Annotated in this window: 46 protein-coding genes (1 of these 46 running past the window's edge); 23 read left to right on the forward strand and 23 right to left on the reverse strand. The window is 39.1% G+C overall.

Annotated elements, in window-relative coordinates; all coding sequences use genetic code 11:
* Window positions 1-337 precede the first annotated feature (337 nt).
* The 6 genes from PP2015_RS17345 (at window position 338) to PP2015_RS17370 (ending at window position 8505) form a co-directional block, all read left to right on the forward strand.
* On the forward strand, window positions 338-1576 hold the full coding sequence (locus tag PP2015_RS17345) for an AAA family ATPase (protein WP_058031692.1): 1239 nt from the start codon (window positions 338-340) through the stop codon (window positions 1574-1576).
* A 10-nt stretch (window positions 1577-1586) separates the two neighbouring features.
* A complete protein-coding gene (locus PP2015_RS17350) occupies window positions 1587-2549 on the forward strand; it encodes a hypothetical protein (protein WP_058031693.1) in 963 nt (320 codons plus the stop codon).
* Between the two features lie 155 nt (window positions 2550-2704).
* On the forward strand, window positions 2705-5809 hold the full coding sequence (locus PP2015_RS17355; RefSeq protein WP_058031694.1) for a DEAD/DEAH box helicase: 3105 nt from the start codon (window positions 2705-2707) through the stop codon (window positions 5807-5809).
* 268 nt (window positions 5810-6077) lie between these two features.
* Complete coding sequence (locus PP2015_RS17360; protein ID WP_058031695.1) at window positions 6078-6278, forward strand: hypothetical protein; 201 nt, start codon at window positions 6078-6080, stop codon at window positions 6276-6278.
* 14 nt (window positions 6279-6292) lie between these two features.
* The gene (locus tag PP2015_RS17365; protein ID WP_058031696.1) at window positions 6293-6976 is read left to right on the forward strand and encodes a response regulator; all 684 of its coding nucleotides are present in this window, start codon (window positions 6293-6295) and stop codon (window positions 6974-6976) included.
* 65 nt (window positions 6977-7041) lie between these two features.
* The gene (locus tag PP2015_RS17370) at window positions 7042-8505 is read left to right on the forward strand and encodes a DNA recombination protein RmuC (RefSeq protein WP_058031697.1); all 1464 of its coding nucleotides are present in this window, start codon (window positions 7042-7044) and stop codon (window positions 8503-8505) included.
* A 52-nt stretch (window positions 8506-8557) separates the two neighbouring features.
* Here PP2015_RS17370 and PP2015_RS17375 read toward each other — a convergent pair whose 3' ends face one another.
* From PP2015_RS17375 to PP2015_RS17385, 3 genes are all read right to left on the reverse strand, one after another.
* The gene (locus PP2015_RS17375; RefSeq protein ID WP_058031698.1) at window positions 8558-9049 is read right to left on the reverse strand and encodes a hypothetical protein; all 492 of its coding nucleotides are present in this window, start codon (window positions 9047-9049) and stop codon (window positions 8558-8560) included.
* A 109-nt stretch (window positions 9050-9158) separates the two neighbouring features.
* Window positions 9159-11195, reverse strand: a complete 2037-nt coding sequence (locus PP2015_RS17380) for an ATP-binding protein (protein WP_058031699.1) — start codon at window positions 11193-11195, stop codon at window positions 9159-9161.
* Window positions 11196-11356: 161 nt separating this feature from the next.
* A complete protein-coding gene (locus PP2015_RS17385; RefSeq protein ID WP_058031700.1) occupies window positions 11357-12961 on the reverse strand; it encodes an isocitrate lyase in 1605 nt (534 codons plus the stop codon).
* A 249-nt stretch (window positions 12962-13210) separates the two neighbouring features.
* Here PP2015_RS17385 and PP2015_RS17390 point away from each other — a divergent pair, with 249 nt between their 5' ends.
* The gene (locus PP2015_RS17390; protein WP_058031701.1) at window positions 13211-15388 is read left to right on the forward strand and encodes a malate synthase G; all 2178 of its coding nucleotides are present in this window, start codon (window positions 13211-13213) and stop codon (window positions 15386-15388) included.
* Between the two features lie 456 nt (window positions 15389-15844).
* On the opposite strand, the gene PP2015_RS17395 is transcribed toward PP2015_RS17390, so the two are convergent.
* A complete protein-coding gene (locus PP2015_RS17395) occupies window positions 15845-17890 on the reverse strand; it encodes a beta-propeller domain-containing protein (RefSeq protein ID WP_058031702.1) in 2046 nt (681 codons plus the stop codon).
* 174 nt (window positions 17891-18064) lie between these two features.
* On the opposite strand from PP2015_RS17395, the gene PP2015_RS17400 reads away from it, so the two are divergent.
* Genes PP2015_RS17400 through PP2015_RS17415 form a run of 4 tightly spaced genes read left to right on the forward strand, consistent with a single transcriptional unit; the run spans window position 18065 to window position 21316 of the window.
* The gene (locus PP2015_RS17400; RefSeq protein ID WP_058031703.1) at window positions 18065-19000 is read left to right on the forward strand and encodes a MipA/OmpV family protein; all 936 of its coding nucleotides are present in this window, start codon (window positions 18065-18067) and stop codon (window positions 18998-19000) included.
* On the forward strand, window positions 18990-19400 hold the full coding sequence (locus PP2015_RS22160) for a DUF3019 domain-containing protein (RefSeq protein ID WP_058031704.1): 411 nt from the start codon (window positions 18990-18992) through the stop codon (window positions 19398-19400). The genes PP2015_RS17400 and PP2015_RS22160 overlap by 11 nt, the downstream gene beginning before the upstream one ends.
* A complete protein-coding gene (locus PP2015_RS17410) occupies window positions 19400-20089 on the forward strand; it encodes a response regulator (protein WP_058031705.1) in 690 nt (229 codons plus the stop codon). Before PP2015_RS22160 ends, PP2015_RS17410 begins: the two co-directional genes overlap by 1 nt.
* A gap of 6 nt (window positions 20090-20095) precedes the next feature.
* Entirely contained in the window at window positions 20096-21316 is a 1221-nt protein-coding gene (locus PP2015_RS17415; RefSeq protein ID WP_058031706.1) for an ATP-binding protein, read from the forward strand.
* A 92-nt stretch (window positions 21317-21408) separates the two neighbouring features.
* On the opposite strand, the gene PP2015_RS17420 is transcribed toward PP2015_RS17415, so the two are convergent.
* From PP2015_RS17420 to PP2015_RS17430, 3 genes are all read right to left on the reverse strand, one after another.
* Complete coding sequence (locus PP2015_RS17420) at window positions 21409-21948, reverse strand: hypothetical protein (protein WP_058031707.1); 540 nt, start codon at window positions 21946-21948, stop codon at window positions 21409-21411.
* 414 nt (window positions 21949-22362) lie between these two features.
* Window positions 22363-22776 (reverse strand): alternative ribosome rescue aminoacyl-tRNA hydrolase ArfB, encoded by a 414-nt coding sequence (gene arfB, locus PP2015_RS17425; RefSeq protein ID WP_058031708.1) that lies wholly within the window; start codon window positions 22774-22776, stop codon window positions 22363-22365.
* A gap of 138 nt (window positions 22777-22914) precedes the next feature.
* Window positions 22915-23217: a hypothetical protein gene (locus PP2015_RS17430; protein ID WP_058031709.1), complete on the reverse strand. Its 303-nt coding sequence runs from the start codon at window positions 23215-23217 to the stop codon at window positions 22915-22917.
* A 123-nt stretch (window positions 23218-23340) separates the two neighbouring features.
* On the opposite strand from PP2015_RS17430, the gene nhaR reads away from it, so the two are divergent.
* The 4 genes from nhaR to PP2015_RS17450 all read left to right on the forward strand — a co-directional run bounded on the left by nhaR (window position 23341) and on the right by PP2015_RS17450 (window position 26714).
* Entirely contained in the window at window positions 23341-24234 is an 894-nt protein-coding gene (gene nhaR / locus PP2015_RS17435; protein ID WP_058031710.1) for a transcriptional activator NhaR, read from the forward strand.
* Between the two features lie 84 nt (window positions 24235-24318).
* Window positions 24319-25281, forward strand: coding sequence for a class I SAM-dependent methyltransferase (locus PP2015_RS17440; RefSeq protein ID WP_058031711.1), 963 nt, complete (start codon window positions 24319-24321; stop codon window positions 25279-25281).
* A gap of 476 nt (window positions 25282-25757) precedes the next feature.
* Complete coding sequence (locus PP2015_RS17445) at window positions 25758-26222, forward strand: GNAT family N-acetyltransferase (RefSeq protein ID WP_058031712.1); 465 nt, start codon at window positions 25758-25760, stop codon at window positions 26220-26222.
* Between the two features lie 123 nt (window positions 26223-26345).
* The gene (locus PP2015_RS17450) at window positions 26346-26714 is read left to right on the forward strand and encodes a response regulator (RefSeq protein ID WP_058031713.1); all 369 of its coding nucleotides are present in this window, start codon (window positions 26346-26348) and stop codon (window positions 26712-26714) included.
* A 56-nt stretch (window positions 26715-26770) separates the two neighbouring features.
* Here the strand turns inward: PP2015_RS17450 and PP2015_RS17455 are convergent, their stop codons facing one another.
* From PP2015_RS17455 to PP2015_RS17520, 14 genes are all read right to left on the reverse strand, one after another.
* Window positions 26771-27577 (reverse strand): alpha/beta hydrolase family protein, encoded by an 807-nt coding sequence (locus PP2015_RS17455; protein ID WP_058031714.1) that lies wholly within the window; start codon window positions 27575-27577, stop codon window positions 26771-26773.
* 9 nt (window positions 27578-27586) lie between these two features.
* Window positions 27587-28396, reverse strand: a complete 810-nt coding sequence (locus tag PP2015_RS17460; RefSeq protein WP_058031715.1) for an alpha/beta hydrolase — start codon at window positions 28394-28396, stop codon at window positions 27587-27589.
* Window positions 28397-28597: 201 nt separating this feature from the next.
* Complete coding sequence (locus PP2015_RS17465; protein WP_058031716.1) at window positions 28598-30745, reverse strand: prolyl oligopeptidase family serine peptidase; 2148 nt, start codon at window positions 30743-30745, stop codon at window positions 28598-28600.
* Between the two features lie 428 nt (window positions 30746-31173).
* On the reverse strand, window positions 31174-33450 hold the full coding sequence (locus tag PP2015_RS17470) for an aminotransferase class V-fold PLP-dependent enzyme (protein WP_058031717.1): 2277 nt from the start codon (window positions 33448-33450) through the stop codon (window positions 31174-31176).
* A 364-nt stretch (window positions 33451-33814) separates the two neighbouring features.
* Window positions 33815-34606 carry a transporter substrate-binding domain-containing protein gene (locus tag PP2015_RS17475; protein WP_058031718.1) on the reverse strand — a complete coding sequence of 264 codons (792 nt, stop codon included), beginning with the start codon at window positions 34604-34606 and terminating at the stop codon, window positions 33815-33817.
* Window positions 34607-34728: 122 nt separating this feature from the next.
* The gene (katG, locus tag PP2015_RS17480) at window positions 34729-36987 is read right to left on the reverse strand and encodes a catalase/peroxidase HPI (RefSeq protein WP_405127377.1); all 2259 of its coding nucleotides are present in this window, start codon (window positions 36985-36987) and stop codon (window positions 34729-34731) included.
* Window positions 36988-37330: 343 nt separating this feature from the next.
* Window positions 37331-39247: a putative bifunctional diguanylate cyclase/phosphodiesterase gene (locus PP2015_RS17485; RefSeq protein ID WP_058031720.1), complete on the reverse strand. Its 1917-nt coding sequence runs from the start codon at window positions 39245-39247 to the stop codon at window positions 37331-37333.
* Complete coding sequence (locus PP2015_RS17490; protein ID WP_058031721.1) at window positions 39240-40835, reverse strand: diguanylate cyclase domain-containing protein; 1596 nt, start codon at window positions 40833-40835, stop codon at window positions 39240-39242. The genes PP2015_RS17485 and PP2015_RS17490 overlap by 8 nt, the downstream gene beginning before the upstream one ends.
* Window positions 40828-41271, reverse strand: a complete 444-nt coding sequence (locus PP2015_RS17495) for a type 2 periplasmic-binding domain-containing protein (RefSeq protein WP_058031722.1) — start codon at window positions 41269-41271, stop codon at window positions 40828-40830. Before PP2015_RS17495 ends, PP2015_RS17490 begins: the two co-directional genes overlap by 8 nt.
* Before the next feature lie 2 nt (window positions 41272-41273).
* The gene (locus PP2015_RS17500) at window positions 41274-42509 is read right to left on the reverse strand and encodes a hypothetical protein (protein WP_058031723.1); all 1236 of its coding nucleotides are present in this window, start codon (window positions 42507-42509) and stop codon (window positions 41274-41276) included.
* 152 nt (window positions 42510-42661) lie between these two features.
* Entirely contained in the window at window positions 42662-43387 is a 726-nt protein-coding gene (locus tag PP2015_RS17505) for a YebC/PmpR family DNA-binding transcriptional regulator (RefSeq protein WP_058031724.1), read from the reverse strand.
* Window positions 43388-43494: 107 nt separating this feature from the next.
* Entirely contained in the window at window positions 43495-44091 is a 597-nt protein-coding gene (locus PP2015_RS17510) for an HAD family hydrolase (RefSeq protein WP_058031725.1), read from the reverse strand.
* A 138-nt stretch (window positions 44092-44229) separates the two neighbouring features.
* A complete protein-coding gene (locus PP2015_RS17515) occupies window positions 44230-44724 on the reverse strand; it encodes a DUF6702 family protein (protein WP_058031726.1) in 495 nt (164 codons plus the stop codon).
* Between the two features lie 3 nt (window positions 44725-44727).
* Window positions 44728-47160, reverse strand: a complete 2433-nt coding sequence (locus PP2015_RS17520; RefSeq protein ID WP_058031727.1) for a M1 family metallopeptidase — start codon at window positions 47158-47160, stop codon at window positions 44728-44730.
* Between the two features lie 461 nt (window positions 47161-47621).
* On the opposite strand from PP2015_RS17520, the gene PP2015_RS17525 reads away from it, so the two are divergent.
* Genes PP2015_RS17525 through PP2015_RS17540 form a run of 4 tightly spaced genes read left to right on the forward strand, consistent with a single transcriptional unit; the run spans window position 47622 to window position 53453 of the window.
* A complete protein-coding gene (locus PP2015_RS17525) occupies window positions 47622-47861 on the forward strand; it encodes a hypothetical protein (protein WP_058031728.1) in 240 nt (79 codons plus the stop codon).
* 54 nt (window positions 47862-47915) lie between these two features.
* Window positions 47916-49130 carry an exonuclease SbcCD subunit D C-terminal domain-containing protein gene (locus tag PP2015_RS17530; protein ID WP_058031729.1) on the forward strand — a complete coding sequence of 405 codons (1215 nt, stop codon included), beginning with the start codon at window positions 47916-47918 and terminating at the stop codon, window positions 49128-49130.
* Window positions 49127-52783 (forward strand): SbcC/MukB-like Walker B domain-containing protein, encoded by a 3657-nt coding sequence (locus PP2015_RS17535; protein WP_058031730.1) that lies wholly within the window; start codon window positions 49127-49129, stop codon window positions 52781-52783. Before PP2015_RS17530 ends, PP2015_RS17535 begins: the two co-directional genes overlap by 4 nt.
* Window position 52784: 1 nt before the next feature.
* Window positions 52785-53453 (forward strand): class I SAM-dependent methyltransferase, encoded by a 669-nt coding sequence (locus tag PP2015_RS17540; protein WP_058031731.1) that lies wholly within the window; start codon window positions 52785-52787, stop codon window positions 53451-53453.
* Between the two features lie 2 nt (window positions 53454-53455).
* Here PP2015_RS17540 and PP2015_RS17545 read toward each other — a convergent pair whose 3' ends face one another.
* Window positions 53456-53995 (reverse strand): DUF6942 family protein, encoded by a 540-nt coding sequence (locus PP2015_RS17545; protein WP_058031732.1) that lies wholly within the window; start codon window positions 53993-53995, stop codon window positions 53456-53458.
* Window positions 53992-54444, reverse strand: a complete 453-nt coding sequence (locus PP2015_RS17550; RefSeq protein WP_058031733.1) for a YaiI/YqxD family protein — start codon at window positions 54442-54444, stop codon at window positions 53992-53994. The genes PP2015_RS17545 and PP2015_RS17550 overlap by 4 nt, the downstream gene beginning before the upstream one ends.
* Window positions 54445-55159: 715 nt before the next feature.
* Between PP2015_RS17550 and PP2015_RS17555 the strand changes: the two genes are divergently transcribed.
* The 4 genes from PP2015_RS17555 to PP2015_RS17570 all read left to right on the forward strand — a co-directional run.
* Complete coding sequence (locus PP2015_RS17555) at window positions 55160-55747, forward strand: uracil-DNA glycosylase family protein (RefSeq protein ID WP_237113213.1); 588 nt, start codon at window positions 55160-55162, stop codon at window positions 55745-55747.
* A gap of 106 nt (window positions 55748-55853) precedes the next feature.
* Window positions 55854-56207, forward strand: a complete 354-nt coding sequence (locus PP2015_RS17560; RefSeq protein ID WP_058031735.1) for a hypothetical protein — start codon at window positions 55854-55856, stop codon at window positions 56205-56207.
* A gap of 125 nt (window positions 56208-56332) precedes the next feature.
* Window positions 56333-56905 (forward strand): elongation factor P-like protein EfpL, encoded by a 573-nt coding sequence (gene efpL / locus PP2015_RS17565; RefSeq protein WP_058031736.1) that lies wholly within the window; start codon window positions 56333-56335, stop codon window positions 56903-56905.
* 175 nt (window positions 56906-57080) lie between these two features.
* Window positions 57081-57671 carry the 5' end (the start) of an efflux RND transporter periplasmic adaptor subunit gene (locus tag PP2015_RS17570; RefSeq protein ID WP_058031737.1) on the forward strand. The gene runs 690 nt beyond the window's last position, so only the first 591 of its 1281 coding nucleotides appear in the window; its start codon is at window positions 57081-57083; its stop codon lies off the right edge, out of view.

Below are 57671 nucleotides of genomic sequence, written 5' to 3' on the forward strand. Positions count from 1 at the left end.
TGATCCATGGCTATTTTTTGTGAGTAAAACTGTGCAAAAACTGTGATTAAACTATAAATTACTTCTAGTCTTAGTAAAATCACGATCTTCAAGTTGATAAAGATCAGATCTTTACTTCGTATTTTTATGATCCATAAATTTTATAATTCTTATTATAAAACAGAATGTTAGTCTTCATTTTGACTGCCTTAGCCTTTATTACCTTATATTTAACCATACTTAATCTCTTTATTTAAACTTTAATAGTAATGTAAATTTTCAATGTCTTCTTTTTTTATTGTTTACTATTAAAGATGTGGACATTATAATCTTTAGCATAACGTTAAGGATATTATGTATGTCAATTAATACTCGTGCACTTTCCACTTATAAACTTTTAAAAGCGACAGCTGAGGTTGCAGAACAATCTTTAGAGGGTCGAATTCAACATTATCGTGCTCATTTAAAAAGCGATGAAAAAGAACTTCGTACTTACACTCAAAAAGCAGCAGCTGATTTACTAGGTTGTAATAATAGAACTCTAAAACGAAGGCATGATCAGGGTGACTTTGATTCCTTAAATATCCAAAAAGGCGCTAATGGTCACTATGCTTACACCTTATCGAATATTTTCGCGATGGCTGACATCATGGGGATTCCAGATGATCAAAGAAAAATAGACGATAAATTGCAAGTTATAGTTATCAACTCTCTCAAAGGCGGATGTGGAAAAACAACCTCTTTGGTTAACATTGCTGCCGCTTTAGCAACTACAAATATAAAACGTTATCGTATTGGGATCATTGATCTGGACCCTCAAGGTTCATCGTCTAGTTTTTTTCCTTCACAAGATCCTGAGCCCATAACTGTTGGTGATTTAATGCGTGACTGCATTGAATTAGAGGAGAATGAAAATTGGGAAGATGTTGTGAGCGATGCATTTCAATCAACTCACATCCCAAATATTCGTTTATTACCTTCTGGTATGGATGATTTCTATTTTGAGCATGAAACAGCAACAGAATTAAAAGAATCTTCAAGTTATCAACAAACACGTCATTATCATAAGTTGCTTGAAAAGGTGATTAAACCTGTCGAATCTCAATTCGATATTATCTTAATTGACACTGCACCTTCCCTTAATTTTATGTTTTACAACGCGTTAATGGCTTCTACCGCCATGCTGATCCCTGTTCATCCTGAGGCGGTTGATTTTGACGCAAATAATAAATATCTAAAGCGGTTAGGCGAGATCTATCATACCGTCGCTGCTTTAGGTCATGAGGGCTGGGATTTTATGCAATTCCTAGTTACTAACTACGTTAAAGGTAATCATTCACAACGTGATATTGTTAAGGATGTTCGTAGTGCCTTTGGCCGCCAGGTTATGAGCTACCCAATTAATCACAGCTCTGCGATCACAGCGAGTTCCTCTTCTTTTAACACGATCTTTGATCAAAAGACTTCTGACAGTCTTGCTAGTCGTGAATCACTGATCAAGTCTCAAGAGAATATCAAAGATGTTGTCGATGAACTTGAAATGTTGATCCGCTCAAATTGGGTATCCACACAATCTTCTCTAGAACAACAAAGTTAATAGGTTTTACATGGCTAAAAAACGTAAAAATGACACCCGCTTAGACCCATTTGCTTCGCCTGTAAGTACCAGTAGTTTAGATGAGTTACTAGAACAAGCTTCAGTTGGTGAAGTATTAACTATGCCTGCACCTAGTGATCCTAATAGAATGATCACGCTGACTTGTTTGGTGATCAAGCATAGTGATATAGAAGCTCAAACTCGAGTCTTTGGTCAGAATCGTCGCGAACAAAGTTTACTCTCTGATAAATCAGTTGCTGACATCCTTCCTGCAATCAAAAATGATAAGCGAAACTTACACCCAGCGCTTTGTTGGTTAAGAAACGACACTCAATGGGTTTTATCAGGCTCAAGACGTCGTAAAGCATGTCTTCTTGCTGGCGCTGATTATGTTGTGCTCTCCTCTCCTGACTTCACTGATGAAGATGCAAAACTTTTAGCCGTATCTTCTGATCAATATATTGCACCTAGTCTATGGGAACTTGGACAGGCTTATGCTGAAACAAAAAAGGATCTTATTGCTCAAGGTAAAAAAGGTTCTTACAGAGAGATTGCTGAGCTTGAAGGGGTATCTCACACCGCTATTGCAGACTCTCTAAAGGCATATGAGCAAATTCCTATGCAAGTTTTACAACATTACCCTACGCCTAACCACTTAGGCCGTGAAGCTGCAAAAAAATTAATTGATGCGATCAAGAAAGATCAGGACATGTTTTTCTTGTTGTTAGAAGATTTACATAATCAGGCTTTTATGGCCGATGATATGAGTGATGAAAAACGTGCAATTAAAATTACTCAGTATCTAGTTAATTTTGAGCAACCCATTCGCAGAAATGAGTCTTTATTTAGTAATGAATTTATTGAATTACAAAGAAGTAATAAGAGCGGTGACATAACTATCAAAATTAATAACCAGGTTATTACTGATAAACGTCTAGAGCAATTACAGAAGCTTCTCGCTACTTATAATTAAAAAAGGGCTTCGGCCCTTTACTATTTTTTAATACTAGAATTTGTGACTTAACATGTCTTACCAGTTAAGTTTTTTACCTTATAACGGTATTTGGGTTTATTCGACTGGTATATTTCCATATACTGGGCGGATGATTTGATTTCTACACGAATTAAATGTCAACGCAGTTATCTAAAGAACAGTTATTTGCTCTTTTTGAGGAAATAAAACAAGAACAGGCGACTCAATTTCCCCTTTCTGAGCGCTTTTTAAAACAATACTTTAATAGCAGCCTGCTAGCTAAAGCCAAAGAGTATCTCCAAAATTCACAAATTAGTTTTTTAGAACACAGCGAAGACTTTTCGACAATAGATAGCCAAGTTATTGGTAATTTTGGCAATACCTTTTCTCAGCATATAAAAATAACCAAAGTAAACAATAATCCCAGTTTGGATGCCCAATGCACCTGCTCTAATAATGCTAAATGTAGGCATATTGCTGCGGTTTTACTTAAATTAAAAGTTGAGCATTCAGGTGGCTTTGGTGAAGCGTTTTTAGTTAATGATTGGTTTAATGAATTAGCAAATTTACAGCATGGTGAGTCTATTGATACCGATAATGTTTTGCTTTTTACACTTGAACCCATCGGTCAGGAGTTATTACTTTATCCTAAGATGTCACCCTACCGTCCAGATGGTCAATATCCATTAGGCCGATTATTAACAGAACCTCAATTAAATAGCCCTGTGGCCCCTCCTGGCCTTCTTGAGTCAGATTTTAGGTTGTTTAGTTGGGTTCGTTCTCAAAATTCACCAGGGCATTATGAGCTCGCAGGAAAGTGGGGCTTTGAAGCAATTAACCAACTTTTGCAGACAAAAAGACTTTTCTTGCAAAATAGTAGAACTCCTTTACAGCTTGGACATCAGGCTAACCTTGCATTAGGTTGGCTTCAGAAAAAAGAAAAATCTCAGTTAGTAGCGTCGATTGATGGCGTTGAGAATTGGCATCTAATTAAAACTGATCCGCCTTTGTATCTTGATTCTGATACAAATACCATTGGGCGAATTAATAGTGCGCTCAGTGCTCATGAGTTAGCGCATATTAACACTATGCCACCAGTACCAAATGACCAACTTATTCACGTTGTTAGGCGTTTTCAGGAAGTGTTTGCCGATAATATTGTCACTATGCCCAATGGTGCACAATCTCAAGTTGAATCTTCGACCGTGCCTGTAAAACTTCAGCTAATTGAGTCTGATACTCATTTTGGCTTTAAGCTCGCTTCTTCGTTCAAGTCAGATGCAAAAAATACTGAAATCAGCAAGGTGTTAAAACGTTCTGAACAATATTTACTAGGTTTAGGCTTACGATTGGAAGATGGGCTCTTCGTCTTGCCTCAACAAGACAGCGCATTTATCCATTGGTTTAATCATGAGTTAAGAGGCCATTTACAAAGCAAAGGTTGGTTGGTAGATGAAATTTCTAAAACAAGTCCAATTATTTCAGCAAAAGTGTCGCTACTGCTTAAAAGAGATAAACATCATCATATTACTGGTAAGGTTTTACTCGATTCAAATCCAGTTTTACTCGATTGGGATAAACATACCGCACTTGAGGTTAATACACTTGCTAATAAGTTTTGTTATGTCGAAATCGCCAAACAAACTTACGCTTTAGAAAAGCGTTGCTATGACAAACTGATGTCTTTAAAAAAGCGATTTAGTTATTACGCTTCCAGCGCACAGTTTAAATTTCCACTGTCTGTTATTAAACAGCTTTTTGCTATCGAAGAAATAGCCATAGAATGTAAAGATAGCAAACTGCTCGACTATCTAAATGAGCTTAATAACCCTGAACAAACTCAAATAAGACCGAGTAATCATAACAGTGATTTATTCTCGCTGAGAGACTACCAAGAATTAGGTGTTAATTGGCTTAAATTTTTACATCGTCATCAGTTAGGCGGCATACTTGCTGACGATATGGGACTGGGGAAAACACTGCAAGTTATTGCTTATTTCATTAATCAGCACAATACGTTAGTAACGAAGCCAAGTTTAATTGTATGCCCAACTAGTTTAGTCGGTAATTGGCAAAATGAGTTTGCGCGTTTTGCGCCAAATTTACACCTTACGACTGTTCATGGTAGTCAACGAGAAAAAGTATTAAGTCACCTGCACGAATCACGTTTCATTTTAACAACTTACCCCTTATTGAAACGCGATCTTGAGCATTATAAAGGGCTAGACTTTGATTCAATTGTGCTTGATGAGGCACAATATATAAAAAATGAAGCGGCGCAAGTTTCTAAGTGCGTAAAGCTGTTATCTGCTCAGTTTAAACTTTGTCTCAGTGGAACTCCGGTTGAGAATAACCTACTTGAGCTCAAATCTCTGCTCGACTTTGTAATGCCAGAAATATTGGGTACTAAGCAGCAATTTAAAAGTTATTTCCAGCAACCGATTGAAAAAGAGCAAGATCAAAATCGAGTTTCTGAGCTTAAAGATCTTATTTCACCGTTTATTTTGCGTCGAACTAAGCAACAAGTGGCTACAGAATTACCTAGTAAAACTGAATTAGTAAAAGAGTTGCAGTTTTCTCCTGTGCAATCTCAGCTATATTCAGATATACAAAAGCAACTTGAAAATAAGCTTCTTGAGCTCTTTAAAGAGCAAGGTGTTGAACGCAGTAAGTTGGCATTTTTGGATGCGCTGCTAAAACTTCGTCAAATATGTTGTCATCCCAAACTAGTCGACAAAGAAACCGCAGAGGTAGGTGCTAAGCTTACCTGGTTAGGTGAGCATTTACCTGAAATCCTTTCACAGGGCCGTAAAGTAATCATATTTAGTCAATTTACATCTGTGCTTGATTTAATCGCTGAGCATTGTAATTCACTTGGTATTACTTTCAGCATGCTTACGGGCCAAACACGTCACAGAGATAAAGTTATTGCCTCGTTTACTGAAGGTGAGAGTAATGTGTTTTTAATCAGTTTAAAAGCTGGCGGCACAGGGTTGAATCTTACGCAAGCTGACACAGTGATACATTTTGATCCTTGGTGGAATCCAGCTGTAGAAAATCAGGCTACAGATAGAGCTTATCGGATTGGTCAAGATAAGCCTGTTTTTGTATATAAACTCATTATGGCTGATTCTATAGAGCAAAAAGTGTTTACTATGCAGCAGCAAAAGCAGGCTTTGGTTGATGCTTTATTCAATGATAAGCATATGACTTTCAACAGCTTTAATGAAGAACAAATGCTTGCATTATTACAGAATTAGAAAATTTGAAATAATTTTGAACTAACTCGATTTAGGGCAGTCTATAAGTACAGTGATGCATAATTACTGTTTTATTTCCCCCCTTAACTTACTTGTTTTTAATGGCCAACAGATTGTTGGCCATTTTTTTATTCTTTTTCCCATTCCATATTTGATCCATATTGTGTTGCTTTAATTATCCTATCGCTTACTAAGTTATACCAATCCTCTTAATTAAGTATTATTACGGATTGTTGTATTACATTCTTTAGACGGTTTGGAGTCGATTATGCTTTGCCATCAACAATCTGAATTAAGTTTTATAGAACCACTTTCACCTTGTGATCAGGATTTGCTTTCAGAAGTTGCCAGCAGTGAAGATCTTTCAAGTATTTTAACTATGCTTTTATTCGATGAAACTTTATCTTATGAACTAAAGCAAAGTGTTAAAGCGCAACTTAAACAACTAAAATGTCTAAAGACTCAGTAATAAAATAAGAAACTATGCCACACATTCTGATTGTTGAAGATGAATATGACATTGCCGAGCAAGTAATGTTATTTTTTAAAGCCGCTCAATTCGAGGTCACCCACATTGCTGATGGTGCAGACGTTGTCGATTGGGTTGCTCAACATAAGCCTGATGCCATTTTGATGGACATTATGATCCCCAACCAAGATGGGGTTGAATGTATGAAGCAGATAAGGCAATTTTCAATGGTGCCCATCCTAATGATGACTGCAAAAGTTGCTGAAGCTGATAGGTTAAAGGGGCTTGAATTTGGCGCTGACGATTACGTTTGCAAACCATTTAGTGCTGCGGAACTTGTTATGAGGGTTAGAGCAATTCTTCGCCGTTGCGCTCCTTTGGAGGCTAAAGAAGAAAAAATACTAGTTGATGAAGAACAACTGCTGATAAAACTTAAAGGGCAGACATTACCGTTAACGAAAGTTGAATTCGATATATTTTCTCTGCTTTATAAAGCCCCAAGTCGTGTTTTTTCTCGTCAGCAAATCCTTGATTTTATTCAACCGGATAATTTTGACATCTCTGATCGTGTTATTGATAGCCATATCAAAAACATACGCAAAAAAATTAAGCAAATTGGAGTGTCGTCAAAGCTAGTTGGTTCTGTATATGGAGCTGGTTATCGGTTTGATGAACAGCAAATAGACGCTGCAACTTAAAGCATTAGTGAACCTTATCAATGACTAAGGTATTATCAGCTTAATAATAGTATTAAGAGGCTGATATGATTGAATCATTTCTCTCGCAGTTAAGTTGGGTTCACGGCGTAATTGCCACTTTAGGAGTTGTTGCTCCTTTGCCTTTTTTCTGGCAACGCCTTGTCAAGAAACAATTGTTAATTGACCAACTTCAATTACAACTTGAACAGCAAGCTGCTCAGCAATCACAATTGCAAATGGCTTATCAAGCAGAGCAAGCATTATCTCAGCAGTTACAAAATGATAAGTTGCAGCTACATGGTCAAGTTCAACAGACTCAAGCTCGCCTAAGTGAGAAACAACTGCAAGCTCAGCAATTTCATAAACTGTGGCAACAGGGAGAGCAAAATGTACAAACTCTTCAGGAAGAGAAAAGTTTACTCTCGGTTGAACTGGCTGAATTAAATGCATCATCAGAACAAAAACAAGCGGCGTTAGAAGCTCAGCTTAATCATTTAGAGCAAACGAAGACTCAATTAAAGCAAGAGTTTGAAAATCTAGCAAATCAGATCTTTGAAGAAAAATCACAACGTTTCGGACAACAAAGCCAAGAAAAAATTGGTCAGTTATTGCAACCTGTTCAAGGTGAATTAAAAGGGTTTCGAGACAAGATGGAAGCGATTCACAGTGAAGAACTAAAGCAGCGTGCGGCATTAAAAACAGAGCTTTTGCACTTGCAAGCTAATAATAAATCAATCACAGAGCAAGCTGATAAACTAACGACGGCATTACAAGGACAAAAGAAAACTCAGGGTAACTGGGGAGAATTAATGCTTGAAAATGTCCTCGATAGTGCTGGTTTAAGAGCAGGTGATGATTACAAAAGAGAAGCATCTTTTACCACGGAAGTTGGCAAGTTCAGGCCTGATGTATTAGTTTACTTACCTCAGCAAAGGCATTTGATTATCGATGCGAAAACTTCATTGAATGCTTACACACGCTATGTGAACTCTGAGAATGACGCTGAAGCACAAACTGCATTGGCTCAACATTATCAAGCTGTGGCTGATCGTATTAAAGAGTTGGGTGATAAACGTTATGAAAAATTACCGGGGATTAATTCGCCAGAAGTGGTGATCATGTTTATTCCCATAGAGTCGGCATTTGTGGCCGCAGTAAAACATAATCCAGCCATTTATCAGCATGCTTTAGAGCATAATGTATTAGTTGCGACACCAACGACACTGCTTACGAGTCTCAATATTGTAAAGCAGCTTTGGCGTTTTGAAGAACAATCAAAGCATAGTCGCGAATTGGCTTCGCGCGCTGAACGTTTTTATAACAAGCTCAATGGCTTTCTCAATAGTATGGAAGGTGTCGGTACTCAGCTAGATAAAGCCAAAGAAAGCTACGAAAAAGCATTTTCTCAGCTTTATTCAGGTAAAGGAAATTTAATCAAACAAGCTTCAGAGTTTAAAGAACTTGGCGTGTCAGTAACTAAAGAATTACCGGAACAATTGCAGGAAAAAGCGCGATTAGAACTCGATTAGCCATAATAGAAAAGGAGCCAATTGGCTCCTTTGTTTCTCTCAGTGTGTTGGGTTAACTGTTAGGTATTGAATTAGGGTTGTCACATTTAGCCTTTTGGCCTTTACGTTGCAGTGACACAAATAAATTCATTGTAAGCTGATGTGCTTTAATATCTTGCCAAACCAGGCTACTTGCGGGCGGGCATAAAGAATGTTGTATGTAGTTACTTAATACTTCACCGTCCATATTAAGCTTTTTCGGCACTCGAACATGTGTGATCACACCATACTCACTGAATTTTACTTCATCTAGTTGCCAGGTTCCCATCATAAATTGCTTTGAGAAATAACGTGCAATTCGAGTTTGTGACTCGTCAGACAATGGTGTTTGTGCCTGCGTCGCAGGTAAACTCGTCCAGTAGAAAACAGCAAAAATAGCTAAAAAAACAAGCCCGATGAAAGTAAATTTAAGTGATGAATTTTGTGCTTTTGGACTGCTATTTTGTTTTTGGCGAGCTTCTATGATTTTTGCCCAGTCGCCATGCTTTAAAGTTGGTTGAGACATATTCTTTCTCCCGTGTTAATGGCGTTATTTAAACAAGCTAATGTGGAAGAAAAATGGAGTGAATGTGGATCAAATCTGTAGGCTTTTTAAAGCCTACAGTAAGTTGTGCCTATTTTAGAGTTTTGTAAAGTGGCAAAGTAACCTGCACGCATAAACCGCCTGATTTGCCATGCTTCAATGTTATATTTCCTGCTAAAGCGGTAATTGTGCTTTGGCAAATTGATAACCCTAAACCAGAGCCACCCAACGCTCTTGAGCGTGATTTATCAACTCTATAAAGTCTATCAAAGAGCCTCGGTAGATCCTCATCGCTCACGCCAGGGCTAGAGTCATCTAGCTGAATAAAAACTTGGTTTTTATTCGCCCTCACTTTTAGTCTTACATGACCCGGTGCATCGGTGTAAAGACACGCATTTTTAGCTAAGTTGAGTATCACTTGCTCAAGCTTAGATTGATCGGTATTCAATACAGTGTTTGCAGCAACATCTATGTCACTTATAAATCTGAGCTGGTACTGTTCAGTTAACACTTTAATATCGGACATAAACTTTTGTGTAAGCTGCTGTAAATTGATTTCTTGAAAATTGATATACATTGCTTGGTTTTGCAACTGAGACAACTGGTAGACATCAGAAATAAGGTTATTTAACTGCGCGATTTTGTCATTAATTTTACCGTAGGCCAAAAACTTATCGTCAATGAGATTATGTTCGAGGGCTTCAATGTGCAATTTTAGTACACTAAGTGGAGTACGAAGTTCATGAGAGATATCAGCCAGCATTTGCTCTTTTTGTTCAAGGTTATGCTGATACATTTGAGCCTTATAATGAGTATTTTTTTGTTTTATATAGTACGCGTAAATAATAAACCCACTCACAACTGAGATGAGTAAACTGGCTAATAGCCAAATCCGTTTTTGTAGAGTTTCATTTTCAAGTTCAATGGTTGTCAGAGCATGTTTCTTTTCTTCTTGTGCGAGTTTTAATGATTTTAATAAATTGTCTAAGCGTTTTTTAATTGTTACGGCATCGCGTTCTTCGATATTTTTAGCGAAGGTTTTGAAGTTGGCGGTTGCATTAAGTAAGTATGAGTAGGCTTCTTCATAGTTCTCTTTTTGTGCATAGGCTTTGCTTGAATACAAATTATATTGATGAGTAAAAAAAGCTGACTTAAATTGCGCTTCAAACGGTTTTGCTTGCGCAAGATAATCTAGGGCTGTATCAGGCTGTTTATGCTTAATATAGGCTTGAGCTAAATGAATATAAGACCAAAATTTGCGTACTGTCGACTGAGTCATTTCGGCATAAGCTTTTTCTTTTTTTGCATGCCACAAACTTTTATTCAGTTTATTTTGCTTTAAATAAATACTGAATAAGGTGCCATGCGCACTAGATAAGCTTTCATTGGCATTAAGCTGCTCTAATAGTGAGATAGCTTCTTTGAGTTGAGGAATGGCATTTTGATAATCATCTTCCTTAGCTGATAGTTGTGCCAGCGTTAGGGCTGTTGCTGCTGTATTGCGTTTGTGGCCTGTTTTTTTATCGTAAACAAGCGCTTGTTCCAGAAAAAAACGAGCTTGTGTCGCTTGGCGTAGTACGTTGGATAACCCAAACAGGTTATAGTAATTAGCCGCTTTGAGCTCATAATTATCTGAGTTTTCTAACATTTTTTGTGCGTTTATCTGAAGGTCCATAGCCTTATCGAATGCACCTTGGGCCTCATATAAAACGCCAAGGTTTATGATAGATTGTGCTATAAGATCATCATTATCTAACGAGAGCGCGATTTGCTTTGCTGCTAAGTAGTAATATTCCGCCTTATCAGTGTTCATGTTTCTTCGGAAATTAACCCCTAGCTCTTTATTCACGTCATATCTAAATTCTAGAGTTTGCTCTGGCAGAGTAAGTAACGGTGAAAGTAGTTCTATGGCTAGGTTATATTGTGCTTGCTCACGGGCAATTTTGGCTCTTTGTAAATTAACCTGAGGTTGAAAAATTAACTGTTTTTCTCGTTCGAGTGTTTTTAGTGCGACATTTAGTTTACCTTCCTTGGTGAGCTTTACAGCTTCAGAAATAGTATCTGATGTTAACGGAGCAGCACTTAAACTAAAGGCCCAAGCCGCTAACAACAAGGTAAAACGTTTCATGTTATTTTTTATGTGTAGAATTTTTTATTAAATACTAAGCAATAATTGTGATTCAAATGTGGAGTGTAAAGGCCCTTTACATGTTTGTTAGTAGAGTTGCTCTAAATGAAAAAAGGGCCCAATTGGGCCCTTTGCTGATAAGGAACTATATGACTCTAAAGTTAGAACTGATTCATAGTGTTAGCTTCACCACCTGCTTTAAGCGCATTCTCACCAGAAAAATACTCTTTGTGTGTATCTCCGATGTTTGAACCTGCTAGGTCTTGGTGTTTCACTGACGCTTGTTCACGACGGATTTCTTGGCGTTGAACATCACGTACGTAAGCTAGCATGCCTAGGTCACCGAAGTAGCCTTCAGCGAGAATATCCGTGCTTAGTGCTGCTGTATGGTAAGTTGGTAGCGTGATTAAGTGGTGGAAAATACCCGCTTCACGCGCACCGTCTTTTTGGAAGTTCTGTACTAATACATCTGCTTCTGCAGCAAGTTCTGAGCTATCTAGTTCAGGTGCCATCAATGCCTTAATATCTTGAGACGGATCAGGATAAGCTGATAGGTCTTTACCTTGTGCTTGCCACTCTGCGTATACTTGTTCACGGAACTTAAGTGTCCAGTTAAATGATGGAGAGTTGTTGTATACAAGCTTGGCATTTGGTACTTGCTCACGAACGCGATTAACAAGCTCGGCGATTTGTTTTACGTTTGGCTTTTCAGTTTCAATCCATAGTAAATCAGCACCAGACTGTAGGCTAGTGACACAGTCTAGTACTACACGGTCTTTTTCTGTGCCTTCTTTGAACTGGTATAAACCATTGTCTAGGCGTACTGGCTTACACAGCTCGCCATTTAATTTCATCGCCATTTCACCTTCTTCAAGGTCTGCACCGCTTGACACTGGTGTCGTGTCTAAGAATGCGGTGTATTGACTCGCTAAATCACCTGGTGTTTTAGAAACTGGCACTTTCTGTGTCAGGCTTGCACCGAGTGAGTCCGTACGCGCTACAATCACACCGTCTTCAACACCTAGTTCAAGGAATGCATAACGAACAGCGTTGATTTTTGCTAAGAAGTCTTCGTGTGGCACTGTTACTTTACCTGCTTGGTGACCACATTGTTTCGCATCAGATACCTGGTTTTCAATTTGAATGGCACATGCGCCTGCTTCAATCATTTTCTTAGCAAGTAAGTATGTTGCTTCTTCGTTACCAAAACCTGCATCAATATCTGCAATAATTGGTACTACATGTGTTTCAAAGTTGTCGATTTTGCTTAGTAAAGCTTCAACATCACCGCCATTTGCTTTTGCTTCATCTAGCTCTTTGTAAAGGTGATCGAGTTCACGCGCATCAGCTTGCTTTAAGAAAGTATAAATTTCTTCGATAAGCGCAGGTACTGAGGTTTTCTCATGCATACTTTGGTCTGGTAGTGGCCCAAACTCAGAGCGAAGTGCTGCTACCATCCAGCCACTTAGGTAAACGTAAGAGCGCTTGGTGGTTTTTTGGTGGCGCTTAACTGCCATCATCATTTGCTGTGCAGTGAAGCCATGCCAACAACCGAGTGACTGCGTGTATTGACTGCTATCTGCGTCGTAGGCTGCCATATCTTCACGCATTACTTTTGCGGTGTACTTTGCGATATCTAAGCCTGTTTTAAAACGGTTTTGCAAATTCATTCGGCTTGCAAACTCTGGGCTGATTGATTGCCATGTATTGCCCTGTGTTTGGCAAAGTGTGCTGAAGTGGTCGAGCTTTGATTGATAGCTAGTCATAATAAAAATCCTTCGAACGGGTTGCTGTAAAACTTTTTATTCATGTTTATGAGAGTGACACCATAAAGCTGTTGGTTATTTGCTCTGTTTGGCGCTTAATTCAACACTAGGCCGATTTTTATAATTTTTTAAATTTATAGTTGTTATCTTGAGTATTTTTTTTATGAATGATTTGGGGGTTAGGTTTTCGCTGTTTTTAAGATATGGTTTGTCTAAACCCGTTCAAATTTTATGCTTAGGAAGATATTCATGAGTGCAACTGTTCAACAAGCTGGCTTAACCATAGATCAGCAACTTTATGACTTCGTTAATCAACAGGCTTTGCCGGGCACCGGTTTGCAGGCAGAGGCTTTTTGGCAAGGTTTTGCTGATCTGGTCAATGAACTAACACCAATCAATAAATCATTACTTTCAAAGCGCGATACGCTGCAGTTACAGATTGATGCTTTTCACAAGCAGCAAAGACAATGGGATGCTCAGGTTTATAAATCATTTTTGACTGAAATTGGTTATCTAGTGCCTGAGCCTGAAGAAGCAACGATTACCACCGAACACGTTGAACCTGAGATTGCGCTCACAGCAGCCCCACAGCTGGTTGTGCCTGTAAGCAATGCACGTTTTGCATTAAATGCGGCGAATGCAAGGTGGGGCTCGCTCTATGATGCGTTGTACGGCACTGATTTATTGCCAGAAAAAGACGGAGCTGAAAAACAAAAAGCATATAACCCGGTACGTGGCTTTAAAGTAATGGCTTACGCGAGGCAGTTTTTAGATATTGCCCTGCCCCTGCAATCAGGCTCTCACATTGAGAGTACTAATTACTCAGTGCTAGACGAACAACTTGTTGTCACTTTGAATGACAGCTCGCAAGTCTCGCTTTCGACACCTGCACAGTTTGTGGGTTATCAAGGGCAAGCACAGAATCCATCTGCTTTATTGTTCAAGCACCATGATTTACACATTGAAATTCAAATTGACCCGCATAATCCTATCGGACAAGCTGATAAAGCGGGGATCAAAGACGTATTACTCGAAGCCGCATTAACGACAATTATGGACTGTGAAGACTCTGTGGCCGCTGTTGACGCTGAAGATAAAGTTGGCGTTTATCGTAATTGGTTGGGCTTAATGAACGGGACTCTGACCGATACTTTTGTTAAAGATGGTCAAGAACTGACGCGAAGCTTAGCAACCGATCGTGAATATACCAGTAAGAGTGGTGAGCGTTTGAGCTTGAAAGGTCGCAGCATGATGTTTGTGCGCAATGTCGGGCATTTAATGACGAACCCTGCGATCTTAGATCAAAATGGCGAGGAGATATTTGAAGGGATCATGGATGCGGTGATCACGTCGCTTTGCGCTATGCATGATCTGCAAGGTAATAGCCCATTTAAAAACTCAACGGCGGCGAGCGTTAATATCGTTAAACCAAAAATGCATGGTCCAGAAGAAGTCGTTTTTACCAATACCCTTTTCTCTCGTGTTGAAAGTTTACTCTGTTTGCCAGAAAATACTCTAAAAATGGGCATTATGGACGAAGAGCGCCGCACTTCTGTGAATTTAATGGCCTGTATTAACCAAGCTAAATCACGAGTGGTATTTATTAATACCGGGTTCTTAGACAGAACCGGTGATGAAATCCACACCTCAATGGTCGCGGGTCCAGTATTGCCTAAAGCTCAGATCAAGGCACAACCTTGGATAGCGGCTTATGAAGATCAGAATGTCGATATTGGTCTAAAGTGCGGTTTCAGTGGCAAGGCGCAGATCGGTAAAGGCATGTGGCCGATGCCAGATAAAATGGCAATGATGATGGAACAAAAGTTGGCTCATCCTAAATCGGGTGCCAATACTGCTTGGGTGCCTTCTCCAACAGCTGCAACTCTGCATGCGATGCATTACCATCAAGTAGATGTTTTTGCTATTCAGGCCGAATTGAAAGCGCGTCAACAAGCGTCACTTGATGACTTATTAACGCCACCTTTGTTGCTTGATGTAGAGCTGAGCAAAGAAGATATTCAATCTGAACTTGAGAATAATGCACAGGGCATTCTGGGCTATGTTGTACGCTGGATAGATCAAGGCGTTGGTTGCTCCAAAGTACCAGATATCAATCATATAGGATTAATGGAAGACCGAGCGACTTTACGTATTTCAAGCCAGCATATCGCTAATTGGTTGAAACATGGCATTTGTACACCTGAGCAAGTACAGGCAACGTTTGCCAAAATGGCAGAAGTGGTCGATACGCAAAATCAGCACGACACATACTACACGCCCATGGCATTAAGTAATGATAGCCTAACGAACAATCTAGCGTATCAAGCGGCATTAGCCTTGGTTTTCGAAGGTGAGCAACAGCCTAATGGCTACACAGAGCCGCTTTTACATAGTTATCGCCTTAAATACAAAGCTGCAAATAACTAAAGCGCTCACTTAACCAATTTCTTTCCTAGACTGATGCCAACGTAAAGTTGGCATTTTTTGTTTGTTACCCAAAAAAATACATTTAATTAAAAAAACTTAAAATGTTATGTTGTAACACTTATTGTTTTGTTATATTGTAACAACTGTTTTAAGTGATGTACTTTCTTTTCCCTTGAAAAGGTTAGCTTATTACTAGTCGCCCGTATTAGTTGATAGGTATCGATTCAGTTAAAGAGTACGCTTGAGGCGGAGGGTTTTCTCAGTTTCCCTCCGCCTTTTTTATATCTCAATATCCCCTTTGAATATGTAAAGCCCCTTTACAAATAAATAAGACATATTTGACTAAGTTGGCGACAGTTTTAGTCCATAAAACAATCGAGTATCTCAGAATAAAAAAGCTGGCAGTAGCCAGCTTTGGTAATACCCTGTTAGGGCATTATGCGTAAACTTTTATTGTTAGAGTGGACCTTTATTGTCACTCGGTGTTTGCCATATGCTGTGCCAAATGTAATTACCATGAATGTAATATAAGTCATCGCGATGAATTACAGCTCTGTCTAATCCCCCCCACACATATGGCGTGGTTTCTGTGCCAATACTAGAGTAATCAACTTTACTGCTACCAAGGTAATTAAGTGCAGGTGTTTCAGTTGTGTCTATTTCAAATGAAGCAAGCTCGCTTACTCTATGCCATAGGTATGAAGTACTGTTTTCAGATTGACTTTGCCATGTCTCTACGGGCATGGTGAATCGTAAGACTCCTGATTCAGTCGCTAAAAAGCTAAGTGATTTATAGTTCCACTCCGCTGGTGTGTACGCATTTGCAAAGACTTTTTCATTGACGACTTTTGGCTTTGTAATATCTGAGATATCAAAGAGTGTGACTTTAGCGCCATTTTCGACCTCTTGCGCACTAGGATCACGCCAATCTTGAATATTTTGACCGATGCCTAATAGTAAGTTTTCTCCCACGGGGTGCAGATAAGCTGAATAGCCAGGAATTTCTAGTGCGCCTGCAATTTTTGGATTGGTTTTATCGGTTAAATCTACAACATAAAGAGGATCTATTTGCCTAAATGTGACGATAAACGCTCTATCTTCAGAAAATCGGACTGCATAGATATTTTCATCTACTAAGCCTTGTTCATTAGTTTTTCCTATCGGTGTTGGTTGAGCATCATTAGGCAGTTTTGCTATTGGCGCCAATGAGTTTTCTTGCTGCTGTAAAACAAATAGTTGATGTTTAAATGGCATGAAGCCAGCATTCAGATCAAAAGGTAAATTTGTTGTCGTTACAACGCGTAAATCATCATTGAATTCACTCAACCTTAAGTTTTCTTGTCCCCCACCTAAGTGCCCTTCAACAGCACCTGTCGCTACATAATTTAGTGTATCGTCAGTAAGATCAAATTTATGAATAACCGTTTTTACTTCTTCTCCCTGATAAACTGTGCCATGAGTATAAAGAGCACTCTCAGAGGCATAGATCCCGTAGATATTTGTATTTACACAAAGACTCTCTCTTTGGTCAGGGTTATTTAAACTAATTTTTGTAATGGTAATAATGCTGTCGAACCCATCTTTAGTTGATGCGTCCGATGAGATATAGCAGTTATCAGGCGTGACCAACTCTTCACTATTTTGATTAGTTGTATTCGTAATGTTAGGTGTCAACTCCGCAAGCTGCACTTTTTTTAGGTTTTGGTAGTTTGCCAGCACGGTTGCTTCATCATTATCGCTCGTATCAAACCCTGTAAAGTTTGGGTGGTAGTTACTTACTATATAAAGAGAGCCATCAATGACTCTGCTGTCGATTAACCCTCCTTCAATTTTAAATTGATGCTTGATAGCTGCTTGGCTAGGCTGACTGACATCAATCAAACTTAGCTCAAATTCATTATCACCATAGTAGAAATAAGGTTCTACAGTTGCTGCTATGTCATTTGCTATAGGAAATGAAAAATAACTAGGTGAATAATTTAAAATAGCGAGCGTATTATTATGAAGATAAAGATTTTGCTCTGAGCCATTGGCTTCTGAATAAGGTAAAGTGTGGATCTGGTTCATTTCACCTTTTGCATTGCGTTGCATGATACGAATATAGTTTTCACCTTCATTTGAATCATGGTAAATATCATCGAACGAATTTGCTGCAATAAATAAAAATTCACCGTCATACTTAACCCTATCAGCTTCATCAACATTTTGTTCTTGCTGATTTGTTTGAGAAAAGTCTTTTGATGTTGAAGGCGAAGCGGTTGCATCGTTTTCAGGTACGTCATAATGTGAAAGACGAGTTTGATAACGCTTGAATAATCCGTTTTTAAGGTTTTGAGAAAATTGAAATTCAGATGCTTTAATGAGTGGGGCTGCTGACACTTTTATATCATTTAATTTCGGGATTTTTTGTTCATCCACCGGTGGCGTATCAGTATTTTTACTTCCCCCACAGCCGATTAAAATACCTAACGTCAGTGAACTAAATAAAAGAGAACGCTTCACTTTGGGCTCCTTGAAAATAATTAAGTTAAAAGTCGTTGTTTGTTTTTTAATCTTAATCAGCTCACCTAGAATATCTGTTATTTTAGCCAAACGAATTGTTATTTAATGTTACTGAGCGTAGAAAAAAAAGTCAGGGATGGTAAATTATCATTAGGGAAATAGAAGGGTTTGATTTTGAAAGCTTCTTTAAAATATTTATTATCGTTGGCAGCGTTAACGACGTCACAATTAGGTTTATCTGCTGAACCAGCAAATTGCTCACAAGCCAATGAGGAATGTATTGAAGTTGGCCAATGGCGGGTTTCGCTTGCTGCTGGAGGGGGGGTACTCACAAACCCTTTGCAAGGTGGCGAAAATATCCCTCTCATTGTGGTGCCTTATATCAGTTACTACAATGAACGGTTTTTTCTTGAAAACACTACGCTTGGTTATACATTTCAAGAAGCTAAACATTTTGATGTTAGTGTTATTCTAGAGCTCAATGGTGAGCAAAAATACTTTAATCGTCTACATGCTGGAAATATTATTGGTGTCGATGGAGCACTTAGTGATGGTGGCAGCTCTGAAGTGCCAACTTCACCTGATTCGAATGGATCTGAAGATCTTTTCCCAGATACAGATAAACCTGTTGAACCAAAACGTCTTCCAACTTTAGATGATATTGCCAAACGAGATTGGGCTATAGATGGTGGTTTACTTGCTCATTGGTATATAGGTAAACAGCACAAAATAACCGCTCAATGGGCGCATGATGTTAGTGGCGTTTATAAAGGTCAGCATATTAAAGCCAGCTATAAATATCAGGTGCCTGTTTTTGACTGGCCTGCGAAATTACAACTATCAGCTGGGTTTGACTGGCAAAGTGCTGAACTCGTTAATTATTATTATGGATTAAATAGTAAAGATAATGTCGAGCAAGCTTATTACTATCAGGGAAAGCAAGGTATTTCGCCTTTTGTGGGCGCGGTATTTAATTATCGGATAAACAAACAGTGGCAATTTAAACTCAGTGCCAAGCGGACTTTCTTATCGAGTGCAATTGTTGATAGTCCTTTGGTGCATGACAATCATCAAGATTATTTATTTATCGGGGGGCTTTATGAGTTTTAGGCGCCCATTTTTCTTTATAGTTGTCAGCTGTTTATATATATCTTATTCAAATGCGCAGACTTCTCCTGCGCAGATTAAACAGCATGCTTTCTCCCTCGTTATAAAACCTATTACCTGTGTTGTAAAAAGTTTAGGTGAAGAATGTCAAATGAGAGCAAATGTGATTTGGCAATCACCAGTTTCACAAAATATATGTTTATTTCAAGATAAACTGCAGCTGAAATGTTGGGCAAAGCAAAATCAAGTCTCGGAATTGATTGATGTGACACTCGATAAAACTATGGTATTCAGTCTGCGTGACTCAAAGCAGCGCACATTGGTTGAACAAACTATTAAAGTGCATGCATTGAGTAGTCGAAAGTACCGCAGAAAGTTAAAGTCTGATTGGAGTTTATTTTAATGTCAAAAGTCATTTTAGTTGAAGATGATGAGCGCTTAGCAACTTTGACAGCGCAATTTTTGAAAGGTAATGGGTTTGAGGTCGAAGTGATCAATGATGGTGCTGACGCCGTTGAGAAAATCATTGTGGTGCAACCTGATATAGTGATTTTGGATATTATGCTACCCAATCAGGATGGGTTTAGTATCTGCCGCGCGATCAAAAATGAGTATTTAGGACCGGTATTGTTTTTAAGTGCCAAGGATAGCGATTTTGATCAAGTAAAAGGGTTGGAGATTGGTGCCGACGATTATGTCATCAAACCTGTTGAACCATTTGTTTTATTAGCGCGTTTGAATGCCCTACTACGTCGTTGTCAAAATAAGCCTCAGAATCTAGATTCATTAACTTTAGGAAAGTTAAACATAGATAAAGCCGACCGACGAGTGTATTTAGACAGTAAAGAGATTGAATTAACGAGTTATGAATTTGATTTGTTATGGGCGCTAGCAAGTAATGCAGGTGAAACTCAAAGCAGAGAATTTATCTACAAACATGTTGTTGGTAGAGAATATGATGGACTGGATCGTAGTGTGGATGTGCGTATTTCACGTTTACGTAAGAAACTAGGAGATAATTTAGAGCAACCTTTTAGGCTCATCACAGTGTGGGGCAAAGGCTATTTATGCTCAAAATCTGCTTGGGATTAAAGCAACATGGTTCGTCTCTTAATTAGCCTTTACTTGGTGGTGATCACCAGTATTGTTGTAATCAATCAAGCCAGTGACTATGTTTGGCAAAATTGGGTAACACACGCGCCAGATGAACTTCGTCATGCCAAGCAGGTCGCTCATGTGATGCAGGCACACATTACAACGCCTGAACAGTTACAAGCGAGCTATCAAGGGTTAGATATTGATAGCATTGCATGGTTAGACGAGCAACGCACTCAATTATTAAATGGTGAAGTATTGACTACTTATAATGCACAGGGCCAAGCATTATTGAGTTTTTTACTTTTAGATAATTATACCCTAGTTCAACTTGGACCATTTTTACCTTCAGAACCAGCCTCAAATAAGCTATACCTTTTCAAATTCATTTCTTTCTTAGTGCTAGGACTATTATTGATTGTTTGGTTACGACCTTTGTGGCTAGATCTGATGCAGTTTAAACGTGTTACAGAGCAATTAGCGCAAGGTAACTTAAACGTTGAGCGTAAAACTTCTCGCTTTTCTGCCATTTCTGATCTCACCGAGCAATTTCATATCATGGCGCAAAAAGTTGCTAACTTGATGACTGATCAAAAGCAGCTCGTCAATGCTGTTTCTCATGAGCTTCGTACTCCGCTTGCGAGATTAAAATTTGCTTTGGCGATGTTACAAAGTACACAGCCTGAGCAAGTTTCAGGTATGCAACAAGATGTACAAGAGATGGAATCATTAATCGACGAAATGCTTAGTTACGCGCGTTTAGAAATCGCTGGAGAGCAGTTAAGTTGTGAAGAGTTTAATCTATCAGAGTTATTGCTGGCGCAACTTGATAAGCTACAAGGGCTCAGTGGTAAAGAAATTACCACGTCTATTTCATCAGGTGTGCTAGTCAATGCCAATGCGCACTACCTTGCCCGTGTACTACAAAATTTGCTGCAAAATGCTGATAAATATGGTTCTAACAGAATTGATGTATCTCTCATAGAGGTTGAGCAGCACATTTTTATTAAGATTGACGATGATGGGGAAGGGATAGCTGAAGACCAATATGAGACGGTATTTATGCCTTTTGTTCGATTAGAAAAGAGTCGTAATAAGCACCTTGGTGGTTATGGGCTTGGTTTGGCCATTGTGAAAAAAATTGTGAGTTGGCATAAAGGACAATGCGTGGTAGCGAAAAGTAAACTTGGCGGCGCGAGTTTTGAGATTACCTTGCCAAAATAAAATAGACGGGAAAAGATGTTTAAATTTAAAGATTTAGAAATGGTTTTGAAAACAACAAAGGCCTCAAGTAAGGCCTTTGTTGTTAGTACAAATTATTCAAATTCTAAAGTGATGTAATTTGTTACGAACGGATCAATGGTAATCGTACCTGTTGCATAGGATTTTCTGTCAACACCTCTGGTTTGCGCTTTAATGTAATACTTTCCCGCTGGCAGCGTAATATTTTCATTAAAAGTTGTATCAAATTTAGTTCTTGTATTAATTAACCAGCCTTCTGGTGAATACTCATATAAGTAAGCTTCGAATGCGACGTTACCAATGCGAGGGTGAAAAGAGCGCTCTACTGTGAGTCTTGTCTTTTCATTTGGGTTACGCTCAGATTTACTAATTGTTGTTTGACCATAATCTCTTGATGTTTTTTTGGCATCGAGTATGTAAATCTTTTCACGTTTTACCGAATAATTACCAGATTGATTAGGTGTGTTTGTTACAGGAGCTGATGGGCTTGTAGAACCAAGGATACCGTTTATTGCACCGTTAACGCCGTCTTTTACAGTTCGTTCAACAGTTGTTGTTGAACAGCCTGATAGTGCCGTAATAGCGGTGAATAATAACGCGAGTTGAGTTTTCATATTTCGTCCTAGTCGTTTTTGGCTTACCTTAAAGTTCAAAAGTACAGACTTTTGAATGCGTTATTATTAAACAATTTACCTGTTATCTGCAATAAATAATATCTAAAATGGGTGCAAGGACTGTTTTTATACCCATCCACTTAATTGAGACAGTTATTTTAAAGATAATAAAATTTGCCGATAAAATCGCTCACGCTTCCTACTAACGCTGAGATACCCACACTCATGTTGGTAAAGCGAAAATTTTGCTATTTAGTTGTTCTTTATTATCGCTCCTGCATAGCTCTATCTTCTGCATCTATGCAGTCGTAATTAAGAAATTTTTAACGAAGCTAGCGTTAGTTTTAGTGCCTCAAAATGATTGAGTATTGGTATTAGTCCCTAGAAAAGAGCAACTATTGTTGAAGATTTGTACTAATAATCAACTCGCTTGCGAAGCTGTTTTGTTTGACCTTTTTTGACTTTGCTATCGACGCGTTTTCGTTGTGAGCTGCGAGTAGGTTTTGTATCTCTTCGTGCCTTTTGAACTTTAATGGCATTTAAAATAAGGGCTTTTAAGCGCTCCAATGACTCCTCTTTATTCATTTCTTGGCTACGATGAGATTGCGCCTTTATGACGATAACCCCCTCTTTGGTGATCCTGGAGTCTTTTAACGCGAGCAGTCTTTCTTTGTAAAATTGTGGCAGTGATGAACGTTTAATATCGAACTTTAAATGAATGGCGGTTGATACTTTATTGACGTTTTGACCGCCTGCGCCTTGGGCGCGGATCGCGCTGAACTCTAATTGCCAAGCTGGAATTTCAACATTGTTTGATAAAGTTAACATATCACTACTCTTGGTATCTAATTAATATCGAGAGTTTAACATGCCAGCTGTAGATGTTTGCAGTTTTGAAGAAATGTTGGTTACAAGCAATTGTTTAAGATAAATCACGGCATCCTTGCCATGGCAAGTGCTTGGGAATTAATGGCCTAGCTGGTACTTATGCGCTAATTGTTGTTGTGAATATTGAAGTGCGCGTTTTGTTGCTTGTAATAAGTCTTTACCCTTGGCTTTTATCTGCATACTCGGCAAGCCCGGTAACAATAATTCGATACTGCATTGCTTCATGCTGATGGCTTGATCGTGATGTATGTCTTTTACATTGATAGTAATTTTACGGATGTTTTTACTGTACTTAGACAGTTTGCTATTCACTAGTCGTGAAATTTGCATTTTTGTCGCAGCATTTTGCAATTTATCTTGTAGCGTCAAAATCAGTTTCATCGTTTAAATTCCAATCAGTTTATAAAGTTTTATCGCGATATATTGCAGCGATGGAATTAATCTACTAATGTAATAGAAAAGAAAAAAGCTGATTAAATCTTACTTAGGGTTCGGTGAAATCGAATGATTACCAACATAAATTACAACCACCTTTATTACTTTTGGCAAGTAAGCCGCCATGGCAGCATCGCGGCAGCCAGTAAAGTGTTACATCTGACACCACAAACGGTCAGTGCGCAAATTACCAGTCTTGAACATAGACTCGGTAAACCATTATTTTTACGTGAAGGGCGAGGTTTACGACTAACTGAGTTTGGTCAAGTGACGAAACAATATGCTGACGATATGTTTGCCATTGCCGAAGAATGGCTTGAAACTACGCAGGGTGATATGAGTAATGTCTCTAAAACGCTCAGAGTAGGTATCTCCGATTCTTTACCAAAGTCCTTGGTATCTAAATGGCTAGCACCTCTGATTGAAAACGAACGTATTTCGAATTTACATTGTATTGACGGTCAGCAAGCTGAGCTATTGGCGCAAATGGCCACGCACAAGCTTGATCTAGTATTAGCTGATAAGCCATTAGATAGTAGTCTGCCGTTTAAAGCTTTTTGTCATGAGATAGGAAAGAGCCAACTGGGCTTTTTTGGTAAAGCCAGCTTACAAAGTAGTGTTCAAACTCAATTCCCTAACCTCTTAAGCGAGCTACCAGTGATTTTACCAGCTAAAACCAGCCCGGTGACAAACGCGATTAAATTTTGGTTAGAAGACCTAGAGCTAGAAGTATCTGTAGCGGGTCATGTTGATGACAGTGCATTAATGAAAGCACTTGGTGAGCAAGGTTTTGGCATCTTCCCTGCGCCATTGTCAATTAAGCAGGAAATCGAAAAAGCACTTGATGTGACTTATTTAGGTTCAATTGAAAATGTCTATCAGCATTATTATGCGTTTACACCTGATAGATTAATTAAAGATTCAATTTACTCGGAGTTTGTGAAAAACGCACAAAGCTGCTGATGTTATAAGCCTAAAATTAAAGAAATTAGGGGCTTTGTACTTTTGTGAGTACAATACGCCCCCATTTACTTTTTTGAGCCCATTATGCAGTCCTCAGCACTCTCATTTCTTGATTCTCATCTTGCTAGTATTTCTCCGTTACCTAATGAAGTGAGGCGCTTATTTCATGGTCGTGGAAAGGCGTTTGAGGGGCTTGAGCAATTGACTATTGACTGGCTTGATGGACAAATATTGATTTCAATTTTCAAAGAAGTGAATGAAGACTTCTTGTCAGTGCTAAAACAGCATATTGCGTCCTGGTTGCAGATAGATGCATGGAAAACGCAAGTAAAAAGTGTTTTGCTCCAGTATAGATTTAGGATGAATTCACCAATAGAAGTGATTTTTGGTGAGTTAACTGAGCGCCAGAATGTCGTTGAAAATAAATTAAAATTTCAGCTCGATTTAGGCCAAAAACAAAATAACGGGTTATTTTTAGATATGCGTTATGGCCGTAAATGGGTATTAGAAAACAGTCAAAATAAGCGTGTTTTAAATCTTTTTTCTTATACCTGTGGGTTTTCAGTTGCTGCTGTTGCTGGAGGGGCTCAAAGTGTTGTTAATCTTGATATGGCTAAAGCGGCACTATCAAAAGGTAGGGTGAATCATCAGTTAAATGAGCATGATTTAAGACAAGTCCGTTTTTTAGGGTATGACTTATTTAAATCTTGGGGGAAAGTCAAAAAGTTCGGCCCATATGACTTAATTATCATCGACCCACCGAGTTTTCAAAAAGGCAGTTTTGCACTGACCAAAGATTATAAAAAGATTTTACGCCGTTTACATGAGTTACTCAGCGAAGACGGGCAAGTGCTAGCTTGCGTGAATGACCCTGATCTCTCTTCTCAATTTTTAATTGACGAAATGGCGGAGCATGCACCTTCAATGCGTTATTTGCGTCGTTTAGAAAATCCACCTGAGTTCATTGATAGTGACCCAGAAGCCAGCCTAAAAAGTTTATTGTTTGTTTTTGATGGAAACCCAGGTGATGTTGAAGTCTTATCTTAAGCTTTAAATCAACTATAAATGGAGTGTAAAGGGGCTTTACACTCCATTTTAAAGTAATAGATCATGATTTTTCCAACTCAAACTTTTGATAGCAAATTGTTTGTGCTTAAAGTCTAAATCTGCTTTTCTTATTTTTATTCTAGAGATTTAGGCTGAATTGTACTTTTAAGATGAAAAAAATAACCTTATTTTGAGATTTAAATTGAATTAATCTAAATAAGGGAGGGTCAAAAAAGTCTGATAAACCGAAATTTTACCAACTCGAGACGTTGTATTTTTTCTTGAGATCAAAATTTTACTAACGTGGTTAACTTATTATTTGATTCACTAGGCCAGAGCTATATGATTGAGCTTTCTGATCTATATTAATTTTTAAGTTAAATAGTTGTTTATATCGGTTAAATTAACTTGTTCATTTTAATCTAGCAGGTATAGTTTATGGCTGCTTTTAGATATCAAATAGGATTTGGCGTATTATGCAATTAGTCGATTTAAACCCAGAAGATCCAAATGCAATCGAGTTATTTGCGGAGATCGATCGGCTGATGAATACACTTTACCCTATTGCCAGCGACCAATCTTTGGATTTGTCTGAACTTCGCCAACCTAATGTGCGCGCGATCGGGTTACAAAACGAAGATGGCATTGTTGCCTGTGGTGCCATTGTAAAACAGTTTGATAAAACACTATATGGTGAGCTGAAACGTTTATACGTGAAGCCGGCTTATCGTGGCAAAGGGCTATCTAAACGCATTATGCAAACGTTACTTCATTATGCTGGAGAAGCTCAAATACCGCTTATGCGTCTTGAAACGGGTAGTAAACAAGCTGAGGCGATTAGCTTGTACGAAAGTTTGGGTTTTAAGCGCTGTGAACGTTTTGGTCTGTACCGAGACAATCCATTAAGTGTATTTATGGAGCTCCCGCTTAATAAAGTGTAAGTCGTATTAGGCAATTATTTGTAAGCATCTGTAATAGCGATATTTTATTTTTTGCAGTAATTTCCACCCCTGTGTTCTATCTTTATTATGATTATTCTGTTTTAAGTAAGGAGACTCTTGACGATGAAAGTACTTGTTGTTGATGATATGGCCGCTATGCGACATGTGATGATGAACATGTTAAGGCATGTGGGGTTCGAACACTTAGATGAAGCTGTCGATGGTTTTCAAGCACTTAGTATGCTTAAGAATACTTCTTATGATCTGGTGATCACAGATCTTAACATGCCTAAAATGGACGGGCAGCAGTTACTTAAGTCGATCCGAAATGATCAAAAATTAAAAGACACGCCTGTGATAATGGTAACTTGCGAAAGTGATAAACAAAAAGTGCAGCAGGCTTTATTAGAAAAAGTCAGTGGCTTTATTTTGAAACCTTTCAACTTACAAACTCTTGAAAAGCAGCTATCAAGGCTAAGAGAAGCGGTTTAAAAAATATAAAGAGGTATCACTTTTAAAAGCGATACCCTGTGTTTTGTGCAATAATTTTATAAGGCTTTACTGATTATCTCCATTGCAGCATTCGTTTGAAAAATATTATGACCGCCTTCGATAATCTTCATTTCTACATTTTTTCCATGCTTCTTTAATTCCCTGTAATACTGTTTGGTCAAATATGGCTTAGTTACATCATCCATTTTTGCAACCAGTAAGCTGATCTTGGTTTTATCTGAGACGTTTGCTGCTAGCTCAATAGGAGAAGAGATTGGCAAGTCACCCCTGAAAGGTTCATATTCGTTGCGCAGTAGCATGTCTTTTCGCCATGCATTAATATCACAAGGGCATGAAATGGCAATCGCATGATTAATTAAGTTTGGATAAAGCCCAATTATTCGCGTTGTTATTGCTGCGCCACCGGAATGTCCAATTAAGACTACTTTTCCTGCTTTATGAATATGTTTTAAGGACTTAATCGCGTCAGTGATTTGCTTTACTCTAACGTCATCATAATTGTCACCTACCGTTAAGCCCATTTCTCCATCTGACTTTCTTCCAAAATCATCTTTGTAGCCAGGTCGTAGCATGCCGACTGCAATCACATTGTCATTACTCTCAACAATTTTTTGAGCAACACGGTTTTGAACAAAAGGTCGAATAAATGCACTGTCGCCATGAAGGGCAATGACTAGAGTTGGGTTATCTGAATTTTCTTGACTCTTATAAGTTTCAATCTTGGTACATAGCTCACCAACCAAAACTTCACGATCAATGTTACTACATGCTGATTTTGCGAGCGCTTTTTGAGTAGGTAACAGGCTAAATAATATACCTGTGATAAAAAAGATATATTTCATAATTACTCCTTATAACTTTAAAGCGTTACTAACAGTGTTTAGAACAATGTCGTTATTGAAAATGTAATGGTTGCCATCAATAAGTTGCAGGGATACCTGCTTGCCATGTTGTTTAAGAGAATCATAGTATTCTCGAGAATAACGAGGGCCTGTGCGCTCATCATCTTTACCAACAATTAAAGAAATTGTGGTTTTATCTGAAACTTGCTTAGCCAACTCCATGGGAGTTTTAGTTTTTAAATCATCTTTTAAGACATCTAACTTCAACCTTTCATAAAGCGTTGCTCGCCAAGCATTTATATTGCAATTACAAGATGCCAGTACTGCACTGTCTACTAAGTTTGGATATATGCCCAAGAGTCTTCCTAGAATTGTTGCACCGCCATAATGGCCAAGTACCACAACTTTGCTAGCATTATGTTGCTGTTTTAAAGCTTGGATTGCTAAAGCAATCTGTTTAATGGTTTCATCATCATAATTGTCACCAACAGTGTCTCCAAGACGTCCATCAGATGTTCTTCCCCAATCATCGGTATAACCAGGTCTTAACATGCCAACAGCAACAACATTTTTTTGTTGAGATGCGAGTTTTTGTGCAATTCGATACTGCTCGGCTGGCTGATAATTATGTGCGTCACCATGGAGAATAATGGCCAATGCAGGGGAAGACGTTAATTGTGTACTTTTATAAGTTTCGATTTTTGTGCATTGGTTATTGGACCAAACTTCATTTTCAATATCTATACATGTTTGTTTTGCGAAAGTGCTAAGTGATGTCATCAATGAAGTAACAATCAGGGAGGTCAAGATTGGTTTCACAGCGGTGCTCCTTACACGCATGATTCAGTGAACGTATATCTGAAGCAAATATTACAAGGAGCATGTATGTTATTCGAGCAAACAGTTGTAAGTTTTTATGACTATTAAAGCTTTTACAATAATTTGTAAGAGCTTATAAATAAAAAATCCGGTATTGGGACATACCGGATTTTACAAAGGATAAATAGGTGATTAGCAGTGTTAAAGCTTAGTCACACCCATATTATGTAATGTGAACCCAAAGATATCGGCGTATTGGTCGATGATCTTGCTCGTAGGTGTACCTGCACCGTGACCTGCATTCGTTTCAATACGAATAAGCGTCGGGTTAGAACCCGTTTGCTTGTCTTGCAGTTCTGCTACAAACTTGTAAGAGTGAGCAGGTACAACACGGTCATCATGATCGCCTGTTGTTACAAGTGTCGCAGGGTACTGCACACCCGCTTTAACATTATGCACTGGCGAGTAGTTTTTAAGGTACTTGAACATTTCTTTGCTTTGATCTGCTGTGCCGTAGTCATAGGCCCAACCTGCACCTGCTGTGAAAGTGTGATATCTCAGCATATCAAGTACACCAACTGCTGGCAGTGCAACTTTAAATAGCTCTGGACGCTGCGTCATGACAGCACCGACTAATAGGCCACCATTAGAACCGCCATTCAGAGCAAGCTTCTTACTTGACGTATAGTCTTTGTCGATTAGGTATTCAGCTGCGGCAATAAAGTCATCAAATACATTTTGCTTCTGAAGCTGCGTACCTGCTTTGTGCCAGTTTTTACCATATTCACCACCACCACGAATATTTGCTACCGCGTAAACACCACCCATTTTTAACCATGCAGCACGAGAAGAGCTGAATGAAGGCGTAAGACTGACGTTAAAACCACCGTAACCATACAGAATCGTTGGGTTTGAACCATCAAGTTCTAAGCCTTTCTTGTAAGTGATGATCATAGGCACTTTAGTGCCGTCTTTTGAGGTGTAGAATACTTGTTTTGATTCGTAGTTATCTGGGTCAAAGTTAATTTCAGGTTTTTGATAAACTTCAGATTTACCTGATTTGATATCTAACTTATAAGACGTGGTTGGTGTTTTGTAGTTACTGAAAGCATAGTATAAAACTTCGTCATCTTTCTCACCACCAAAGCCGTAAGCTGTGCCCACACCAGGTAGTTCAATCGTACGAACTAAATTACCTTTTTTATCAAATTGCTTTACTTTAGATACGGCATCAACCATGTATCTTGCAAAGATAAAGCCACCCCCCATACTCGGGCTTAGTACATTTTCAGTTTCTGAAATAAGGTCTTGCCAGTTAGCTGGTGTAGGGTTGCTTGCATCAACAGTAACAATACGCTTATTCGGTGCGTTGAGGTTCGTTACTAAGGTTAATTTACTGCCTTCGCTATCCATCACATATGTGTCTGAATTGGTGTGATCAAGGATAGTAACTAGCTTACTGTTTGGCTTAGTTAAGTCTTTGATGAATAACTTGTTGCCTGAAGTTGAAACGCTGGCAGAAATAATAAGATAATGTTTATCTTTGGTAACGCTCGCGCCAACATAACGATGTTTTTCGCTTGCTGTTGCGCCATAAATCACTTTATCGGCTGACTGAGGCGTATTTAGTTGGTGGTAATATACTTTGTGCTGATCAGTTTTTGCTGATAACTCACTGCCTTTTGGTTTGTCGTAGCTTGAGTAATAAAAACCTTCATTACCGTACCAAGAAATGCCACTGAATTTCACATCTACTAAAGTTTCACCAATTTGTTTTTTAGTTTCAGTGTCTAATACAATGACCTTACGCCAGTCACTACCACCTTCTGAAATTTGGTAAGCAACCAGTGAACCGTCTTCAGTAAAGCTAATGCCTGCTAGAGAAGTTGTTCCATCTTCACTGAAAGTATTTGGATCTAAAAATACTTCAGGCTCGCCCTCTTCAAGTTGGCGATAAAGAACATATTGATTTTGTAGACCATCATTTTTATAGAAATAAGTATATTTGCCTTTTTTAAATGGTGTGCCGATTTTTTCGAAATCCATTAACTCGGTTAAGGTTTCTTTAATTTGATCGCGATAAGGGATATTCGCTAGGTAATCAAACGTTGTGTTATTTTGCGCTTTTACCCACTCAGCCGTTTCTGCACTCATATCATCTTCTAACCAACGGTATGGATCAGCAATTTGTTGACCGAAATAAGTATCTACCACGTTATCTTTACGTGTATCAGGGTAAGAAACTTGCGTTTTATTTTGTATTGCCACGTTTGAATCAACTTGTTCGTTTGAGCTATTACAGCCTGTCAGTGCGATTGCCACAGACAGTGCTAGTGCTTGCTTTAGCATAGTGTATCCCTTGTTCGTTTTATAATTCATTTCGATATTTAATATTTTCTGCAAAATTCATCTATTTTTATGGGAGAGCAAATAGTTGGTTTTTGCTATTTTTGACTGTAACTCAACGCTGAAACGCTAGTTTTTTGCGTAAAAAACCGTTTCTCAAATATTGCTTTGAATTAAATTAAAATAAAAAAATCGAAGTTTTCACCATTGCCAACCTAGTAACCACATAAAAAAGAGCGCTAGAAGGCTAGATTTAAGTGATAGTATCACTAGTAATAAATACTGAGAAGTAAGATGAGATGAAACTATTTTATATAAATCAATAACATATATTCTTGTTAACATTGATTTACTTAGAAAAAGAAAACTGTAAAGGGGGTTAACAAAGCGATGAGCACTTTATTGCTCATCACTTTTGGGGAATGCAGAGATTACTGTGCTAAGGCGTAGCCACCTTTTAAATGCGCCACATGCTCAAAACCAAGTCGAACTAGCGTTTGTGCAGCAACAGAAGAGCGACTGCCACTGCGGCATACAAGTACCAAAGGTTGATTTTTGTTTAGTCGTTGTAGGCCAATAAAGTTTGCAAGCCTGGTTAATGGCACATTTTTATCAAATTGTTGTGCATGATTGAGTGCATATTCATGTGGCTCACGAATATCAATCAGTTGTACATCCTTGGTGTCGTCTAGATGAGCTTGTAAGGCGTCATTATTTAATTCTAAGAAGCTATGATTTTGTGAGCAAGAAGTCAGCGCGCCACACATAATTTCTTGGTTGGCTTGATCGTGAATATGGCTATCGAGCTTTGCCTTTTTCTTCATAAAATCTGCAACGGGTATACGCACACTTACAACGTCTGCTAATAACTGATTACGCTGCGTTTCTGCATTTAAAGTTGTGACAAACTCATTGTTATAGTCATGGCTAGGGCAAAGTAGGCTATCTTGTTCTAATAAGCCGCTTAGCAACTGTAATGATTGATACATTTGAGAGGCATCGCTGCTTTCAAAGTTTGTTCTGCCAAGTGTGCCCATTAAAATTAAATCACCACAAAAGGTATAAAGGCTATTGAATTTCCCCGCCTTTAACTCTGCTTTGTGGCAAAGCGCCAAGGAAATACTGTCTTGTGTATGGCCTGGCGTGGCAATTTTGACTAAGGCGAATTTCCCTACATCGATAAATGGCAAAGTAAGCATATCGACTGTTACAACGTTGCACTGTGCAGGCCAGCCTAAGTGATCAGTTTTTTGGGTTTTTAATTCATCATTTAACAATTGCGTTCTGGCTGAAGCGTGATCGGCATGGCCATGTGTGTCTATAACCGCTCTTAATTTAAGACCTTGGCATTCTAATACTGTTAATAAGCGCTGAGTGAGTTCTGCAAGCGGCTCAATAATAACTGCTTCTTTGCTTTCACTGTCGACAAATAACCAACAGCAACTTCCACCCACTTTAAACTGAACTAACCCATCGAGTTTTGACTTATTGTCTAAATCATTCATATTTACTAAGCAACTATGGCCAAGTGCTCTAGCGCAATAAGCAATACGCTCACAGGCTGCATCTATTTCTGCTTGTGTGGCTGCAGGGCCAAAAGATAGGCGTATTGCGGCTTCACTTTGTGTTTGGGGAAGCCCCATTGCATCAAGCACGAAACTGCCCGTCACTTTAGAGCTACAGGCTGAACCTGAGCTCACTCGAATATTTGCTGCATCAAACAAATCTAAGATCTCTTTGGCGCTAAACCCTGGAATAGCGAAGTTCAATGTTGTTGGGACACTGCATGCAAAGTTATTGTTAAATACAATGGTAGGAAAAGCCGTTGTTAATGCTTTGGCAATTTGGTCGCGGTAATCACACAGTGTTTCTTTAGTCGCAAATACCCCTCTACCCTGCCCAATTAGCTCATCGAAAATAACATTCAGTGAAGCCAAACCTGGTAAGTTTTCAGTACCTGAACGTAACCCACTCTCTTGCCCACCTCCTGCGATAAATGGGGTAAAAGGGGCTTTTTCACGAATATAGACAAAACCGATGCCTTTCATGGCATAGAGTTTATGGCCGCTAAACGGCGCGTAATCAATACTGGTATTAGCGATTTTCAGCTCAACTTTACCGAGTGCCTGAACGCAATCGACCATCCAGTATGTATTAGGGTTATTACTTCTGATCACGGTTTCTAGTTTGCTTAAGTCTTGCTCTGCGCCGGTTTCATTATTGACTGCCATGGTGCAGATCATTAAAGCATTTGATACTTCTTTGGCGATAAAATCTAGATCTAACATGCCATCCTTATCAACGGGAATGGCTTTAATTTCTGAATGAATATCGAGAATATGATTCCAGTGCTTTAGAGATTCAGGTACAGCTTTATGCTCGGTTGCACCATATAAAATACAAGGCTTTTTATTAGAGTTGTAGCTCTGCTTTGCTTGATAAAGCGCAGACAATATTGCCGTTTGAATGCCTTCTGTTGCACCACTGGTAAAGATAACTTGCCCGCTACTAGCACCGATTACTTTACGTGCTTTACTGCGGGTTTGTTCCATTATTTGCTTTGCTTGAAGACCGGTAATGTGGCTACTACTGGGATTACCAAATTGGGTCTGCATGGTTGCTAGCGCAGCTTGCGCGGCCGCAGGTAATACGGGAGTGGTTGCGTTGGCATCAAGATAGATTTGACTCAATTGCTGCTGCTCAGTCATGACATAGCCTTTATTTATATAAAAATGCGCCTATATTGCATTTTGTTATATCTAATTACTTAAAGGAATATTAAGGGGTTTTTGGTGCTTATTCAACCATAAAGTTTGTAGGGGTTACTGATGTGTCGAGAGGTATGGTTTGTTTTAAAATTGACCTCGTTTCATTGAGCATCTATTTTTGAAGTAGTACTTACCGAGGTACATTAGTGACAATGAAAAGAAAAAATTTGATATTACTGGTTTTATTTCTTGGTGCATTAAGCTGTTACATTTTAGGGTTTGTATTAAGTGCAGGGCTCTTTATTGTTTTAGCTGTAATACTGGAGCTGGTTTTTTGGTTTGGGCTATTTAGAAAATCAAAAACCTAATTGGTCTTTGATTTTCTATTACTTAGTGTCTTATGCTTTTTTTCTAAATGCGCTCGAGCATTGTTCAGTTCAAACCAGAAATTTTCTACTAGGACTTGGTTGTTCAAATAAAAGTTTTTATTAAATGGTAAATACCAAGTTGTGTCTAATAAATGATTTTGACTGTACGTCACCTCTTCTTGAAGATGGTTTTCAAACAGTAAATTTAAGCCTATAAGCCGCTCTACCACATAGCCATCTAACTTTCCCTGCGCCACCATTTTAAGCCCCTGAGCAGGTTCGTACTGGAAGGGACTCAACCAACCTTTTTCATTCAATGTCTGCCAAACTACATACCCCAATGGAGCACCAAGCCCTTGGTTTGGTTTATAGTTTTCTAGTTCAAACTTAGATGAACTTTTAAAAAAAATAGGGTAAGAAGCACTCCAAAGGTGACTATCCTGATTACTTGGGAAAGCATACTCTTTGGCTCTTAGAGGAGTTCTTATCATGGCATATAAAGCATGGCTTTTGCCTGTTTTCACATCTTTTTGGCACCGATTCCAAGGTTTTGAATAAAACTGTACTGCCACATTGGCTTTTTTTGCAGCAGTTTTGATGATATCAGTTAGCAAGCCCTTTGATTGGTTGTTGTTTTGATAGAAATAAGGAGGGTAATTATTTGCTTCATGACAAATCTTCAATACGACATCTGCATGACTATGTGATGAAGCAAAGCAACAACCAAGTAGAACACTTGAGAATAATATGTGCTTTGTATCTATGCTGAAAAGGTTGAATGTAGTCATCACAGTTGTGCTATTGATGGTTGTTTTATAGAGACTATAGTTAATTTTGAATATTAACTCTATAAAGTTGGATCTATTTGATGCAAAAAGAGCAAGAGAGTATCTCTTGCTCTTTGTGAGCTTTATAGCTGATGTCTTAAATCAAAGCGGTCTAGTTGCATTACTTTTTGCCAAGCTTTAGCAAAGTCTTCAGCAAACTTTTGTTTTGCATTGTCATAAGCGTACACTTCAGCAATTGCTCTTAACTCTGAATTTGAACCAAATATTAAGTCTACCGAAGTAGCCGTGTATTGCTTTTGTCCACTCTTACGATCAAAGCCTTCATATAAGCCTTCTTGAGATGATTTTTTCCAAACCGTAGACATATCTAACAAATTAACAAAGAAGTCGTTGCTCAATGTACCGACTTGATCTGTAAATACACCATGAGAGCTGTTATTAGTGTTGGCACCTAATACACGTAGGCCACCAATTAAAGCGGTCATTTCAGGCACAGTTAGATTTAACTGTTCTGCTTTATCAACTAACATTTCAGCTGGTGAGCGATAGCTTTCTTGTTTGTTAAAGTAGTTTCTAAAAGCATCTGCTTTTGGTTCTAGCAGCGAGAACGAGGTTACATCTGTCTGCGCTTGTGTGGCGTCAGTTCTTCCCGGTGTAAAGGGGATTGACACTGTTACACCAGCATTGTTAGCTGCCTTTTCAACAGCTGCTGCACCGCCAAGTACGATGATATCTGCCATAGACACTTTTGTGCTGCCAGATGCTTTTCTATTAAAATTGGTTTGAACAGTTTTAAGTTTATTTAACACCATGCTCAGTTCGTCTGGGTTATTCACTTCCCAATCTTTTTGTGGTGCAAGCATAATACGCGCACCATTTGCGCCACCTCGCATATCTGATGCTCTAAAGCTAGCTGCTGAGCCCCATGCTGTTCTTATAAGCTGAGGGATTGTTAAGCCTGTGCGAAGAATATCGCGCTTTAAGCTCTGAATATCGTTAGCGTTGATAAGTGTGTGGTCAACTGTTGGTACTGGGTCTTGCCAAATTAATTCTTCATTAGGGACTTCATTTCCAAGATAACGCGTACGTGGGCCCATATCTCTATGTGTTAACTTATACCAAGCTTTAGCAAATTCAAGGCGATATTCTTCAGGGTTTGCTAAGAAGCGCTCAGCTATTTTGCGATAGTCTGGATCGTACTTGAGGGCCAAGTCAGCGGTTGTCATAACTGGTGAGTTAAATTTACCTTTTACATGTGCATCAGGCACAGAGGTGTGTAGTGATTCATCGGTTGGGATCCATTGAATTGCACCACCAGGACTTCGCGTCTGTTGCCACTCGAAATTAAGTAAGTTTTGTAAGTAAAGGGTTGTCCATCGAGTAGGTGCTTGTGTCCATGCGCCTTCAAGACCACTGGTTACAGTATCTTCAGAATGGCCTTTTCCACATTTATTTTTCCAACCTAACCCCTGCTCTTCAATCGCTGCAGCTCCGGGTTCTTTACCAACACATTTACCTGCTTTGTGCGCGCCATGCATCTTTCCGAAAGTGTGACCGCCAGCGATAAGCGCGACAGTTTCTTCATCGCTCATGGCCATACGGCCAAAAGCTATACGGATATTTTTCGCAGAGCCGACAGGGTCTGGCTTGCCTTTTGGACCTTCGGGATTAACATAAATAAGGCCCATATGAGTTGCCCCTAGCGGGCGTTGGAGTTTACCGTCACGCTCTTCACGATCACTGGCAAGCATTTCTACTTCAGGGCCCCAATATACAAGATCTGGCTCCCAGTCATCGGTTCTTCCGCCGGCAAAGCCATAGGTTTTAAAGCCCATGTTTTCAAGGCCGACTGTGCCGGCTAATATCATTAAGTCACCCCAAGATATACTCTCACCGTATTTTTGCTTTAAGGGCCATAGAAGTCTTTTTGCTTTATCAAGGTTACCGTTATCAGGCCAGCTATTTAATGGATCAAAACGCATTTGACCACCATCACCGCCACCTCGGCCATCTAGTGTGCGATATGTCCCTGAACTATGCCAAGCTAAGCGGATGAACAATGGACCATAATTTCCCCAGTCTGCAGGCCACCAATCTTGAGATGTGGTGAGTAACTCATTCATGTCTCTTTTGAGTGCAGCCATATCAAGATTATTAAACGCGTCGGCATAGTTAAAGTCTGCACCTAGAGGGTTTGAGCGAGTATCATGATCTCTAAGTGGTGCAAGGTCTAACTGTTCAGGCCACCAGAACTGATTTGATTTTGGTGCACCCGCGACGACTTTTCCGCTTCCTGTCGCCCCCTTTGGTTTACTTATTTGAGATGAACTTGCACACGCGCCCAAGCTGATGATGCTAAGGCCGACAAGAGTAGCCAGCATAGATTTTCGGAACTGAGTATGGATCTTCATTTTGATCATCCTATGAATTTAGTTGTGTTCAACTTGAGCGGATAATAGATTCGTGGATGCGAAGAATGAATGTATTTAAATATGTTATTGAACAGGCTAATTACAAAGGCATTCTAAGCGCACACTATGATTAAGTAGTGTGAATCTTGAGGCGTCCTTTCCTAGTCGCACGATTCATTCTCCAAACAAGAGACTGTTTTTTACGGCAAGAATGAGTATAGAGGGCGTTATTTGATTTTATAAATTGATTAATTAGATTCTAGCGTTCCAAAAAATGGATTTATTATTTGAATAATGAATAGGCTTCTGAAAGTTATGCAGTTAATTTGCTTTGCCTTCTCTTAGGCCAACTTTGTAAAAAATTACAAAACTCTGATTGAGGGATCGGTTCAGACCAAAAGAAACCTTGTCCATATCTGCAACCAAGCTTCATGAGAATATTGGCTGTACTTTTGTCTTCAATGCCCTCGGCAATGTTTTCAATACCTATGGCTTGACTCATTTTTAAAATTGCATCAACCAAGTGGTATTGGTTCCGTTCGTGCATCATATTCCTAATAAAAGATTGATCAATTTTTAATGTTGAGGCATTAAACTTTGTTAAGTAATTTAAGTTTGAATAACCTGTACCAAAATCATCAATAGAAATTGAAACGCCATGGGAAACCATCTGATGAATTTGGGCTTGTATGTTTTTTTCATCTTCTATGAATAATGACTCGGTGATTTCTATGTCTAGGTAAGATGGGTCGAGCTTTTGTTTTTTTAGCGTTTTCAGTACTAAACTGCCAAAATTACCTTTTTTGAACTGTTCGGGTGAGGCATTTACTGAAACACCTAATTGATTAAACCCAAGTTTGTGCCAAGCTTTACAATCTGCTGCAGCCTGTTTTACAACCCAAAGACCTATTTCATTAATTAAACCTGAAGCTTCAGCAACAGGGATAAATTTGGAGGACGAAACGATAGAGTTATCAGGCTTACGCCAACGGATCAGTGCTTCTACTCCTGCGATTTTATTCGTGCTTAATTCTATTTTTGGTTGATAAAACAACTCAAATTCTTGCTGCTCAAGTGCACGCTTCATCCCCGCTAACATAGTTAAACGGGCTTTGCTTTTTTGTTCCATTTCGAGATCGAAAAAAGCAAATTGATTGTGCCCCTGCTGTACTGCTGCTGTGAGTGCTGTATGTGCTCTACGCAACAAAATATCGTAGTTGTTTCCATCATGCGGTGCTATGGCAATCCCAATACAAGCAGAAACCTCAACTTCATATTGTTCAATATAGTTACTAAAAAATGTAGTTTGCAGAGCTTGATGTGCAAAAGCCTCAATATCATGGTAATCAGTTTTATCTAAAAAAATAAAAAACTGATTATTGGAGCCGTGAAACACTTTCGCATGCTCTTCATTGAACTGCTTAAGGCGCTGAGCAATCATGTTAATGAGCTTATCACCGACATCAAACCCTAATGATGCATTAATAGAATTTAAGTTATTAAGAGTGAGTACCATCAAAGCGCTAAGTTGTTCAGCCTGATTCTGGCGAAAAACTTTGCTTTGAACATATTGAGCACATGCAATTTCATTTGGAAGTAGAGTCAACCTATTCGTTAGCGCTCTCTTCTGAGTCCTTTTCTTATTTCGAATTGTGTTGATATGTGTTTTGACAAGCCTTTCTAACAGGCGGTCAATATCTTTGGTTAATAAGTTGACAATAAATGCGAAGATTACAATAACCAAAGCCATATTATGGGCTTTTCTCCAATCAGCAAAATCAGCCAATGGTGAAGCGAGTAACCCTGTGTATTCTGCATAAGCCAAACAGTAGATACTGAGAACCATAAAAGACGATGAGGAATAAATTAGCAGTCGGCTGCCAAGCATAGCGCAAAATATCAAAATACAAGGGTAAGCAAGTAGACTCGTATCGTATAAGCCTTCAATATTCCAGGCAAAAAAGAAGGCTAATAAGGTCAGTGTCCAGATAAAAATACCCGATACGATGGGCAGTGTATCTTCACATAAGAACCAATTTAGGAAAGAAAAAATACCAACAGCTACCAGTAGTGTAACGGCATAGCTTTGCTGGTAAATAAAAATATTAAGAATAAAAAACAATGTCAGAGAACAACTGATCAAAGATAGTAATGTCTTTAATCTATTCACTTTGTCTGAGGCGATTTGAGTAAGAATACTGTCATATTCTATTGGTTCTAATTTACTCATATTTTTGCTCTAAACTGTCTATTGCTGATGCAAATGAGAGGTTTCGGCCTCCCTTCTTTTTTGACTCAACTTTGATTTCATACATTGCCTTATCGGCCAGATGAATTAGCTCAGGTTTATGGCTTGAATCATTAGGGTAACAAGCTGCGCCCATACATAGACCGATTTGTACATTAGATTGATGAGAAATTAGTGTGTAAGGTTTTCCAATTCGTATCGTTATTTGACTTGCGAGTGCTTCGAGTTGTGTTTTCTCAAAGTCTCTGAGCACTAAAACAAACTCATCTCCTCCCCATCGGCATGTAATACTATTACTTGGCGTAAGCTGCTTTAGCTGATTGGCTACGTTAATCAGCACTTCATCTCCCGCATCATGGCCGTAAATGTCATTAACCTGCTTAAATCCATTTAAATCCATTAAGACAAAAATAAAAGGGGTTTTGCTTTTTATAAGTTGATCAATTTGTTTTTCAGCGGCTTGTCGATTAGTCATATTGGTCAGGGCATCATAATCAGCCCGTCGGCTTAGTTCATCTAGCTCATCTCTTTTCTTTGAAACATCATTTAATGTAACTTGGTAATAAGACTTTAAGTCATCGGTAACGATACTCGATACAACTACTTGTAACCATATAGTTTTCCCCTGCTCTTTAAATCTGAGACGGTGTTCTCCAATTGCTATTTCATCATTTAAAAAAGCACTATTTACAGTGCGTGTGAGCAAGTCAGGTGTTTCAAATAATTCGCTGAGAATTGCGCCATAATTTTTTTTAATAGGTTGGCCAATACGTTCAAGTAAGGTTTTGAACGCATTGTTTGTCAGAAGAATATTCCCTCTTGGTTCCATTAAGATGATAGGCGCAACAGAGTTTTCGAAAAGCAACCTGAAGCGCTTTTCAAGTATTTCAATTTCAGAGCGTAAAAAGCGTTCTTGAGAAATCTGATCTTCTGCCTTTTCTAGCAACAAATTGATATCTTCCACTAGGTTGCCTAGTTCACTTTTATCATGAAATATTGGTTTCTTGAGTCTTCGGGCTGTGCCAGGGTTTAACGAGTGCAGGCTCTTAGCAATGATGAGTATCGGTTTTGTAATAAAATAAAAAGCGATAAAAATCGCGATAAGCGTGACGAAAAAAGCTTGTAAAAGCAGAGAGTTAGATAAAAAACTTGCCGCCTCTCTCGAGTCTTGTTCAATATACTCAAGATTGTGTTGTACGGTAATTTTTCCTAGTTGCTCTGACGTTTCAAATGGGGATGTGACAATAAACTCAGTGTACTTTTCATGGTTCTTAAGGTAGGTGTCACTTCGGATTGTAAATAGCTCGGCTTCGAATGATGCAGCGATAATCTCTTGGCTATTGTCTAGCCCATTAATAACCTCTTTTGCGAGTTCTTGGTCACCTAAATAGGCTGCAATATTGGCTGTAGGTGCAACAACATCGTACAGCTGCTTAATATTAGCCTGAGTTTTATTTTGGTTGTGTTGATAGGCGAACTTAAAAAAAACTTGAGAAGAAATGAAGCCTACGAAAACTGCCGCAAAGCTTATAGAGATAGCAAGCCTTAATAATAAACCGCTTTTATTCATACAACTCCATTACAACCTTGACCTTTTGCGCTATCGGCTTGGTTAAAGCGTCACTATATACATAGCCAATGGCATTAGGATTATTCTCAACAAAATCTATAATTACCTGTTGATCTCTCAGCTCTAATGGAGGTTTTGCTCTACCTGTAAAGCGCACTCTAGACCAATATGCATTGACTCTCGAAAGCGGCATATTCACGAGGCGTTTATAGAAAATAGACTTAAGTTCATTTGTCGCAAGAGTATCTAGTGGCTGTGCAGATTGGTTATTGGGAAATGCAACATAGCGGCCCATATACAGATCAATTAACTGCTTTTTCGTTAAAGTGTTTGTCGCGTTGTTAGCATTAACAATTACTGATATCTGCTTTGCCATAGCTGTATTAGCAAAGTACAAAGCAATGAATAGTATTGAAATGAGCGTTAACTTTTTCATAATCAGAAGGTAAAACTCACGCTAAAAAATACAGTTGTAAAAGACTCTTTTGGCGCAAGCGTATTCATACCTTGATATGACCAGAGTGCACCTCCTTGGGCATCTATGCTTGTATGGTCAAACTGTAACTTGAATGCGACATTGTCTTTAATATCGTAGCGAGCCCCAACAGAATGGGTTTGCTGATTAGGGCTGAAAACACCAAATGATTCATTGACAGCTAAAAATAACCTCTCTACTTGTTCTGGTAAATCGCCATTGAGTTGAACGGCTTCGTTTATTTCATTAGATTTTGACTTGGCAATGGCGTAAGTGTAAAAGAATTGGCCCTTATCATAATTATAGGTGGTATTTACATAACCACTTTTAACTGCCGACACAACGCTCGAATCACTTTTGAGCCTGACAATTTCAGCCAATATAGTAAATGCATCAAAGTTGTACCTTAACCCAGCAGAAGTGAAATATGTTTGCTTGTTCACTAAAGAGAACTCACCTAAAAAATTATTTTTATCTGGCCATAATTGTTCAGGAATGAGTTCTAAGCCATTTATAACTTCTTGCATGCCAGCAATATTATCTCTGGTTTTCGCTCTGGTGTGTTTTATTGAGAAAGTCCAATCGAATTGACTGAGTTCGAGAGAGGCACCTAGGCCATTAAATATTTCTAGATTAACAGTTTGGTCATCTAAGGCGACTTCACCTATTGATTCGCCAGCAAATAACTTGATGCGGTAGTCTAAACTTCCAAAGGAGTTTATGTACGAAACATCAGCTCCATCAAAAGACCTAAAAGGTAATAAGCTATAAACTTCATTGGGAACCTTAGCCCAAGGATAGGCAAAACTTATATCTCGATATTCGGTGAGTAAATATAAATCAAGTAAAGTTCGGCCAGCTCTAAAATCCCAATTAGGTGAGGGTTTGTAACGTAAGAAAGCTAGGCTCAGCGTGTTATCGAGGGAAATATTATCTTGACCGCGGTACACAACTTGGCCAACAAAATCGAAGTTGGCATTGAGTGATATGTCGGTTTGGAATCCAAGCGAGCTAATTGAATTAAAATCAAAATTGTCTTCAAACTTATCGTTGTATTTAGAGATGTCTGTTCGAAACTTGTAGGTATCAGAATTTGAGTGAACGAACCCGACTGTGCCAAATCCACTAAAAGATATTTTTTCTGCACTGTAGCTATAGCAAGATAATAAAAGTAGACACGAACAAAATGCTCTTAACATCTAACCTCTCGCTTGATACTTAATTAACCTGACAATAATTTTAATATAGCGGAGAATTGAATTTTGTATAAGATATAAGCGCAATTTTATTATGAGCTTGTAATAACAAAAAAGGAGCCAATCGGCTCCTTTTTAAACACATAGCGTCGTGATTATTTGTTCACAATTGCGTTGTGGTAGATGTTTTGCACATCATCACAATCTTCTAGCATAGTCATGAATTTTTCAAAGTTAGCTAGGTCGTCTTCGCCTGTGATTTCAATGTGTGTTTGTGGCACAAAAGTGATTTCGTCTACTTCAAAATTAATGCCTTCGAATGCTTCTGTTAATGCTGTTTTTGCTTTGAAGTATTCAGTGTGTGGTGCGAATACAGATACTTTGCCGTCTTCAACTTCAACGTCAGTTACATCAACATCAGCCATCATTAATGCTTCAAGCACCACTTCATCATCGTCGCCATCAAAGCCTAAAATAGCTAAGTGATCGAACATATGAGCAACACAACCTGGGCTGCCGATTTTCGAATCTGTTTTTGTGAATGGCAGACGTACATCTTTGATAGTACGATTTGGGTTATCTGTTAAACAGTCAACGATAACCATACAGTTACCCGGGCCGTAACCTTCGTAACGTGCTGGAGAATAGTCTTCACCTGCACCGCCCGCTGCTTTCTCAACAGCTTTGTCGATAACGTGTGCTGGTACTTGGTCTTTTTTCGCTTTTTCGATTAGACGACGTAAAGATAGGTTTGTTTCAGGATCTGCACCGCCGTTTTTAGCTACAACGTAGATTTCCTTACCGTATTTAGAGTTAACTTTGGTTTTTGCCGCCGCCGTTTTTGCCATGGCGTTTTTGCGGACTTCAAATGCTCTGCCCATCTTAATTCTCGTATTATGAATTTAAAAAATTGCCAAGATTCTAGCAAGACTCAAGGCTTTGAGCTAGAGGGCAGCGAGAATAGCGGCATATTTTTAAAAACCAAACGTTACGGAAGGACTAATTTAGTCAATTGCGAAAAGTGCTCGATTGTATACGTCGCTGTATCCGCGTAGTCAGGGCACGCATCAATAATATATAAACAACTGTCCATTTGCGCATTGTCTGCAGCCTGAATATCAAACAAAAAATCGCCAACGTAAATGCATTGCGATGGATTTACTTGCCAACTATCAGCAACTTGCAGTAGCGCTGTTGGATCAGGTTTTGCGGGGGCATCGTCTCGGGTGAGTACAATATCGAACTCAAGACCGGTTTTTGCTAGCTTCAGTTGTGCCGCGTGTTGACAGTTACGCGTTACAACCGCCATTTTGATGTTTTGCTCTGCCAGCGCTGCAAGACACTCTACAACACCCGGCATTAGCACTGCCGATTCAGCATCTTGGTATTCATGGCTTAAGACAATATCCATGGCAGCTTGAGCTTCAACCTCTGGCAGCTGTTCAATATAGGTCAATAAATCGGTATGTTCAGTACATCCGATTTCATCGCGAATATGTTTAAAGTTTAAAGAGGAGCTTACTAACGTGTTGTCTAAGTCAAAGATAACACCTTGGTAGTTAGCATTTACTGCAGTTTGAGTCATAAAAGAGAATGGTTTTAGTGAGCGTATTTTGAGTATATACGAAAAGATTAAAAGGTTGGATTAGAGTCTTTATTGTGGGAAATACTGTTTAGTAATTAGCAGAGCCTGGGCTCTGCTAATTATAAAAGCAAAAGACGGTTACTTATCAAAATGAACAGTGAGCCAGTTGTCTTCACCATCAAAATGTAAGGTTTTTACTTTGCCTTTACCTTCGAAGTTGACCATGTTGACTTGATCTGCCCAGACATCCCTGAGCGCACCATGTTGCATTCTCAGCGCGCTAAAATCTGCGGGGATCTGCGTTTCTTGGTAAACCCAAAAAAACTTTCCATCAACTTCCTGACCGACCAATGAAAGCTTGAGAGGTGTCTTGTCTGCTAACTGTAAAGCCACTTTACGATTTACATATTTTGCAAATTCGGCTCTATCTTTAGCGTGTTTAAACAGATCGGCATGACCGCCTATCAAGGTCTCTACAGCATGTTCAGTATCGTGCAGATAAAAGCGATGCATGAGCTCAAGATTACCCGTACGCTCATTGATCAATACGGTTGTCATTGCAGCTTTTAACTGGTGAGCGGTGACTTGACCGCTCAACAGTAAAAGTAAGCTGGCAGCAAGCCAAGCTCTCATGGATTAATCCTTCTTCTCTTTTTCGTCTTTGTCATCTTTTTTCAACTCAGTTTTAATGTCATGCATGATATCACGACGCACTTTGGCTGAACTCTTCTTACGCTTATACACCTCTAAACGAGAAGGAATGATTTGACGCGGGTAATGGTTATTTTCAATGTCGACATCGGCAGTTTCCCAGCGAGGGTCAACCACAATAGACTTTAACGGCTTGTCTTTGTCTGTGATGATTAACTTGCTCACTTTATTCGGGCTACGACGCCAAATCTCAGCCGGTAGCATACGCTCTTCCGTCGAACCGTCTTGATACGTCAGTTCAAGAATGATTGGCATTACCAAGCCACCTAGGTTGCTGAACTCCATGACATAATAGTTTTTGTCTTCTTCAACTGCTCTATCAAGGGCTTTACGCTCCCAAGGCTTAAGCTTTTTCAAGAAGCTCTGATACGCATTTCGCTCTTTGTTAGTCACAGTAAAGCGGTCATTGTCATCGTAGAAATCAGTTACGTCTTTGTTTTTATCAATCCAAAGCTCTTTGCCTTCTTCTTGGTTACGCTTGTTGAACAATGACATAGGTTTGCTCTGTTCGAACTCACGTAAACGTGCATAATCAATGTCAGGGTTCTTAGTATCAATACGTAATTGATAAACTTTGTCTAGCGAGATATCAACATGATCTGTGGTGTAGAACCAGCCACGCCAGAACCAGTCTAAATCGACACCAGATGCTTCTTCCATGGTTCTAAAGAAATCAGCTGGAGTTGGGCGTTTGTATTTCCAGCGCTGTGCATACTCTTTAAACGCGAAGTCGAATAGTTCACGCCCTAAAATCACTTCTCGAAGAATATTCAGTGCCGCTGCAGGTTTGGTATAAGCGTTCGGACCTAGATTCAATACGCTGTCTGACTGCGTCATAATCGGCACTTGGTTTTGAGACTTCATATAAGGCACGATGTCACGCGGCTCTACGCCCCAAGGAATGTTTGGATCCCATTCACGGCCAGCGACACCATCTAAGAAGCTGTTAAGACCTTCATCCATCCAAGTCCATTGACGCTCATCTGAGTTAACGATCATTGGGAAGTAAATATGACCAATTTCGTGGATCACAACGCCAATTAAGAAACGCTTCTCAGCTTGTGAGTAAGTGCGTGAGCCATCATCTCTTAGTTCTGTACGCGGACCATTGAAGGTGATCATTGGGTATTCCATACCGCCTACAGGACCGTTTACTGACTGTGCAACTGGATATGGGTAATCAAATGAGAAGCGCGAGTACACTTCCATGGTGTGGATCACAGACTCAGTTGAGTATTTTTTCCAAAGATCACCGCCCTCTTTCGGGAAGAAAGACATCGCCATAACAAGTGGCTGCTCTTTACCACCTTGTTGATAGCCTTTGGCATCCCACATAAACTTACGAGAGGATGCCCAAGCAAAATCGCGTACATTCTCAGCTTCGAAATGCCAAGTTTTGGTTTTGTCTGTGCCTGCTTTTTCGTTTTCAATCGCTTCTTCTTCAGTCACAACAAACACAGGGCGTTTTGCAGTTTCTGCTTCTTTTAAACGCTTTAATTGTGTTTTTGTCAGTACCTTTTTGGCGTTTTTCAGTTCACCTGTCGATGAAACAATGTGGTCTGCAGGTACGGTGATCTCTACATCATAATCACCAAATTCCAGTGTAAACTCACCACGACCTAAAAACGCTTTATTTGTCCAAGCTTCATAGTCAGTAAAAGCGGTAAGACGCGGGAACCACTGCGCCAGTAAGAAAATATCGTTGCCATCTTCTTCGAAGTGTTCATAACCCGAACGCGCGCCAACGGCATCCTCTTCAACAATGTTAAAGGCAAAATCAAGGCTAAACTCTGTCGACTTGCCTGGCTTTAATGGCTCGTTTAAATCGATACGCATCATAGTATCGACAATCGTAACTTTTAGTGGCTTACCGTCTTCGTCTTTGACATCACTGATCACAAAACCCAGTTCAGTGTCGTCCATAAACTGTTGGCGACGAAGTTGGTTTAAGCTGATTTTTGCTGGTTTTGCTGCAGGATTACTTTGCAGGCTATTTTTAAATGTAGCGCTTCGCTCAGCAAGTGAGTCTTGCTTAAAAATATTTTGGTCTAATTGCATCCAAAGATATTTTAGCGTGTAAGGTGAATTGTTTTTGTATTCGATACTTTGTTCAGCGGTTAAACGGCGCTGTTTTTCGTCTAATACAACATCAATGTCGTAATCGACTTTTTGTTGCCAGTAACGTTCACCGGGCTCACCTGCAGCGTTACGATAGACGTTTGGGGTTGGCAGTACTTCGTCTAGTTGACGAAATTTATCGACAAAGTTGCCTTTGGTTTGCTCAACAGCACTGGCGACCGCAAGGCTTGATGCCATAAGCGGTATACACAGTGACAAGGCACTGGTTATTTTTTTCATTATGTTTTCCTAGCTACCCAAGATATGGTTGTTCAGCACTTATCTATTCTTTGTAAGTTTGTGAACGAGAGAATGTTTTGCACTTTAATCGTTGCATAACAAATTGAGCGTCGCAAAAGCATCAAGAAAATGCAATTAAATTGAGATAAAGTAACATTTTAATGTCTTTTAGTGACTTTTTGCGCAGTTTGTTCCACTAAAGTACAAGTTCGAAATTCATCGATATCAACGAAAATATAGGTAGAAAACAACAGCAGCTAATTCATCTTACGTTTATTTTGGTGGTTTATGCTGAGTATTAACAAATTTGATCAAAAAACCTTAGTTTGACTGTTGATATTTACTGCGAATTATTTTTAAATTCGCGCTCTTTGATTTTTGAGCAAATAGTTACGTTAAAAAGTTGGCGTTAGTTTTGCTCTGTATAGTGTACCCGTTTACAGTAAAATGTGGTGAGCAATATGGATTTCTACATCCTGAAAAAGCAAGACAAGCTGGTGGCTATTCCGGCTGATGAACAAAATTGCAAACAGTATTTAGAAGATGGCTACTTTTATGTTGATAAAGTTGCCGCTTGTAATGAAAAGTCCGCACTTGAAGTTTTGCAGAATAAGCAAACGAAAGTGTTTAAAACTCCAGTTTTGTTATTTTTACTGGCACTGCCTGTTGTCGCCTTTATTTGGTGGCAAATTACCCGTTAAACAAATACTTAAAGCAGTGTTATAGTAGCGCTTCAATGCGAAAGGGAGCGCTACATGAAAGTATTGCACACTTCTGATTGGCACTTAGGTCAACAGTTTTACGAACATCACCGTGTTCAAGAGCATCAGCATTTTCTTGATTGGTTGGTGACAACATTACAACAACAGGCGATTGATTTATTGCTTGTTAGCGGTGATATCTACCATACAGCAACGCCTCCCTCATCTGCTGAGCAACAACTTTACCAATTTATAAAGCAAGCCAAACAAGCTTGTCCTGAATTACACATTGTCATTATTGCTGGAAATCATGACTCAGCGAATCGTATTGAAACCGCAAAACCACTTTTAAAACAATTTGATACGCATGTTATTGGCCGATATGACAAAGCTGCCCCCGAGGCTTGCTTGGTGAATATTGAAACGGGAAAAGGTAAGGCGCAAGTGGTTGCTATGCCCTTTTTACGCCCTGCCGATGTCACGCTCGATACACAAAATGATAAAGCCTATCAGCAAGGTGTGGCGCAGGCTTACCAGTCTGTGGTTGAACTGTGTGAAGAGAACACCGCCCCTATTATTGTTATGGGACACCTGCATGCCAAAGGTGGCACCATTAGCGAAGATTCAGAAAGAAACATTAGTATCGGCGGTTTTGATGCCGTAACAGCAGAAGTATTTACCGATAAGGCCGATTATGTTGCACTCGGACATCTTCATAAAGCCCAAGTGGTAGCAAAATGCGACGCAAAGCGATATTGCGGCACGCCGATGCCAATGTCATTTTCTGAAAAAAATTATCAACACCAAGTGCTCGTATGTGAATTTAATGGAAAAGCATGCGTGAGCGTAAACCCCCTTTACACACCAAGACTTAGAGAGCTGATTGTACTTCCTGAAAAAGGAGGGGCAGACATTGATACACTGTGTAATGAAATCGAACAGCTAGATTTAAAGTCGTACGAAGCAAGCCCTTATCTTCGCTTACGACTTAATGCCAGCGAGACCGATAGCCAGTTTAGGGAGAAGATATCATTAAGCCTAAAAGGCAAAGACATTTTGTTTTGTGGTATTGAACGCGTTCAAGATGTGCAAAAGCATGACGATGAAGTGATTTTTCAAGATTTAGGTCAAGTCGAAAAATTAAATCCACTCGATTTGCTGGATATGGTTTTTAAGCAGCAGGTCGATTCAGAGCAAACTTTGCCAGAAAATTTAGCAGACTGCTTAGCTGAAGTGTTAAGTGCCATGGAAGAGGAACAAAACGCGTGAAATTACTTAAAATAGCAATCACAAATTTAGCTTCTATTACCCGGGCAGATATTGATTTTGAAAAGGCGCCTTTAGAGCAAGCTGGATTATTTGCAATTACTGGTGACACAGGTGCAGGTAAAAGTACTTTATTAGATGCCATTTGTTTAGCGCTTTATGCAAAAACAGCTCGTCTAAAAAATGATTTAAAGAATACTGTGTCGTTCAATGGTGACGACATTAAGTTAAACGACCCAAGAAACTTACTCCGTAGAGGCTGTGCTGAAGGCTCTGCTGAGGTGACTTTTTTAGGCCAAGATGGTGAGCGTTATTTAGCAAAATGGTCAGTTGCAAGAGCGCGTAAAAAAGTCTCAGGTAAACTAAAGACACATGAGCACGAGATTATTCGCCTCAGTGACGAAACCTTGTTGGCCCATAAAAGCGCGGCGGTTAAAGCGGTCGAGCAATTAATCGGTCTTAGCTTTGAGCAATTTACGCGTACAGTATTACTCGCTCAGCATGAGTTTGCCGCATTCTTAAAAGCCAGTAGCGATGAACGCGCACAACTTTTAGAGTGTTTAACTGCGACCGATAAATTTAGTCGTATTGGTCAGCTGATTTTTGAAAAACATAAAGAAAAAAAAGCAGAACTCGAGCGATTAAAAGATAGCTTAAGTGCCTATGTGTTATTAACTGATGAGCAACTTGAGCAATTAACCCTTGATGCAAACACGCACAAGCAGCAGTTAGATGAATTAAGAGCACAACAAGCTCAGTACAAGTCATCATTGCAATGGCTTACAGAGTCAGCCCAATTGCGAACTCAATTAGTGCAAACAGAGCAGGCTATTCAAGAAACAGAAGCTAAACTGACAGAAAAAGGACACGCCTATAATGAAGCAGAGCAAGCACAAGCGGCTTTTGAGATTGCCGATAATCGCCAGCAATGGGCGGTGACAAAAAATAATTTAAGTACACTAGAATTAAAACAAAGCGAGCTCAAAACAAAAGACTTTACCGCGCAAATACAGCAAGCAGAAGATATTTCGAATAAAGCGTCTGATGCGCTACAACAAACTGAAGTCTATGTGACAGAGCAACAAAAAGTTCTGATTGAGGTCAGGCAATTTGATACGAAAATCGCGAATGCTGATTCAGTATTACAGCAAGTCTTAAAGCAACAAAGTGAGCTTGAGCAACAGCAAACTAAGCTTTCAGTAGAACAGCAAAATACCAATACGAATTTACAGCAAGTACAGCAACAAAGTAACAAATTAGAGTCGCTATTAACTACCAATAGCAGCTTACAAAGTACAGTGGAAAACTGGTCACATCTCAAAGGTTTGCTAGACGAGATTATAGATAAGCAACTTCAATCTCACAGTGTGAACGTTGTATTACAAAATGCACAAAAGCAACATCATGAAAATATTCAACAAGCTGAGCCACTTAAGTCTGGGTTATTGCAATTACAATCACAGTTGGAATTGGGACAATCGTCAATTGATGTACTCCAAAAACAAATTGAACAGTTAAACATCGATGATTTGCAATCAACGACTCAGCGGCTGCAACATGTTATTGGTTTGATGCAAAATATTTCAGATATCAGTGCGGAGCAGTTGCAACATCAATCAGCCATGGCAAGCAACTTTCAAAAGAAGCAAGCCATTGAAGTGCAAATGGCAGATACCGAGCGGCAAAAAGAGTTGAGCAAGCAGCGAGTAAATGTCACGCGAGACAGCTTAACGCAAGTGCAACTTCGTGCCAGCGAAAGTATTAGTGCATTACGTGCTGAACTAAAGCCTGGTCATGAATGTATGGTGTGTGGTTCAAAAGAGCATCCCTATGCTGTTGATCATATTGATAGCCATTGGACGAATTTACTCAATGACTTTGCAATGCAGAACCAACAGGCAGAGCAAGCTTATGAGCAAGCTATGCAAAGAAGTCGTACTCATCTCGCAGAGTTTGAAAAAGTGAACGCAAGATATCAAGAAAGCAAACTGCAAAACCAGCGTTTAGTTAGCAAGATATCAGAGCTACAAGGACAGCTTGAACAATTTATAGAGTACCAAGGGTGGTCGTTGCAACAGTGTTTAGATCACCAACAAATACTTGTTCAGCAACAACAACACTATTCAGCTATTCAGTCGCAATTACAAAAAGCTTGGCAATTACAACAAGAAAAACAAAAGTTGTTCGAGCAACAACAAACGCAACTAAATGCCATAACGCAGCAAGAAACTGAGCTTTCTCATCAGATTGAACAACAGCAAAATACCCTCACTCAACTTTCACAAGGACTGAGCCGAGCAGAGCAACAGGCAAGAGGTTATTATGCTGATGAAACATGGTGGGAACAGTTTGAAAAAGCGCCAAAAGATGCATTGTTTTCTTTAACAAAAACGGTTGATGATTTTAAAAATAATAGAGAAAAACTTGCTCAGCTTCAGAAGTCACAACAAACATTAACCTTGCAGTTAAATCATTTGCAAGAATCAGCAATAAATGTTTCTCAGCAGTTGAAGGAGGTTAGTAATACAGTTGAGAAAGCGCGCTCAGAGAAGTTGAGCTTTGAGCAAGCAAGGTTTGAGCGTTTACCACAAGAGATCAGCGCTGATGAATGGCAAGAAAAGTGTCAAACACAATTAAAAGCAAGGCAACATGATTTAAATACTTGTTCTGAACAATTGAAGCACATTTTGCAGGCTGAAAAAGATAAACAAAAAGATCTGATTTCTCTAAATAAACAGATCGAGATTTTACTAACTCAAAAAGCCGCTCTAGAGTCGCGGTTTGAACAATGGCTCAATGAAAAGTCGCAAATTTTTGCTGACTTGAATGAAGAAAGAGTCACTTACTTACTCAGGCTTTCAAAAGCAGATATTCAGCAAACCTTGTCTGAGTTTAAGCAGTTATCACACGGCAAAGTAGAGTTATCAGGCAAGTTAAGTCATTTGAAAGAGAGCTTGCATACGCATTTAGCGAAAGCGCTGACAGAGCTAACAGAGCATCAAATTAATGAGCAGTTAGTAATTTTAGAATCTCAGTTTCAACAAACGCAACAATCCTGGCTGGGGGTGAATACGCAACTTGAACAACATCACAATAATGTTGAAAAACTTGCAACTGAGCAGCAAAAGCTCAATTCATTTCAAGCTAAGTATGAACATTGGCACTTGCTCGATAAATTACTTGGCGATGCCACGGGAAAAAAGCTGCGCAATATAGCACAAACACAGACCTTAAAAATCTTACTTCAATATGCAAACCAGCATTTAGCGAGTCTGTCAAAGCGATATCGCCTGGCTGTGATTGGCCACTCTTTGAATATTGCCATTATTGATAAAGACATGGCCGATGAGCAACGCTCAGTAAATACGCTTTCCGGTGGAGAGTCTTTCTTAGTTTCCTTGGCTTTGGCTTTAGGGTTGGCTTCACTGTCTTCAAACAAAGTAAATATAGGTTCGCTATTCATTGATGAAGGTTTTGGCACGTTAGACCCCGAAACTTTAAGTGTGGCGCTAGATGCTTTAGATGCCCTACAAGCACAGGGTCGAAAAGTGGGTGTCATCTCACACGTAAGTGAAATGTCAGAACGCGTTGCCACACAAGTCCAAGTAAAAAAGCAGCCTGGTGGCTATTCGAACGTATTAATAAAAGGTACTTAATATGCCTGAGTTTAAAGGTGAGCAAGCCACTCATTATAATGAAAGGATCACTCGGCTCGTACCCGGCTACGAGCTACTGCATGGTTTGACGGCTGCACAATTAAAAGTGCTGTTTCCTGATGAAGCGACAATCTTGATTGTGGGAGCAGGCACGGGTAAAGAGGTTATAGAATTAGCTAAGCTCAATTCTAACTGGTCTTTTATTGCGCAAGATATTTCAGCAGATATGCTCGCTATCGCAGATCAAAGTTTTACTAACATGGGCCTAAGCCATAGGGTAAAAATACAATGTGGTGAGTTAACCTCCCTAACTGAACGCGCTGATTGTGCGCTTTGTTTGCTAGTTCTACACTTTTTAGAAGATAACGGCGAAAAGAAAACGCTTTTAAATCAGATTAATAGTGCTTTAAAACCTAATGCGCCTTTATTTCTTGTTGACCTAATGAAGCCAGAGACCCAGTTTGAACGAGAGGCGCAGTTAGTATTTTGTCGTACTCTGGGTTTAACTGAAATTGGCCAGACTCGCATGCGGCACAACTTAGAACATGAGTTTTACCCACTTGATCGAATGCGTTTAAGTGAGCTACTCGATGAATGTGGTTTCAACGTCCCCCACCCTTTCTTTAAGGCGCTTGGTTTCACTGGAGTAAGTTGTAATAAGCGCACTTAGTTTTAAGTGCTCGTGCGCTCTAACTCAGCTAAGAGCCCTACTAGCCTAGTTATCTTAATATTACTTAGTTGCCTGTAGTCTAAATACGGGCAGATCACTAAATTACTAACTTTATCAATTGCGAACTCCTCATCTAACCACACTAAAGAGTTAGTAAAAATATGATCTTGGAGTAATTTCTTGGCATATGTTCTGCCTGCAATAACATGAAATTTATAATTTTTTTCAGAGAAATTTGGTGGACTAAAGAGCAGTGCTTCTTGGCTATGCCCTTGTAGCAGTACTTTATCTCGGTAGTCTTGCCAACGCTTAAAGTTAGTAAAATGATGATCTCTGTGTTGCCACTCAGCCAAAATTTTTGCATAAACGTTGAAAACTTTGCGCCATCCATTACCACATGCTTGGTTTATAATATCAATCTCACCTGTACTAAGTGATTGTACTGATTGAAGATTATGGTATTCAGACATACTAGGTGGATTTTCAACATAGATTGCGATTAAGCCCTCTTCTGCTCCTAATCCCTGAGTTAATAATTTCATGATCTGTGTTGTGCTAGCAGGCTATCAAGGGCATTGGCGAATGTTTGCTTGTCGGTACTGTTTAATTTGGCAGGTCCTCCTGACATTTCTACACCACTGCTTCGCATAGTATCCATAAAATCCCGCATATTAAGGATTTGTTTAATGTTGTTCTCAGTAAACTTTTCGCCTCTTGGGCTCAATGCAAAAGCGCCCTCTTCTAGTACTTCTGCTGCAAGAGGAATATCAGAAGTGATAACCAAATCATTCTTTTTAACTCTTTTTACAATCTCATTATCAGCAATATCAAAGCCTTTGCTCACTTGGAGCAAGTTCACATATTGTGTGACAGGGACGCGCATACTATGATTTGCGACCAGTGTCGTGTGTGTTTTTGTACGCTCAGCAGCGCGGAAAAGGATTTCTTTGATAACAGCTGGACATGCGTCCGCATCGACCCAAATATGCATAAATAGACTCTGAGTTAGTAAAAATCTGGTGTGAGAGACGATGATACCAATAAAACCTAAATCAGCAAGTGTAAACCCCCTTTACACTTAGATTGAATATAGCTTATGAGGCTCAGTGTCATCGTATTTTCATAGAAGCTCTTAAAGTAGCGAAATATTTTTTGCCCCAAAAGAGCGTTGAGATCATATTTTTACTAACTAAAAAGACGTTAAGCTTAATGGGATTTTCTAAAGATCAGATTTTTACCAACTGGTTTTATCACAGATCATTATTTTACTTACTGATATCCCCTTTATTAATTCTCAGATCATATTTTTACTAACTAAATTTGTTTTTAATTTCTTAATTAAGTCTTCTAGATCATGTTTTTACTAACTTGATGACCTCTTAGTTTTCGAAAGATCATAATTTTACTAACTTACTTAGTAAAATTATGATCCAAAAAGAGTTATTAATACCCAAATACTAATAACTTTTCTTTATACAAGGGGTTTTTTCAATAAGAGGCGTATAGCTAACGCTTAAGTTGATAAAATCATGATCTTGAAGGTCGAATAAAATAGTAGATTGTAATAATTAGGATTAATGAACTTAGATTGGTATGGGGAAAAATGAAGGCATTAAGTAATAACAGGCTTCTAGCTCATAGAGTTGTTTTTTAGCATAATTTATTGCCCTTAATTCAGGTTCACTTAGTAAAATAACGATCTGAATATGAACTATTTGTATGAGAATATGAATTTAATTGACCAAATTACTGCGTGTCGCCTTTGCGACGAGGTACTCCCCTTCGGTGCTCGACCAGTCATTCAAGCCTCTCCGGTTGCTAAAATTTTGATCTCAGGGCAAGCCCCCAGTTTGAAAGTTCATCAAACTGGAAAGTTATTCAATGATCAAAGTGGCGAAACTCTCAGAGATTGGCTGGGAGTAACCGAAGCACAGTTTTATGATCCTGACTTGTTTGCCATTGTACCAATGGCATTTTGCTATCCAGGTAAAGGAAAAAGTGGTGATCTAGCCCCACCTAAAATATGTGCACAAACTTGGCAGCAGCCACTTCAAGCTTATTTTAAGCAGATACATTTACACATACTGGTAGGTCAGTATTCACAGCGATATTATTGTAAGAATTATAAGTCTGTAACACAGCAAGTTCAGCAATGGCCCTCTATGCTACCTAGACGCATTGCTTTGCCTCATCCTAGCCCGAGAAACCAGCCATGGCGTGCAAAAAACACTTGGTTTGAACAAGAGCTTGTTCCCAGGTTAAGAACGAATATACAAAAGTTAATCGATAGTTAAAGTTATTTTAACGTAAAGGCGTTGTTTTTTTAGATAAGTCAATACATACTTACCGTGCATTACACATGATTACAAATATTAACAAGTACATTCTCAAGGATAGAATATGCTCAACAAGGTTACTGGCTGGTGTGCTGTTTTATTGTCACTTATGGCCTTTTATCCAAGTAATATGACAGGTGGTTTGTCGTGTATTGGTTTCTATATAAGCTTGTTCGCAATGTTTATCGGAGCCTATGCAAGCAGTTTTGGCAAATATATCTATTTTATTTTGGTTTTTCTTTTTTCTCTGATCAATATTTTCGTTATCAATGATGGAACGAATGTATTTTTGTTCTCACAGCAAAATGACTGGGTTTATGTGTTATCTATGTACGGTATTTTTGCAGTTGTGAGTGTCGTTTGTTTTGGTCTGCTTAGAAAAGAGACATTATTAGCACAGCTTGACGCTGTAAATTAATTAAAAGTTGGCTGGTTTACTGGCCAACTTTCTATATCTTCGGTACCTATTCCCCCTCCCCTACTTGGTGTTTTTGCGACTTCGTGTTAGCTTTTGGCAAATTTATTTTTTAAGAGATAATAATCATGCCTAAGGCGAGTGAAATAAAAAAACATAATGCCATTGATTACAACGGTCGCGTAATGATTGTCCGCGACATTGAGCGCTCTGTACCTCAGGGTCGCGCTGGCGGTAGTTTATATCGTATGCGTATGTACGATGTTGTAACAGGCGGCAAAGTTGACGAAACGTTCAAAGCTGAAGAAATGTTAAATCTTGCTGATTTAGTACGTCGCCCGGTTATGCTGTCTTATATCGACGGCGAAGAACACGTATTTATGGACGAAGAAGATTACACTCCATATAACATCAATACGTCTTCAATTGCTGAACAAGTGCTATTTATCAACGAAGAAACGAAGGGCTTACAGGCCGTTTTAGTTGAGGGCTCGCCGGTTTCTATTGACCTACCGTCAAGCGTAGAGTTAGTTATTGAAGACACTTCACCTTCAATTAAAGGTGCTTCTGCAAGTGCACGCACAAAGCCTGCAACTCTAACGACAGGCTTAATTGTTCAAGTACCAGAACATATTTCTACAGGTGATAAAATCAAAATTAACACTGATGAGAAAAAGTTCATGGGTCGTGCAGACAGCTAAGCTCTTCGGCTGCGGCTTTTCTTAACCGCAGCTAATACTCCCTCTCTTTGTTTTAACAAAACTTTAACCTTTGTTTTTTTCCTGATAAACTCCGTACCTATTTTTTTGTCTTCTTTAGTGACATAAAATAAATATTTTCATTCTCTTTTTTGCTACGGATTAGCGAGGGTTTTTAATGAGTTATATTCCAGATACCAGTGCACAGGACTCACAAGTCGTCACGCCTAAAAATACCAAAAAGCGCGTTATTTATGCCGCTTCATTATTTGCATTTTTAATATTTTGTTATGCTTTTATTATTCCTCTAGTTGAAGGTTGGGTTGGAGGTAAATCAGCGATTTCTCTCGATAAGCTTAAACTGGCACAAGTCACACAGGGCGATTTTATCCGAGACTTTTCTGTACAAGGTAAAGTGATAGCAGCCCGTCGCCCTGTTCTATACAGCCCTGCACAAGGAACGGTTACCTATTTAGTGGATGCGGGCGATCGTGTAGAGATGGGTCAAGCGCTAGCGCAAGTAGAAAGCCCTGAGCTTCAGAGCTTGTTTGATCAAGAAAATACTCAACTCTCAAGGCTGAGAACGCAACTAGCGAGAGAAAAAATCCAGGCTAAACATATCCAGTTGCAGCAAGAAAACCGCATTGGCCAAGCAAGAGTTGCACTTAACGCCGCGAAACGAGAAATGCGCCGTTCTGAAGAAGCAAAAAAAAATCAAATCATCAGTGATATCGATTTTCAAAAAGCCAAAGATGATCTTGAAAATGCA

It is taken from the genome of Pseudoalteromonas phenolica (assembly GCF_001444405.1).
Taxonomy (GTDB): domain Bacteria; phylum Pseudomonadota; class Gammaproteobacteria; order Enterobacterales; family Alteromonadaceae; genus Pseudoalteromonas; species Pseudoalteromonas phenolica.

What these genes read in the sequence shown, in the direction of transcription:
- PP2015_RS17345 (WP_058031692.1), top strand. Translation starts at nt 338, where the DNA reads ATGTCAATTAATACTCGTGCACTTTCCACTTATAAACTTTTAAAAGCG.
- PP2015_RS17350 (WP_058031693.1), top strand. Translation starts at nt 1,587, where the DNA reads ATGGCTAAAAAACGTAAAAATGACACCCGCTTAGACCCATTTGCTTCG.
- PP2015_RS17355 (WP_058031694.1), top strand. Translation starts at nt 2,705, where the DNA reads ATGTCAACGCAGTTATCTAAAGAACAGTTATTTGCTCTTTTTGAGGAA.
- PP2015_RS17360 (WP_058031695.1), top strand. Translation starts at nt 6,078, where the DNA reads ATGCTTTGCCATCAACAATCTGAATTAAGTTTTATAGAACCACTTTCA.
- PP2015_RS17365 (WP_058031696.1), top strand. Translation starts at nt 6,293, where the DNA reads ATGCCACACATTCTGATTGTTGAAGATGAATATGACATTGCCGAGCAA.
- PP2015_RS17370 (WP_058031697.1), top strand. Translation starts at nt 7,042, where the DNA reads ATGATTGAATCATTTCTCTCGCAGTTAAGTTGGGTTCACGGCGTAATT.
- PP2015_RS17375 (WP_058031698.1), bottom strand. Translation starts at nt 9,049, where the DNA reads ATGTCTCAACCAACTTTAAAGCATGGCGACTGGGCAAAAATCATAGAA.
- PP2015_RS17380 (WP_058031699.1), bottom strand. Translation starts at nt 11,195, where the DNA reads ATGAAACGTTTTACCTTGTTGTTAGCGGCTTGGGCCTTTAGTTTAAGT.
- PP2015_RS17385 (WP_058031700.1), bottom strand. Translation starts at nt 12,961, where the DNA reads ATGACTAGCTATCAATCAAAGCTCGACCACTTCAGCACACTTTGCCAA.
- PP2015_RS17390 (WP_058031701.1), top strand. Translation starts at nt 13,211, where the DNA reads ATGAGTGCAACTGTTCAACAAGCTGGCTTAACCATAGATCAGCAACTT.
- PP2015_RS22160 (WP_058031704.1), top strand. Translation starts at nt 18,990, where the DNA reads ATGAGTTTTAGGCGCCCATTTTTCTTTATAGTTGTCAGCTGTTTATAT.
- PP2015_RS17410 (WP_058031705.1), top strand. Translation starts at nt 19,400, where the DNA reads ATGTCAAAAGTCATTTTAGTTGAAGATGATGAGCGCTTAGCAACTTTG.
- PP2015_RS17415 (WP_058031706.1), top strand. Translation starts at nt 20,096, where the DNA reads ATGGTTCGTCTCTTAATTAGCCTTTACTTGGTGGTGATCACCAGTATT.
- PP2015_RS17420 (WP_058031707.1), bottom strand. Translation starts at nt 21,948, where the DNA reads ATGAAAACTCAACTCGCGTTATTATTCACCGCTATTACGGCACTATCA.
- arfB (WP_058031708.1), bottom strand. Translation starts at nt 22,776, where the DNA reads ATGTTAACTTTATCAAACAATGTTGAAATTCCAGCTTGGCAATTAGAG.
- PP2015_RS17430 (WP_058031709.1), bottom strand. Translation starts at nt 23,217, where the DNA reads ATGAAACTGATTTTGACGCTACAAGATAAATTGCAAAATGCTGCGACA.
- nhaR (WP_058031710.1), top strand. Translation starts at nt 23,341, where the DNA reads ATGATTACCAACATAAATTACAACCACCTTTATTACTTTTGGCAAGTA.
- PP2015_RS17440 (WP_058031711.1), top strand. Translation starts at nt 24,319, where the DNA reads ATGCAGTCCTCAGCACTCTCATTTCTTGATTCTCATCTTGCTAGTATT.
- PP2015_RS17445 (WP_058031712.1), top strand. Translation starts at nt 25,758, where the DNA reads ATGCAATTAGTCGATTTAAACCCAGAAGATCCAAATGCAATCGAGTTA.
- PP2015_RS17450 (WP_058031713.1), top strand. Translation starts at nt 26,346, where the DNA reads ATGAAAGTACTTGTTGTTGATGATATGGCCGCTATGCGACATGTGATG.
- PP2015_RS17455 (WP_058031714.1), bottom strand. Translation starts at nt 27,577, where the DNA reads ATGAAATATATCTTTTTTATCACAGGTATATTATTTAGCCTGTTACCT.
- PP2015_RS17465 (WP_058031716.1), bottom strand. Translation starts at nt 30,745, where the DNA reads ATGCTAAAGCAAGCACTAGCACTGTCTGTGGCAATCGCACTGACAGGC.
- PP2015_RS17470 (WP_058031717.1), bottom strand. Translation starts at nt 33,450, where the DNA reads ATGACTGAGCAGCAGCAATTGAGTCAAATCTATCTTGATGCCAACGCA.
- PP2015_RS17475 (WP_058031718.1), bottom strand. Translation starts at nt 34,606, where the DNA reads ATGACTACATTCAACCTTTTCAGCATAGATACAAAGCACATATTATTC.
- katG (WP_405127377.1), bottom strand. Translation starts at nt 36,987, where the DNA reads ATGCTGGCTACTCTTGTCGGCCTTAGCATCATCAGCTTGGGCGCGTGT.
- PP2015_RS17485 (WP_058031720.1), bottom strand. Translation starts at nt 39,247, where the DNA reads ATGAGTAAATTAGAACCAATAGAATATGACAGTATTCTTACTCAAATC.
- PP2015_RS17490 (WP_058031721.1), bottom strand. Translation starts at nt 40,835, where the DNA reads ATGAATAAAAGCGGTTTATTATTAAGGCTTGCTATCTCTATAAGCTTT.
- PP2015_RS17495 (WP_058031722.1), bottom strand. Translation starts at nt 41,271, where the DNA reads ATGAAAAAGTTAACGCTCATTTCAATACTATTCATTGCTTTGTACTTT.
- PP2015_RS17500 (WP_058031723.1), bottom strand. Translation starts at nt 42,509, where the DNA reads ATGTTAAGAGCATTTTGTTCGTGTCTACTTTTATTATCTTGCTATAGC.
- PP2015_RS17505 (WP_058031724.1), bottom strand. Translation starts at nt 43,387, where the DNA reads ATGGGCAGAGCATTTGAAGTCCGCAAAAACGCCATGGCAAAAACGGCG.
- PP2015_RS17510 (WP_058031725.1), bottom strand. Translation starts at nt 44,091, where the DNA reads ATGACTCAAACTGCAGTAAATGCTAACTACCAAGGTGTTATCTTTGAC.
- PP2015_RS17515 (WP_058031726.1), bottom strand. Translation starts at nt 44,724, where the DNA reads ATGAGAGCTTGGCTTGCTGCCAGCTTACTTTTACTGTTGAGCGGTCAA.
- PP2015_RS17520 (WP_058031727.1), bottom strand. Translation starts at nt 47,160, where the DNA reads ATGAAAAAAATAACCAGTGCCTTGTCACTGTGTATACCGCTTATGGCA.
- PP2015_RS17525 (WP_058031728.1), top strand. Translation starts at nt 47,622, where the DNA reads ATGGATTTCTACATCCTGAAAAAGCAAGACAAGCTGGTGGCTATTCCG.
- PP2015_RS17530 (WP_058031729.1), top strand. Translation starts at nt 47,916, where the DNA reads ATGAAAGTATTGCACACTTCTGATTGGCACTTAGGTCAACAGTTTTAC.
- PP2015_RS17540 (WP_058031731.1), top strand. Translation starts at nt 52,785, where the DNA reads ATGCCTGAGTTTAAAGGTGAGCAAGCCACTCATTATAATGAAAGGATC.
- PP2015_RS17545 (WP_058031732.1), bottom strand. Translation starts at nt 53,995, where the DNA reads ATGAAATTATTAACTCAGGGATTAGGAGCAGAAGAGGGCTTAATCGCA.
- PP2015_RS17550 (WP_058031733.1), bottom strand. Translation starts at nt 54,444, where the DNA reads ATGCATATTTGGGTCGATGCGGACGCATGTCCAGCTGTTATCAAAGAA.
- PP2015_RS17555 (WP_237113213.1), top strand. Translation starts at nt 55,160, where the DNA reads ATGAACTATTTGTATGAGAATATGAATTTAATTGACCAAATTACTGCG.
- PP2015_RS17560 (WP_058031735.1), top strand. Translation starts at nt 55,854, where the DNA reads ATGCTCAACAAGGTTACTGGCTGGTGTGCTGTTTTATTGTCACTTATG.
- efpL (WP_058031736.1), top strand. Translation starts at nt 56,333, where the DNA reads ATGCCTAAGGCGAGTGAAATAAAAAAACATAATGCCATTGATTACAAC.